At 61.8% G+C, this 57671-nt stretch carries 51 protein-coding genes and 1 pseudogene (2 of these 52 running past the window's edge); 23 read left to right on the forward strand and 29 right to left on the reverse strand.

The window, feature by feature from the left end; all coding sequences use genetic code 11:
* From MesoLj_RS30990 to MesoLj_RS31010, 5 genes are all read right to left on the reverse strand, one after another.
* Positions 1-295 carry the start of a SapC family protein gene (locus tag MesoLj_RS30990; protein WP_140775128.1) on the reverse strand. Its footprint begins 488 nt before the window's first position, so 295 of the gene's 783 nt are visible here — the first part of the coding sequence; it begins with the start codon at positions 293-295; its stop codon lies off the left edge, out of view.
* Positions 296-383: 88 nt separating this feature from the next.
* On the reverse strand, positions 384-1322 hold the full coding sequence (locus MesoLj_RS30995; protein WP_202323699.1) for a radical SAM protein: 939 nt from the start codon (positions 1320-1322) through the stop codon (positions 384-386).
* 19 nt (positions 1323-1341) lie between these two features.
* A complete protein-coding gene (locus MesoLj_RS31000) occupies positions 1342-2205 on the reverse strand; it encodes a hypothetical protein (protein ID WP_244735218.1) in 864 nt (287 codons plus the stop codon).
* Positions 2198-3634 carry a hypothetical protein gene (locus MesoLj_RS31005; protein WP_202323701.1) on the reverse strand — a complete coding sequence of 479 codons (1437 nt, stop codon included), beginning with the start codon at positions 3632-3634 and terminating at the stop codon, positions 2198-2200. The genes MesoLj_RS31000 and MesoLj_RS31005 overlap by 8 nt, the downstream gene beginning before the upstream one ends.
* On the reverse strand, positions 3631-4428 hold the full coding sequence (locus MesoLj_RS31010) for a methyltransferase (protein ID WP_244735219.1): 798 nt from the start codon (positions 4426-4428) through the stop codon (positions 3631-3633). Before MesoLj_RS31010 ends, MesoLj_RS31005 begins: the two co-directional genes overlap by 4 nt.
* Here MesoLj_RS31010 and MesoLj_RS36455 point away from each other — a divergent pair.
* The 7 genes from MesoLj_RS36455 (at position 4396) to MesoLj_RS31040 (ending at position 13620) form a co-directional block, all read left to right on the forward strand.
* Positions 4396-4719 carry a hypothetical protein gene (locus tag MesoLj_RS36455; protein WP_244735220.1) on the forward strand — a complete coding sequence of 108 codons (324 nt, stop codon included), beginning with the start codon at positions 4396-4398 and terminating at the stop codon, positions 4717-4719. The two genes, MesoLj_RS31010 and MesoLj_RS36455, sit on opposite strands and share 33 nt — an antisense overlap.
* 154 nt (positions 4720-4873) lie before the next feature.
* On the forward strand, positions 4874-6169 hold the full coding sequence (locus MesoLj_RS31015) for an outer membrane protein (protein WP_202323702.1): 1296 nt from the start codon (positions 4874-4876) through the stop codon (positions 6167-6169).
* 262 nt (positions 6170-6431) lie between these two features.
* The gene (locus MesoLj_RS31020; protein ID WP_056565077.1) at positions 6432-6758 is read left to right on the forward strand and encodes a DUF3467 domain-containing protein; all 327 of its coding nucleotides are present in this window, start codon (positions 6432-6434) and stop codon (positions 6756-6758) included.
* Between the two features lie 13 nt (positions 6759-6771).
* Positions 6772-8655, forward strand: coding sequence for an HlyD family efflux transporter periplasmic adaptor subunit (locus MesoLj_RS31025; protein WP_202323703.1), 1884 nt, complete (start codon positions 6772-6774; stop codon positions 8653-8655).
* A 1-nt stretch (position 8656) separates the two neighbouring features.
* Complete coding sequence (locus tag MesoLj_RS31030) at positions 8657-10810, forward strand: PqqD family peptide modification chaperone (protein ID WP_202323704.1); 2154 nt, start codon at positions 8657-8659, stop codon at positions 10808-10810.
* A complete protein-coding gene (locus tag MesoLj_RS31035; RefSeq protein ID WP_202323705.1) occupies positions 10803-12791 on the forward strand; it encodes a preprotein translocase subunit SecA in 1989 nt (662 codons plus the stop codon). Before MesoLj_RS31030 ends, MesoLj_RS31035 begins: the two co-directional genes overlap by 8 nt.
* Positions 12792-12795: 4 nt before the next feature.
* On the forward strand, positions 12796-13620 hold the full coding sequence (locus MesoLj_RS31040; RefSeq protein WP_202323706.1) for an efflux RND transporter periplasmic adaptor subunit: 825 nt from the start codon (positions 12796-12798) through the stop codon (positions 13618-13620).
* Positions 13621-13673: 53 nt separating this feature from the next.
* On the opposite strand, the gene MesoLj_RS31045 is transcribed toward MesoLj_RS31040, so the two are convergent.
* The gene (locus tag MesoLj_RS31045; protein WP_202323707.1) at positions 13674-14570 is read right to left on the reverse strand and encodes a LysR family transcriptional regulator; all 897 of its coding nucleotides are present in this window, start codon (positions 14568-14570) and stop codon (positions 13674-13676) included.
* A gap of 290 nt (positions 14571-14860) precedes the next feature.
* Between MesoLj_RS31045 and MesoLj_RS31050 the strand changes: the two genes are divergently transcribed.
* Positions 14861-15595, forward strand: a complete 735-nt coding sequence (locus MesoLj_RS31050; RefSeq protein WP_202323708.1) for an SDR family NAD(P)-dependent oxidoreductase — start codon at positions 14861-14863, stop codon at positions 15593-15595.
* Positions 15596-15661: 66 nt separating this feature from the next.
* Positions 15662-16261: an NADPH-dependent F420 reductase gene (locus MesoLj_RS31055; protein ID WP_202323709.1), complete on the forward strand. Its 600-nt coding sequence runs from the start codon at positions 15662-15664 to the stop codon at positions 16259-16261.
* A gap of 223 nt (positions 16262-16484) precedes the next feature.
* Here MesoLj_RS31055 and MesoLj_RS31060 read toward each other — a convergent pair whose 3' ends face one another.
* From MesoLj_RS31060 to MesoLj_RS31080, 5 genes are all read right to left on the reverse strand, one after another.
* Positions 16485-17078 carry a DJ-1/PfpI family protein gene (locus MesoLj_RS31060; RefSeq protein ID WP_056565099.1) on the reverse strand — a complete coding sequence of 198 codons (594 nt, stop codon included), beginning with the start codon at positions 17076-17078 and terminating at the stop codon, positions 16485-16487.
* Positions 17079-17147: 69 nt separating this feature from the next.
* A complete protein-coding gene (locus MesoLj_RS31065; RefSeq protein ID WP_140775115.1) occupies positions 17148-18098 on the reverse strand; it encodes a substrate-binding domain-containing protein in 951 nt (316 codons plus the stop codon).
* A 56-nt stretch (positions 18099-18154) separates the two neighbouring features.
* A complete protein-coding gene (locus tag MesoLj_RS31070; protein WP_056565103.1) occupies positions 18155-19153 on the reverse strand; it encodes an ABC transporter permease in 999 nt (332 codons plus the stop codon).
* Entirely contained in the window at positions 19141-20736 is a 1596-nt protein-coding gene (locus MesoLj_RS31075) for a sugar ABC transporter ATP-binding protein (RefSeq protein WP_202323710.1), read from the reverse strand. Before MesoLj_RS31075 ends, MesoLj_RS31070 begins: the two co-directional genes overlap by 13 nt.
* Positions 20737-20747: 11 nt before the next feature.
* The gene (locus tag MesoLj_RS31080; RefSeq protein WP_140775113.1) at positions 20748-21449 is read right to left on the reverse strand and encodes a GntR family transcriptional regulator; all 702 of its coding nucleotides are present in this window, start codon (positions 21447-21449) and stop codon (positions 20748-20750) included.
* A 211-nt stretch (positions 21450-21660) separates the two neighbouring features.
* Between MesoLj_RS31080 and MesoLj_RS31085 the strand changes: the two genes are divergently transcribed.
* Genes MesoLj_RS31085 through MesoLj_RS31095 form a run of 3 tightly spaced genes read left to right on the forward strand, consistent with a single transcriptional unit; the run spans position 21661 to position 25218 of the window.
* Complete coding sequence (locus tag MesoLj_RS31085; protein ID WP_202323711.1) at positions 21661-22887, forward strand: iron-containing alcohol dehydrogenase; 1227 nt, start codon at positions 21661-21663, stop codon at positions 22885-22887.
* A gap of 17 nt (positions 22888-22904) precedes the next feature.
* Complete coding sequence (locus MesoLj_RS31090; RefSeq protein WP_202323712.1) at positions 22905-24383, forward strand: NAD-dependent succinate-semialdehyde dehydrogenase; 1479 nt, start codon at positions 22905-22907, stop codon at positions 24381-24383.
* Positions 24384-24393: 10 nt separating this feature from the next.
* Positions 24394-25218 (forward strand): alpha/beta hydrolase, encoded by an 825-nt coding sequence (locus MesoLj_RS31095; RefSeq protein ID WP_202323713.1) that lies wholly within the window; start codon positions 24394-24396, stop codon positions 25216-25218.
* Between the two features lie 381 nt (positions 25219-25599).
* On the opposite strand, the gene MesoLj_RS31100 is transcribed toward MesoLj_RS31095, so the two are convergent.
* The 8 genes from MesoLj_RS31100 to MesoLj_RS31135 all read right to left on the reverse strand — a co-directional run bounded on the left by MesoLj_RS31100 (position 25600) and on the right by MesoLj_RS31135 (position 36688).
* Positions 25600-26982 carry an aminotransferase gene (locus tag MesoLj_RS31100; protein ID WP_202323714.1) on the reverse strand — a complete coding sequence of 461 codons (1383 nt, stop codon included), beginning with the start codon at positions 26980-26982 and terminating at the stop codon, positions 25600-25602.
* Between the two features lie 124 nt (positions 26983-27106).
* A complete protein-coding gene (locus MesoLj_RS31105) occupies positions 27107-28174 on the reverse strand; it encodes an ABC transporter ATP-binding protein (RefSeq protein ID WP_140775108.1) in 1068 nt (355 codons plus the stop codon).
* A 48-nt stretch (positions 28175-28222) separates the two neighbouring features.
* Positions 28223-29521, reverse strand: a complete 1299-nt coding sequence (locus tag MesoLj_RS31110) for an aspartate aminotransferase family protein (RefSeq protein ID WP_202323715.1) — start codon at positions 29519-29521, stop codon at positions 28223-28225.
* Positions 29522-29566: 45 nt separating this feature from the next.
* A complete protein-coding gene (locus MesoLj_RS31115) occupies positions 29567-31489 on the reverse strand; it encodes a hydantoinase B/oxoprolinase family protein (protein ID WP_202323716.1) in 1923 nt (640 codons plus the stop codon).
* Positions 31490-31540: 51 nt separating this feature from the next.
* Positions 31541-33559: a hydantoinase/oxoprolinase family protein gene (locus MesoLj_RS31120; RefSeq protein ID WP_202323717.1), complete on the reverse strand. Its 2019-nt coding sequence runs from the start codon at positions 33557-33559 to the stop codon at positions 31541-31543.
* 63 nt (positions 33560-33622) lie between these two features.
* A complete protein-coding gene (locus tag MesoLj_RS31125) occupies positions 33623-34450 on the reverse strand; it encodes a carbohydrate ABC transporter permease (protein ID WP_202323718.1) in 828 nt (275 codons plus the stop codon).
* Positions 34447-35403: a carbohydrate ABC transporter permease gene (locus MesoLj_RS31130; RefSeq protein WP_202323719.1), complete on the reverse strand. Its 957-nt coding sequence runs from the start codon at positions 35401-35403 to the stop codon at positions 34447-34449. The genes MesoLj_RS31125 and MesoLj_RS31130 overlap by 4 nt, the downstream gene beginning before the upstream one ends.
* Complete coding sequence (locus tag MesoLj_RS31135) at positions 35390-36688, reverse strand: ABC transporter substrate-binding protein (RefSeq protein ID WP_140775103.1); 1299 nt, start codon at positions 36686-36688, stop codon at positions 35390-35392. Before MesoLj_RS31135 ends, MesoLj_RS31130 begins: the two co-directional genes overlap by 14 nt.
* Positions 36689-37054: 366 nt before the next feature.
* Here MesoLj_RS31135 and MesoLj_RS36890 point away from each other — a divergent pair.
* From MesoLj_RS36890 to uxuA, 4 genes and pseudogenes are all read left to right on the forward strand, one after another.
* Positions 37055-37153 (forward strand): annotated as a pseudogene (locus MesoLj_RS36890) (GntR family transcriptional regulator); the annotation flags it as partial.
* On the forward strand, positions 37154-37693 hold the full coding sequence (locus tag MesoLj_RS31140; RefSeq protein WP_244735221.1) for an FCD domain-containing protein: 540 nt from the start codon (positions 37154-37156) through the stop codon (positions 37691-37693).
* Positions 37694-37859: 166 nt separating this feature from the next.
* On the forward strand, positions 37860-39338 hold the full coding sequence (locus tag MesoLj_RS31145) for a mannitol dehydrogenase family protein (RefSeq protein ID WP_202323720.1): 1479 nt from the start codon (positions 37860-37862) through the stop codon (positions 39336-39338).
* A gap of 11 nt (positions 39339-39349) precedes the next feature.
* Positions 39350-40522, forward strand: a complete 1173-nt coding sequence (gene uxuA, locus MesoLj_RS31150) for a mannonate dehydratase (RefSeq protein ID WP_202323721.1) — start codon at positions 39350-39352, stop codon at positions 40520-40522.
* A gap of 189 nt (positions 40523-40711) precedes the next feature.
* Here uxuA and MesoLj_RS31155 read toward each other — a convergent pair whose 3' ends face one another.
* Positions 40712-41371 carry a ThuA domain-containing protein gene (locus tag MesoLj_RS31155; RefSeq protein WP_202323722.1) on the reverse strand — a complete coding sequence of 220 codons (660 nt, stop codon included), beginning with the start codon at positions 41369-41371 and terminating at the stop codon, positions 40712-40714.
* Between the two features lie 241 nt (positions 41372-41612).
* On the opposite strand from MesoLj_RS31155, the gene MesoLj_RS31160 reads away from it, so the two are divergent.
* Entirely contained in the window at positions 41613-42113 is a 501-nt protein-coding gene (locus MesoLj_RS31160) for a VOC family protein (RefSeq protein WP_181180079.1), read from the forward strand.
* A gap of 24 nt (positions 42114-42137) precedes the next feature.
* Here the strand turns inward: MesoLj_RS31160 and MesoLj_RS31165 are convergent, their stop codons facing one another.
* The 5 genes from MesoLj_RS31165 to MesoLj_RS31185 form a co-directional block, all read right to left on the reverse strand.
* Positions 42138-42935: an IclR family transcriptional regulator gene (locus MesoLj_RS31165; RefSeq protein ID WP_202323723.1), complete on the reverse strand. Its 798-nt coding sequence runs from the start codon at positions 42933-42935 to the stop codon at positions 42138-42140.
* 233 nt (positions 42936-43168) lie between these two features.
* A complete protein-coding gene (locus MesoLj_RS31170; protein WP_181180078.1) occupies positions 43169-43972 on the reverse strand; it encodes an ABC transporter permease in 804 nt (267 codons plus the stop codon).
* Between the two features lies 1 nt (position 43973).
* Positions 43974-44885, reverse strand: a complete 912-nt coding sequence (locus MesoLj_RS31175) for an ABC transporter permease (protein WP_202323724.1) — start codon at positions 44883-44885, stop codon at positions 43974-43976.
* 2 nt (positions 44886-44887) lie between these two features.
* Positions 44888-45940 carry an ABC transporter ATP-binding protein gene (locus MesoLj_RS31180; protein WP_140775094.1) on the reverse strand — a complete coding sequence of 351 codons (1053 nt, stop codon included), beginning with the start codon at positions 45938-45940 and terminating at the stop codon, positions 44888-44890.
* Positions 45941-45994: 54 nt separating this feature from the next.
* Complete coding sequence (locus MesoLj_RS31185) at positions 45995-47041, reverse strand: ABC transporter substrate-binding protein (protein ID WP_202323725.1); 1047 nt, start codon at positions 47039-47041, stop codon at positions 45995-45997.
* Positions 47042-47260: 219 nt separating this feature from the next.
* Here MesoLj_RS31185 and MesoLj_RS31190 point away from each other — a divergent pair, with 219 nt between their 5' ends.
* The 4 genes from MesoLj_RS31190 to MesoLj_RS31205 all read left to right on the forward strand — a co-directional run bounded on the left by MesoLj_RS31190 (position 47261) and on the right by MesoLj_RS31205 (position 51170).
* Complete coding sequence (locus tag MesoLj_RS31190; protein ID WP_140775092.1) at positions 47261-47656, forward strand: hypothetical protein; 396 nt, start codon at positions 47261-47263, stop codon at positions 47654-47656.
* Entirely contained in the window at positions 47649-48293 is a 645-nt protein-coding gene (locus MesoLj_RS31195; protein ID WP_140775091.1) for a 4-carboxy-4-hydroxy-2-oxoadipate aldolase/oxaloacetate decarboxylase, read from the forward strand. Before MesoLj_RS31190 ends, MesoLj_RS31195 begins: the two co-directional genes overlap by 8 nt.
* A 65-nt stretch (positions 48294-48358) precedes the next feature.
* Positions 48359-49996, forward strand: a complete 1638-nt coding sequence (locus MesoLj_RS31200; RefSeq protein WP_202323726.1) for a GMC family oxidoreductase — start codon at positions 48359-48361, stop codon at positions 49994-49996.
* Positions 49983-51170, forward strand: coding sequence for a serine hydrolase domain-containing protein (locus MesoLj_RS31205; RefSeq protein ID WP_202323727.1), 1188 nt, complete (start codon positions 49983-49985; stop codon positions 51168-51170). The genes MesoLj_RS31200 and MesoLj_RS31205 overlap by 14 nt, the downstream gene beginning before the upstream one ends.
* Positions 51171-51388: 218 nt before the next feature.
* Here MesoLj_RS31205 and MesoLj_RS31210 read toward each other — a convergent pair whose 3' ends face one another.
* Genes MesoLj_RS31210 through dsbD form a run of 3 tightly spaced genes read right to left on the reverse strand, consistent with a single transcriptional unit; the run spans position 51389 to position 54512 of the window.
* Positions 51389-52072 (reverse strand): L,D-transpeptidase, encoded by a 684-nt coding sequence (locus MesoLj_RS31210; RefSeq protein ID WP_446720268.1) that lies wholly within the window; start codon positions 52070-52072, stop codon positions 51389-51391.
* Positions 52069-52713 (reverse strand): DsbA family protein, encoded by a 645-nt coding sequence (locus MesoLj_RS31215; protein ID WP_202323728.1) that lies wholly within the window; start codon positions 52711-52713, stop codon positions 52069-52071. Before MesoLj_RS31215 ends, MesoLj_RS31210 begins: the two co-directional genes overlap by 4 nt.
* A gap of 26 nt (positions 52714-52739) precedes the next feature.
* Positions 52740-54512: a protein-disulfide reductase DsbD gene (gene dsbD / locus MesoLj_RS31220; RefSeq protein ID WP_202323729.1), complete on the reverse strand. Its 1773-nt coding sequence runs from the start codon at positions 54510-54512 to the stop codon at positions 52740-52742.
* Between the two features lie 112 nt (positions 54513-54624).
* Here dsbD and MesoLj_RS31225 point away from each other — a divergent pair, with 112 nt between their 5' ends.
* Both MesoLj_RS31225 and MesoLj_RS31230 read left to right on the forward strand, forming a co-directional pair.
* Positions 54625-55287, forward strand: a complete 663-nt coding sequence (locus tag MesoLj_RS31225) for a response regulator (RefSeq protein ID WP_202323730.1) — start codon at positions 54625-54627, stop codon at positions 55285-55287.
* The gene (locus tag MesoLj_RS31230; protein WP_202323731.1) at positions 55284-56609 is read left to right on the forward strand and encodes an ATP-binding protein; all 1326 of its coding nucleotides are present in this window, start codon (positions 55284-55286) and stop codon (positions 56607-56609) included. The genes MesoLj_RS31225 and MesoLj_RS31230 overlap by 4 nt, the downstream gene beginning before the upstream one ends.
* A gap of 21 nt (positions 56610-56630) precedes the next feature.
* Here MesoLj_RS31230 and MesoLj_RS31235 read toward each other — a convergent pair whose 3' ends face one another.
* A protein-coding gene (locus MesoLj_RS31235) for an NAD(P)/FAD-dependent oxidoreductase (protein WP_202323732.1) crosses the window boundary here: on the reverse strand, positions 56631-57671 show its 3' portion. It continues 225 nt past the right edge of the window; 1041 of the gene's 1266 nt are visible here — the last part of the coding sequence; its start codon lies off the right edge, out of view — the gene reads right to left on this strand; its stop codon occupies positions 56631-56633.

Consider the following 57671-nt stretch of genomic DNA (forward strand, 5'->3'; position numbering starts at 1 on the left):
GATAGCGGCGCAGGAACGCCGGGACATAGCGCCCGCCCCAGGATCCGTCCTCATTGACAAAGAGATTCTCGCCGTCGCGCACACCGAGCAGAACCACCGGAATTATACTTTCGCCCTGTCCCGCAAAAACCACGGCATATTCGGCCGCGGCACCGGAAAACTCGGCGGCCATCAACGGCACCGAGTTAACCTGCCTGGCGAAAGCAAAATTGTTGCCGGTCTTGACGGACAAGTCGCCATGGCTTTGGCGTGATACCGGTACCGCCCGCTCATATATTAAAAGTTGCTTTACCATTCCCCACCCGTATCAGCACAAAAAAGCAACCGAACGATCCCGTTCGGCCCCCGTCCAAAAAACATTAAGGAAACCCTTAATTAGGAAACTAGACGATGGTTTCCGCAAGGGCAACAGCTTCTTTTGAAGAATTGATCAGCGGGACCAGTCGATCTGCGTGATCGCCATATCTTTTGACATAAGCGCTGTTGAGGCCAAGGCATTGTGTTGACGCGCAACTGTCCCTGTAGGGGCACTGATAGAAGCCGTTTTTCGCGAACTCGTCCCAGAAGGCAGGGTCGATGTAAAGTTGCGGCTGATCGTTAACCAGAAGTAAAGAATCGTCGCCGAGCAGGCACTCGGGAAAATTCTTGATCTCCACCGAACGGCCGTGCGCGCGCGCTTTGCGCGCCGCTTCCTTCAGGTAGGGCAATACGTCCAGATGGTTGGCGGCCAGGCCTTTTTCGTCGATCTCGGCCATCGGCCAATACAGCCAGAATTCCATCTGCGTAAGCCGCTTCAGATGCGCAAGCCTGTCAACAACGGCCGGCAACAATCGATAGCTGGCTTCAGTTACGACAGTATTGGTGATTGTCGCGACGCCCGGATATTCGTCGAGGATCTCCAATCCGCGTACCGTCTTCTCAAACGAACCTTTGACCGTGGTTATCGTGTCGTGGGTCATGGCGTCGCTTCCGGCGACGCTCACGAAAAATTCATCGACGCCCGCTTCCACGAGGCTCTCACTGTACGCCCGGCGGCCCAGATGCATGCCGTGCGTCTGTATGCGGACATGGTCGAAGCCGGCGGCACGTGCCTGGCGAGCCAGGTCCGGCAGGTCGCGGCGAAGTGTAATTTCCGAGCCGGTGAGGATGAGGCCGGTCCATTGCCGGGTGCGGCTGTTGTGGGCGAGCAACTCACGGAAGGTGTCATCGCTCTCGGGCGCAAGGCGATCCATCGTGCCCTCGATCATGCAATGCACGCATTTGAGGTTGCAGCGGAATTCCATCGTCAGCGAGACGTATTTGCTATGATCGTAGATTGCCATCACGCGCCCATGAGAAAATCTACAGAACGCCGTAATAGGCGCTCTTGAGAATTTCCAGCCTGCCGCCGATCATACGGTAATCGATACCGACATCATAGAGCATGTGGTCGAGCCGGGTTTTATTGGCGGTCAGGAAGGCTTGTATAGCGTCGGGATAGCCTAGCCTGTCGACGAACCAGATCAGTTGGTCGATGCGTATCCGGGAGAAATAAACACCGTCATTATACTTCTTGTTGGCAACGACGATAATGCCGCAGTCGCAGAGCTCCGGCCACAGGATGGAGGAGATATCGAGGCCGTCGAGGTCGAGATGCGCCGACGCCGCGACCTTGCCGACAATATCTTCCCAGTCATCCTTGGCGTCGAAGAAATAATAAAGGTTGTCGAAGCGCAAGCCGGACGGGCTGAGCTGGTAGCAGAGCCCGGAGGAAACCACGCTGCTCGGATTGCCGAGATAGACACTGATCTCTTCGATCCCGCGCTTCCGCTCGCCAAGGGCGGCATCGAGATCGAGCGAGAACATGAAATAGGGGCGCTTCGGTGACAAGGCGAGCGTCGACGGCGTATAGGGCGCCAACGCTGCCAGCACCCGTTCTATCGAGACTTCTCGCTCAAGGCGCTCGTAGTCGTAGAAATAGAGCTCCCAGCTGAAATCGCTCCCTTTTTGCTTGACGCCCCACACGGTCCGGAACGGACCGATTTCGCCCTGTACCGCGCGCACCATCTCGTTCAGCAGGGGCGGAGCGCCAAGCGCCTCGAAGGATTGCCAGAGCAGCGTCGAGGAGCGAAGCTTGCCCGCCGTGGCGGCCACCGGTTTGTAGGGCCAAAGGCAATAGTCGAACTGCTTGTCACCCGGCTGCGTCCACTCAAGAAAGTCAGCCACGGCCAACGCCCTTTCTTGCGGATGCGCCAAAGTAAAGCGTCGCGAAATCCCGGCCATTGCGTCCAATTCCGCCAGACAGATGACCGAGCGGTTCGCCGGCGATCCGCGAAAGCCATCCATCAATATCAGCCGGCTCGATACCGTAGGCACGCCCCAGCCGCCTGACCGTGTCCTCCACCGAGGCAACCTGGAGACCGGCCGAGTAGAAGTTGATGTCGAAGGAATGCCGCGGCGATCCGTCTTCCTGCACCTCCATGAAGAAAATCCGGTCGTCCGGGCAATGGTGGCGCGCCGCCTCGATCATCTCAAAGGCGGCATCGACCGAGGGAAAGGCAGCGGCATTGGCGCGCAATCCGGCTAGACGCTGCTGGATTGCGGCGACGCCACGTGCTTCGGCCGGCCAGAGATAGCGCGAAACCCTGGCGGATTGCGGGTCGTCAGGCCGCCATTTAACGGCGACATGGACCAGCTCGGTCACCGGTTTCGCGCCCTTGGCCAGACCGCGCCGGACTCGTCCGGAAAACTCGACATAAATCTTGTACAGTCCGGCCTTGCCGCCCTCGTAACCGAAATGCACGATCTCGGCCTCACCAAGATGCTCGCACAACATGGCAAGCATGGCTTCCGGCAGCGACAGCTTGCGGGCAATCGAACGAAGTCCGGCCTTGGCATCGGTTCCCAGCGAATCCTTGTGCACGATGGCGAGGAACCGATCCTCGTTGATCTCGCCATCGCCAAGCTTGGCCGATCGCTCGAGCCCGAATGGGCAGTTCAGATCCTCGATCAGCGAAAGCATGCGCTTGCCTTGCGCTTCGATCGGCGTCCGCTTCGGGTCGCCGGCCTCGGCAAACCGGTCCAGCCGCTGCAGGATCGCAAGCACTGCCTCTTCGGCAAGCCTGTCCACCGAAGCCCGGCCATCCATGACGATGTCGGCGGCAGGCCGCACCCGTTCGCGTTGCATGGCATAAGTGCCGGCGATGAACCCCGTGTAGTGCGCCAGGTAAGACTCCAGCCATCCCATGAAGGCCGGCGCTTCGCCGGGGGTCGCGCGTGCCCTGCCCGCTGCTTCGCCGATCTTGCGGGCCAGCGCTATGTCGGGCGGTGTGTCGACCCAGATCAGCGTGTCGATCAGTTCGCCGGTAGCGCCGTGCGCGCGCCCGAGCAGCGTATCGAGCAGGACGCATTTCGGAGGTGGCGTGGTCTCGGCAAGCCGGATCATCTCCCGGACCAGCGGCTCCAGCATGATCTCGTCGTAGTTCGACCCGCGTTCGATCCAATCCCTGATCTTTGATGGCGGCGATGCGGTGATGGTCTCGAAGTCGTCATAGTGCAAGGCCGGCACGCCGAGTCGATCCTGCAATGCCTTGGTCAGAGAGGTTTTGCCGCTGCCGGGGTGGCCTGATATCGCGACAATGGGCGCTCGCTTCATTGCCATTTCTTTCTCGCGGTGATCAGCGCAAAAGGCATCTCGATCCCGACGGACTGGACACTGATATCGATAAAGCCGAGTTTGTCGAGTTCGACCGCATAAAAATCCGGCTTGCGAAAAAACGGCAGGAAAACAAGGTTGGCGACCATCGAATAGGGAAGCCTGGTGCCGGCGGGTTCGATCGGCATGCGCTCGAAGATCACCATGCGCCCACCGGGTTCGAGCGCGGCGGCGGCTTCCCGCATGAACGTGGCGGCGTCGTCCTGCGGCCAGTCGTGCAGCACCGACTTGAAGCTGATGATGTCGTGGCCGGCCGGCAACCGGTCGCGGCGAAAATCGCCCTCCTTGAAGGTGATCCGCGCCGCCTGCGGCGAGCCTGAAACATGGCGCCGTCCAAGCGCGCAGACGACGGGCAGATCGAAAACCGTCGCTTCCATCGACGGATTGCGCTCGCATACCTGCCGGGCGAATTCACCGCTGTTGCCGCCGACATCCAGGATCGTCCTGTGTCCGGCGAGGTTCAGCCGGTCGAGACAGGCCGGCGCTTCGTATCGGGTGAGCGTCGAGGTGTAGCCCACCCATCGCGCCGTGGCGGCGAGGTTTTCCGGCGTCACCTCCATGCAGCGGTCGTAACGGAAAAGCTCGAACACCTGGGCTCGCGCCATGAACTGCGGAATATCCGAAAGCAGCTCAGCAAAAAGGCCATGAACGTCCGGCGCCACCAGATTGGCGAACCAGAGCTTTGCCTCCAGCAGGTCACGGTGGGCCAGCGCGTCGCGGAAATCGGGCGTCAAGCGGAGCGGATCCTCGCCACGAACCACGCCATTGCTTGCCAGCAGCTGAAGAAAGAAGTCGAAAGCAGTCTCGGGCATCTGAGCCAAACGATGGATATCGCTTCGAGCCGCCGATTGTCGGCCAGCCAGCAGGTCGACCAGCCCACGCGACAAGGCGAGAGCCAGGGCCCGCGACTCAATCTCGGTTTCGAGGAAGCGGTCTACCTGCCGTATCGGGTCGGTATTGATCACGCCCAGTCCTCGCCCACGTTCCAGTTGCCAGCCTCATCGATCAGAGCTTTCGACAGTTGAGGCCGTCGATTTTCACCGGCATCGTCATCTATTGTGGCAGATTCAACACAGTACATCGCAAGTGTATAGGATCGAGACCAATCCACGGACAATTTTTTGACACATTTCAGAACCGCGTGTTAGTCGCAATAGCATTGGGTGAGGGAGTGACTTTATGGTCCGCAGTCTGTTTGCAGCGTCGGTCACGATCGCCGCGCTCGTTTCCGTCACCTCGCTTTCACGAGCCGCAGACCAAGTCGTCGCGCCCCAGGAAGCCACCGGCCCGTCGTGGACCGGATTTTTTGTCGGCGTGCACGGCGGTGGTGCCTTCGGCAATATGGGCTACGACTTCCCGTCGGACCCCAATTCGCTCGATTATAAGTTCGGAGCCGCGGACTTCGCCTACGGCGTCCATGGCGGCTTCGATTACCAGTTCAGCAATCGCTGGGTGGCGGGTTTTGAACTGGACTATACGCAAATCGACGCCGACTATTCGCCTTTCGCCGCCGGCGGCTTCGGAACGCTGGTCAAGGCAAAATCGATCTATTCGGTATCCGGTCGCGCGGGCTACCTGCTGACGCCGCAGACGCTGGTCTATGGCCGGCTGGGATATGCCGGCATCAAGCTTGACGATATCGAGCAAGGCTTTTTCGACACTGTCAGCAAGACTGTTGGCGCGGCTGAAATCGGCATCGGCGCTGAAACCTTCCTGTTTGGCAATCTGACGGGGCGGATCGAGGCGAATTATTACCACCCCTTCGACAAGTTCACGAACACTGATGCCGAATCCTTCGATCCCCACTATCTCCTGGTGACGGCGGGCCTAGCCTATCGCTTCAACGCGCAGAACGGCTCCGCCTACCCGGTCCAATCAGCACCCGATATGAATTGGGGCGGTTTCTATGCCGGCGTCGATGGTTCGTACAATTTCGGCAACATGCATCTCGATGTCGATGTGCCAGGCGCAACCGTCGGTCCCTATGGGGCGCAGAGCATCGGCGGCGGAATCTTTGCCGGCTACAATTTCCTTCTGGGCTCTTCCTATCTGCTTGGTGTCGAAGCCGGTGCCGACTACCTTGATGCACGCTTCAAGGATCCGTCGCAGAATTCGCTCGATCCGAGCGCTCCGACGCTGTTTGGCACCGTCAAGGCTGAGCTCTCCCTCACTGCTCGCGCCGGCTACTTCGCCACGCCTTCAACCCTTGTCTATGCCAAGGGTGGCTTTGCTGGTCTGTGGACCGACGCCAATGATGAGTTCTTCGGGCTCGACGGTGGCGGCAGCAAGATGCTGTCGGCCTACCAGATCGGCGGCGGTATCGAATCGGCCCTGACAGACAAGCTCAGCCTGCGTGTGGAAGGCCTGTACACCAAGGCGGTGGATGGCCTGACCGTCGCCAACACCCAGCTTGATCAGAATGAGTTGAAGCCGTCGCTGCTGACCGGCAGGATCGGCCTCGCCTACCACTTCTAGCCCAGGCCGACTCTCGGTTCGCAAGCGATTCTTCGCGGCCCGAGCCGTGCGCGAGCCTTGGTAACGTTACCTCCCGCTTCTCCCTTTACGCTGCGAAGACGCCTTTCGGTCCCGACCCATTTGAATTATTGTCCGCCTCGGGCGTGTCGACCAAGATGGTCGGTGCCTTTCTCGGGGCGAGAATCGTAAAAACCGGCAGCGCATTCGACGATCGCGGTTCTCGACCGCGATCGAGGCAGCGACGACAGGCATGGGAGACCAAATGGCCAAGACACCAGCATCCGCTAAGCCCGCAAGACCCGCAGCACCCAAAAAGGAAGACGGCACGGCGCGCAAGGGCGTCCAGTGGCTTGAAGACCAGATGACCACCCACTTCGCCAATGTGGTCAACGTTCAAGGCACCAGGGAGCAGGTCGACCTGTTCTTCGGCACCAACCGGACCTGGAACGTCGAGGATGGCGGCTCCGTTTCGGTCGAGCTGTCCAATCGCATCATCCTGACGCCCCTGGCGGCGAAACGGTTGTGGACCGTGCTCGGTGGCGTGCTGCGCGAGCATGAGGCCCGCTACGGGTCACTCAACGTCGAGTAAGCGACCGGGAAAAATGGCCAAGGTCACGCAAAGCGACGATGCGGATGAGGCCGAAGAGGCCGCATCCGCCAGTTCCTTGACGCTTCTTGCGCCAGCGCTCTGGAAGCGCCTCTCCGAAGCAAGCACGTCCGAGGATCTGGCCACCGCATGGCTTGCCTTGCAATGCAGCATGATCCCCGGCGCGTCGAAGGGCATCGTGCTCGTTGAAGCGCGTGGAGGAATGCGCCTGCTGTCGGCATGGCCCGAAGCGAACGACGAACCAGCAGACCTCAAGAGCACGACGGAGCTGGCCCTGTCCGAACGCCGTGCCGTGGCACGCGGCGCGACCGCTGATTCCGTCGCCAGTCCTTCCGTGGCCTTCCCGATCCTGCTCGACGACGCCGTCATCGCGGTGGTGGCGGTCGGGATCGCCGTCGCCAAGCCGTCGCAGGCCAAGGAGGCGATGCGGGCCGCCATCCGCCAGATCCAGTGGGGCTCGGCCTGGCTGCGCGACCATCTGCGCGGCCAGCGGGCCAGCACCAATGTGCGCCAGCTCGACCGTTCACGGGCCACGCTCGACCTGATCGCTTCGGTTCTCGAACACCAGCGATTTGCTCCCGCGACCATGGCGGCCGCGACGGAACTCGCGATCCGTTTCGACTGCGCCCGGGTCAGTATCGGCTTCACGCGCCGCGGATCGGCCCGTATCGCCGCCATTTCGCACACCGCGCAGTTCGGCCGCCAGATGGGCCTCGTGCGCGCCATCGGGGCGGCCATGGACGAGGCCATCGACCAGCGCTGTTCCATCCTCTATCCGATCGGCGTCGATGAGCCGATCGCCACCCACGCCCACGGCGAAGTCGCCCGGCTGCAGCATGACGGCCAGGTGCTGACGGTGCCGATGTTCGTCGTCGACGCCTTTGTCGGCGCCATCACGTTCGAACGCCGGCGCGGTCATGCCTTCGAGCCTGAGATCGTGCAGATCCTCGACATGATCGCCACCGCCATCGGTCCCATTCTCAACGAGAAACGACTGAACGACCGCTGGCTGATCTTCAAGATCGGCGAGTCGCTCTGGCAGCAGATCAAGCGGCTGCTCGGGCCTGGCTACACCGGCCGCAAGCTCGCCGCGATCGGCCTCGCCGCGGCGGCGGCCTTTGGTTACTTCGCCACCGACACCTACCGCGTCAACGCCGACGCGCAAATCGAAGGGTCGGTTCGCCGCGCGATCATTTCCTCCTATGACGGCTTCATCCAGGAGGCCAAGGCGCGGGCCGGCGATGTGGTGAAATCCGGCGATGAACTGGCGACGCTCGAAGACCGTGAACTGGCGCTCGAGCGGCTGCGCTGGGCGACCCAGCGGCAGCAATACAGTTTCGAATACGACAAGGCCCTGGCCACCCGCCAGCCGGCCACGATCAATGTCGTTAAAAGCCAGATCGACCAGGCCGACGCGCAGCTCAAGCTGATCGACGAACAGATCGGGCGCACCAGGATCGTGGCGCCGTTCGATGGCCTTGTCGTCTCCGGCGATCTCAGCCAGCGGATCGGCGGCTCGGTCAGCCGCGGTGAATTGCTTTACGAGATCGCGCCGCTGACCGATTACCGCGTCGTCATGCAGGTCGACGAACGCCAGATCGCCGACGTCAGCGAGGGCCAGAAGGGCGAAGTTATCTTTGCTTCCCTGCCGGAAGAGCATTTCGAGCTGACTGTGGGCAAGATCACGCCGGTGGCGCAGGCCAAGGACGGCAAGAACCTTTTCCAGGTAGAGGGCAGCCTGACACGGACATCGCCGCGGCTGCGGCCCGGCATGATCGGCGTCGCCAAGATCGCGATCGACCAGCGTCGGCTCGTCTCGATATGGGCGCGGCCGGTGCTGGAATGGTGGCGCCTGGCAAGCTGGCGCTGGATGCCGTGACGTGGCCAAATCGCTGTTCAGCCCGTCCTGGTATCGCGTCGCCGAGCTGAAGGTCAGGCTACGCAGGCATGCCCAGATTCACCGGCAGAAATTCCGCGGCGAGATCTGGTACGTCTTGCAGGATCACCAGACCGGACGCTTCCACCGGCTGTCGGCGTCGGCCAATCTGATGATCTCGCTCATGGACGGCAGGCGCACCTTGCACGAGATATGGGATCTCGTCGGGCGACGCGCCGGCGACGACCCGCCGACGCAGGATGAGGCCATCCACCTGCTTGCCGAACTGCACGCCTCAGACCTTTTGCAGGGCGAACTGCCGCCCGATTTCCAGGAACTGACCGATCGCTCCGCCAAGCAGGCGCGCAACGAGGTGATCAACAAGCTGCGCAACCCGATGGCGCTGCGCATGCCGCTGTTCGATCCGGACCGGTGGCTCGATCTCACCATGCCGCTGGTTCGGCCACTGTTCACAATTTATGGCCTGATCGCATGGCTGGCGCTGGTCGGAACCGGCATTGCGCTGGCGGTGCTTCATTGGTCCGAACTGAGCTCCGATGCATCGGATCGCCTGCTCAGCGCCGGCAATGTCGCCTTGATCATCGCCATCTACCCGCTGGTCAAGACGTTCCACGAAGCGGGCCACGCCTACGCCACCAAGGCGTGGGGCGGCGCGGTGCACGAAGTCGGGCTGATGCTGCTCATCTTCGTTCCGGCGCCCTATGTCGATGCAACCGCATCGACCGCCTTCCGCGAGAAATGGCGCCGCGTGGTTGTCAGCAGCGCAGGCATCATGGTCGAATTCGCACTGGCCGCCGCCGCCATGATCTTCTGGGTCAACGCGGAGCCTGGCCTTGCCCGAGCCGCCGCCTTCAACGTCATGGTCATCGGCGGCATCTCGACGCTGTTCTTCAACGGCAACCCGCTGCTGCGCTTCGATGGCTACTACATTTTCGCCGATCTGATCGAGGTTCCCAATCTCGGCACCCGCGCCAATCGTTACTTCTGGTACCTCGTCCAGCATTACCTTCTGGGGATCACGAATATCGACAATCCGGCCTCGGCGCCGGGTGAACGCAAGTGGCTGTTCGGCTACGCCGTGCTGTCCTTTTGCTACCGCATAATGCTCAGCCTCACCATCGCATTGCTGGTCGCCACCAAGCTGTTCTTCATCGGCGTCCTGCTCGCCCTGTTCACGGTTTTCGGCACCGTGGTGATGCCGATCTTCAAGGGCCTGAAATTCCTGATGACGACGCCACGCCTGCAAGGCCAGCGCGGTCGCGCCATCGCATTGAGCGGAACCGCTGTTGCCGGGCTTGTCACGCTCGTACTGTTCGTGCCCATGCCATACGGCACGGTGGCGCAAGGTGTGGTCTGGATACCGGACCGCGCCGAAGTGCGGGCCGACACCGCCGGTATCGTCACCGAAATTCTCACCGCGCCGGACACGATGGTTTCGGCCGGAACCCCGCTGCTGCGGCTGGAAGATCCAGGCATCAGCGGCCGCGTCGCGCTGATCGAGGCGCAGCGGCACGAGTTGCAACTGCGTTACGAGGCGGTGCGGTTTTCCGACCGCGTCGAGGCGGACGTCCTGCTCGAGCAGATAAAAAACATGGAGGGCGTGCTCGCCTCGGTAAAACAGCGGCGTGACGGACTGGTGGTGAGCGCCCATGACGCGGGACGATTCATCCTGCCAAAGGCGGCCAATCTGCCCGGCCGGTTCCTCAACCAGGGCGACCTGGTCGGTTATGTCGTCTCGACCGCCACGCCGCAGTTGCGCGTGATCGTGCCGCAAAGCGAGGTCGATCTGGTGCGCGCGCGCACTGACGGCGTCGAGGTCCGGTACGCGGGCGAGTCCGGAAGGCCGGTGCCGGCCCGTATCAGCCGGGAAGTTCCGGCAGCCCAGTTCGATCTGCCAAGCCTGGCGCTTTCCGTGGAAGGCGGTGGAACGGTCGCCATGCGGTCCGGAAACGACGCCAGCGGCAAGCCGCGTGCGCTGGAAGGATTGTTCGTTTTCGACATAGCCCCCCAGCGGGCAGGCGAGCATCTGCTTCTGGGCAGCCGCGTCTTCGTTCGCTTCGACCACGGCAGGGAGCCGCTGATCTGGCGCTGGGTGCGCACCGTGCGCCAAACCTTCCTGAGCCGCTTCAATGTCTGACGCCGCTCTGATCAGGCCGCCGCTGCCGATCCTCTATGCCGAACGGGAAGATGCCAAGCGGGCGCCACTCGATGAATTCGCCTCGCGTGTCCTTGCCTATGGCGTCGTCGCGGGCTCCGGGCGCCGTGCCCGCCGGCTCGCCGATATCGTGCCCAAGGCAGATGCGTTCGACGGCGAGATGCGGGCGTTGTCGGACGAAGCGCTTCGCCTGCGAGCGCGGCATGTGTCGGTGTCGCTCAGGCGCAGGCGCGGCTTTCCGGAAGAAACCGTCGCCGAATGTTTTGCAATCATCCGCGAACTGTCGGCGCGTTTGAGCGGCAGGCGCCACTACCCCGTCCAGATGATCGGCGCATATGCGATGATCCGCGGCTACCTCGCCGAGATGGCCACCGGCGAAGGCAAGACGCTGACGGCGGCGTTGGCTGCCGGCACGGCGGCGCTCGCCGGCATGCCGGTTCATGTCGTGACTGTGAACGATTACCTCGCCAAGCGTGACGCCGAGCTCACCCAGCCGATCTACGATGCGCTCGGCCTGTCCGTCGGCGTCGTCGTCAGCGGCCAATCGATGCAGGAACGGCAGGCGGCTTATCGTGCCGACATCACCTATTGCACCAACAAGGAACTGGCATTCGATTACCTGCGCGACCGCATCGTGCTCGGCCAACGCGACGGGAACCTGCGGTTGAAGCTCGAGGGCCTGCAGGACGAGACACCGCGCTCGAAGAAGTTGCGCCTGCGCGGCCTGCATTTTGCAATTGTCGACGAGGCCGACAGCGTGCTGGTCGATGAAGCTCGAACGCCGCTGGTCATTTCGGGCGAAGCGAAGGGCGAAATTTCGGCGGAGGCGGCGCTGGAGGCGTTGGAACTCGCCGCCACGCTGGAAGCGGGCACCGACTATCTGCTTTTGACCGAACAGAAGCGAGTGGTGTTGACCGATGCCGGGCGCGAACGTGTCGCCGAGTTCGCCGAGGCCCATGGCAAGGAATGGCGCGGTGTCATCGTCCGTGAGGAATTCGCACGCCAGGCACTGTCGGCGCTGCATCTTTTTCATCGCGCCGAGGAGTATCTCGTCCGTGACGGCAAGGTGCAGATCATCGACCAGCACACGGGTCGCCTGATGCCTGACCGCGCCTGGACCGACGGGCTGCACCAAATGATCGAGGTCAAGGAGGGCTGCAAGCCCTCGGCGCGGCGCACCACCATAGCCCGCATGACGTATCAGCGCTTCTTCCGCCGCTATGCACATCTTTCCGGCATGACAGGAACGGCACGTCAGGTCGCCCGTGAATTCTGGAATGTCTATCGGCTACCGGTGGTGGCGATCCCGACGCACCGGCCGAGGCGGCGCAAGAACCTGATCGATCGGGTACTGCCCGACGAAGAGGCCAAATGGGGGCTCGCGGTCGACCGCATCGCCGAGCTGCACGCACGTGGCGTGCCGGTTCTGATCGGCACAGGCTCCGTGGCTTGCTCGATGATCGCCAGCGAGCATCTTGCCAATGCCGGGCTTCCTCACCTTGTTCTCAACGCCGCGCAGGACAGCGCGGAAGCCGCCATCGTCGCGCAGGCCGGTGAACTCGGCCGCATCACCGTCGCCACCAGCATGGCGGGGCGCGGCACCGATATCCATCTGGCCGAAGGCGTTGAGGAACTCGGCGGATTGCACGTCATCATGATGGAGCGCCACGAGGCGCGCCGCATCGATGACCAGCTCGCCGGTCGCAGCGGCAGGCAAGGCCAGCCGGGTTGCTTCCAGGCGATCCTGTCGCTTGACGATCCCCTTGTCGAGTTTGCAGCCAGCCGAGCGTTCAAGAACCTCGCCCGGGCAGCTGCTCCGATCCTCGGCGAAAGGCCGTCGCGCTGGTTGCTGCGCCACGCCCAGCGCCGTGCCGAACGTGTGCACGCGGGCATGCGCAAGGACCTGTTGGCTTCCGATGAAAAACAAAGCCGCACCCTCGCCTTCTCCGGCCGTCCAGAGTGAACCAATGAAGCCAATCGTCGCCGTTGCAGCCGCCCTTCTTTCCGTTGCCGCCACCGCCGTCAGAGCCATGACGTTCGACTGCGTCGCCGAGCCGGCGCAGCGCGTCCAGATCGGTACTCCGGTCACCGGTCTATTGGCGTCCGTCGCTGTCGGTCGCGGCGCCCTCGTGTTGCCTGGCGACGTGGTGGCGAAGCTGGAATCGACGGTGGAGGAGGCCAATGTCGCGCTTGCCAAGGCGCAGGCGGAGGCCGACGAGGCCGTGCAGGCGCAGCAGACACGGCTGACGCTGGCCGAAGCAGATCTGTCGCGCTCGAAGAAGCTGGTGAACTCAGGATCCGTCGCCACCTCGAAGGTCGAGGAGCTGGAAGCCAATGTCGAGATCGCCAAGCGCGACCTCGACACCGAGAAGCGCAAGATGCTGCTCGCGCAGATCGAGCTTCAGCGCCAGCAGGCACTGCTTGATCGGCAAAGCATCCGCAGCCCGATCAAGGGATTTGTCGCCGAACAGAGCCTGCGCGCCGGTGAATTCGTCCGCCAGGACAGCCCTATCATGACGATCGTGCAGATCGATCCCCTGTTTATCGAGGCCTATGTTCCCGTCGATCTGTGGGGCAAGATCATCGTCGGCACTCACGGCTCGATCATCCTCAACCAGCCTGACCAGCAAAGGCGTGGAGCAGCGGTCACCGTGGTGGACAAGGTTTTCGACGCCGCCAGCGGTACGTTCGGGGTTCGATTGGAACTACCCAATCCCGATGACCAAATTCCGGCAGGCCAGAGATGCCAGGTCGATTTTGACGTGCAGTCGCAGGCAACCGTCTCGCCCTGATCGCTGTTTGATGGAGAAAAGCAGAACGGACCCGCCGATCTGCGCGCGGCGCATCAGTCGCGCGATATGGACAGCCCCGCCAGAAGCGGCGCGTACGCGGCGAGCCTGCCGGATACAAACTCGGTGAAGAGCCGCACGCGCTTCGTCTTGCGTGTCTCCCCCTGTGTAAGAAGCCAGAGCGTTCCGTACATGTGCAGGTTGGTGCCCGGCACCCTCACCAGCAGCGGGTCGGCATCTCCGACGAAGCACGGCAGCGTCGTCATCCCGAGCCCCTGCCGCACCGCGACGACCTGCGCCTCGGCATCCGTGACCCTGAACGGAACCTCGGCGGTGCGAACCTCACCCTCGCGGGCCCAGTCCGGAATTCCATGAATGCTTATGACGATCCACCGGATGGGATCAGGCGCGCCCGCACGCCACGCGGCTAGTCGATCGCGGGATATGTAGATACCGCCGAACAGCTCCGGTCCCTTCAGGCCGTGAAGATTGAGCGGCAGGGTCTTGCGGTCGTAGACGACACGGATCGCCACGTCGGCGTCTCGGTTGGTCAGGTTCGCCAGCTCGCCGGACGACAGGATTTCCATCTCGATGTCCGGATGCAGACGCGCGAAATCGGCGAAGTCCGGCATGAGCAGGTGTGTCGCGAGGGGCGGTGCCAGCGTCACCCGCAGAAGCCCGCGCACGCTCTGGTCGCGGCCAAAGACGCGCGTCTCCAGTTGGTGCGACGACGCTTCCATCTGGGCAGCGAGTTCGAGGACCTCCTCCCCCGCAGCCGTCAGGCGGTAGCCCGAAGGCAGCTTCTCGAACATGTGCGCCCCGAGGCGTTCCTCGAGTTGGGCGATGCGTCGCAGCACGGTCGAGTGGTTCACACCGAGGCGCTCGGCGGCGGACCGCACCGAGCCGCCGCGCGCGACGGCAAGAAAGTAGCGAACGTCATCCCAGTCGATCATGGTGCAATCTCGCACCGCGCGGTGCGCCTTCCAAAGCCCAAATCTAACATATCGAACCGTATCTCGTCTGTGGGCAGAACGATGGTCATCGTAGCCCAATGCGGACAAAGAGGCCCCAATTCCGAACAGCCGACGCCCATCGTCGCGGCTGGCTTGGGGTCGTTCAGCCGGATCGATTTCGCACCACCGATATGCGCGTTTCCGCACTCAACGCATGAAGCCGGCAGACCTATTTCGAGGCTCTCGGGGACCTCCCCGAATGTCAAAGGCGGAGCCTGAAGGAGAAAGTCATGGGAAAGCTCGAGGGTAAGGTTGCAGTCGTCACGGGTGGATCGAGCGGCATGGCGCTGGCGAGCGCCAAGCGGTTCGTTGAAGAAGGTGCCTATGTTTTCATCACGGGCCGGAGACAGGAGGCGCTGGACGAGGCCGTCAAGCTGATCGGCCGGAACGTGACCGGCGTGCGCGGCGACGCGGCCAATCTCGACGACCTTGACCGCCTGTTCGATACGGTCAAGCGGGAAAAGGGCAAGATCGACGTCCTGTATGCGAGCGCCGGCACGGGCGAAGCCGTCCCACTGGGCGAGATTACCGAGCAGCACTTCGATGCGGCCTTCAACCTGAATGCGCGCGGGACGCTGTTTACGGTTCAGAAGGCGTTGCCGCTGCTCAACGATGGCGGATCTATCTTCATGACCGGGTCAGTTGCTTCGGTGAAAGGTTTTCCTGGTTACGGCGTTTATTCGGCGAGCAAGGCGGCGCTGCGCTCATTCGCACGCACTTGGCTCAACGAACTGAAGGGCAGGAATATCCGCGTGAACGTGCTGAGCCCGGGGCCGATCGCCACACCGATGCAGGACCAAGTTCTCACCGAGGAGGCGAGGCGGATGTTCGAATCCCTGATCCCGCGGGGAAAGATGGGGCGCCCCGAGGAAATTGCGGCGGTCGCGCTGTTTCTTGCTTCAGACGATTCGAGCTTCGTGAATGGGGTGGAGTTGTCTGTCGACGGCGGCTTCTCGGCCATCTGAAATCGCGCCGGACCCAGCGCCGTTGAAGGCCAGGGAATCAATACCAACACAGATCGGAGAAATATTATGAGCTATGCGATTGTAGGATTCGGTAAGATAGGCCAAGCCCTCGCCCACGCCTTCGCCCGTAGGAACATCGACGTGACCGTCGCGAGCCGCCGGCCGCCCGAGGCGTTGGCGCCGCAAGCCCGGGCGATTGGACCCACGGTCGTCGCCAAGTCGCTGCGGGATGCGCTCGAGGCCGACACAATCATCCTGGCGGTCCCGTTCGGGGAACATCGCGAGGTTGCGAAAGCCCTGCCGAGTTGGAAAGGCAAGACGGTCATCGATGCGATGAACGCGTTGGTTCCCCTTGAGGAACTGGACGGCCTCCCGTCCTCCGCCTTCGTTGCGAAGTCGTTCGCTGGCGCCAAGTTCGTGAAAGGCTTCAATCACTTGATTGCAGCCACCCTGGCCACCGATCCTGTCGTCGAGGGCGGCCACCGGGTCGTCTTTCTGTCGAGCGACGATGAGGACGCGACCGCTCCCGTGGCGGATTTGGCCAGACAGCTCGGGTTCGCACCCGTCAAGCTGGGAAAGCTCAACGAGGGTGGCGCGCTGGTGCACGCACGCGGCCGCACTTGGGGTCAGCTCATCTTCCAGGATTTGTTCAAGAAGGAACAGTAATCGATCCACGACCGTGTGACCGACGCCGAGGACTGGTCGCGCGCTAACTTCTTCGAGCAGCGCGCGACCGAATATTTGCAGGCCACAAAGTCGCGAAGGTACCGTGCGGAGCCATCAGGATCGAGTGTATGTAGCGTCTCGACCAGAGCTTTGTGCACTTGGAGCGGTGCAAGCTCAAACCAGGATGGTGAACCGCTCCAAGTACTTCCTGCTCAGACTATCTTTAGTTGTGCCGGATTTCCGTGCCGAGCACTTTCAGGCATTCCCGAATGAAGGCTGCCAAGGCCGTCCAGCCTTTGGCTGAAACCATCGTCCCGTCGACATAGGCCTCCGTCGGAGACAGGTCGATGTAGGTGCCGCCGGCGAGTGTGACTTCCGGCTCGCAGGCCCCCAATGCGCCAACCTTCTTGCCGCGCACGACGCCATCGACTGCAATGAGAATCTGAACGCCATGGCAGATCGTGAAGATCGGCTTTTGGGCTTCGTGGAAATGACGCACGATCGCCTGAACGCGCTTGTCGGTGCGGATGTACTCGGGGCCACGACCGCCCGCGCAATAGACCGCGTGGTACTGGTCGAGCTGCTTCTCAGCGTCGGAAAACGTCTTGTTTATCAACGCGTAGTGGCCGAGCTTTTCGGTATAGGTCTGGTCGCCCTCGAAATCGTGCAGCGAGGTCTTGATCACGTCTCCAGCGTTCTTGTCCGGGCACACGACGTGGACCGTATGACCCACGGCTTCCATCGCCTGCTGATAGACGAAGATTTCGTATTCTTCGGTGAACTCACCGGTCAGCATCAGTATCTTTTTGCCTGGCATGGCTCTTCCTCTCGGTTTTGGCTCGGCAAGGCGCAGATCGCGCCTTGCCTTTCTGGGAATCGGATCGGATCAGAATGGCGAGTCAGGGAAATAGTATTCCTTGGCATTGGCCTGGGTGATCAGCGGCGCATCGAGCTTGACGGTGCCGCGGACAGGTGCCTGGCCGATCAGATTGGCAACGGTCATGTAGATCGCCGTCTTGATCATCGACGGCGGGTATGGGGTCTCGACCGGCGTCATCGCGTCGCCGTCGATCACCTTCTTGACGATGTCCTTCATGCCGTTGCCACCGAGGGCCAGCTTGATATCGGTCCGGCCCGATTGCTTCACGGCCTCGAGCACGCCAAGCAGCATGTCGTCGTCATTGGCCCAGACCGCATCGATATGCGGATACTTGGCCAGGTAGTCCTGCATCAGCTTGAAGGCCTCGTCGCTGTTCCAATGCGCGTACTGGATGTCCAGCACCTTCAGTCCGGTGCCCTTGATCGTGTCTTGGAAGCCCTTGATGCGCTCGTCATCGATGACCGTCGGAATGCCGCGCAGCACCACAAGATCGCCCTTGCCACCCAGCTTGTCGATCATGAACTTCGCGGTATTGGAGCCCACCGCGATGTTGTCGCCGGCGAGATAGAGGTCCTGAATCGAGGAATCGGTCAGCCCCCGGTCGACGACCGTGATGAAGGTCCCCGCGCCCTTGATGGCCTTGACCGGCTGGGTCAGTTCTTCCGAACTGTATGGCAGGATGACCAAGGCATCCAGTTTGCGGCTGGCGGACAGATCCTCGAGCGCGCTGACCTGCTCGGCGGCCGATGGCGACGTCTTGACGACCACTTCCACGCCCGGGAATGCCGCGTTGATTTCCTTGGCGGCCTGCTGGGCATGATAGACGACGCCCGCGGTCCAGCCATGGTCGGCCGCCGGTATCGACACCGCGACGACCTTCTTGTCCTGTGCCATGGCCTGGCCGGCCAGCAGCAGCGAGCCAAGAGCGGCCGCCGCGATCCATTTTCTACTCAACATTCTCTTCTCCCATTGGACCTACAAAACCCTGGCTCCCGCGTGGTCCGGACACGAGGCTATTTCGAATTGGAAAACCGCTGGATGAGCATGGCGATGATGATGATGACGCCCTGAACGGCGGCCACGAGGTACTCGGAAACAAAGTCCGACAGCACCATCAGGTTGGCGATCAGTTCCAGGATGACCGCGCCTGCGACTGTTCCCCACACGTGGCCCTTGCCGCCGCGCAATGCGGTGCCGCCGATCACCACGGCGGTGATCACCTGCAACTCCCAGAGCTGCCCGGTGGTCGGCGTGGCAGCGCCAAGGCGCGGCACGTAGCAGATCGCGGCGATCGCCACGCACGCACCCTGGACGATGTAGGCGATGGTGCGGGTCTTGATGACCGAGATGCCGGAATAGCGCGCGACATCCTCATTGGCGCCTACAGCCGCGCATTTGCGTCCGTATTTCATCTTGTAGAGGATGAAGGATGCGACGGCCGCAACCGCGATGGATATCAGGATCGGGATCGGAATACCGGCGACCGTACCGAAATAGACAGGTCGGTAGGCGTCGCGCAGCGACCGGTCGATCGGGATCGTGCCGCCGTCAGTCAGATAGGTGATCAGCGCCCGGAAAATTCCCATCGTGCCAAGCGTCGCGATGAACGGCTCGATCCGGCCGACCGTGACGATCAGCCCGTTGGCGAGCCCACACAGCAACCCGACCAGGATCGCAACGACCATTCCGGCGGGAATGGCCCAGAGGCCGGCATGCGGTGCCATCGCGTTCATGAACATGATGGTGATGCCGGTGACGAAAGCAGCCATCGAGCCGACGGAAAGATCAAGCCCTCCCGACGAGATGACGAACGTCGCACCGACCGCGATGATCGCGATGAAGGCGCTGCGGGTGATCACGTTGGCAAGGTTGGTGGCCGAGAGAAAGTCCGGATTGATAAGAAAGCCTGCCACGAGCAGGGCAGCCAATGCCAGGAAGGGTCCGACGTCGGTCCAGGTGAGATTCAAATCGCTGATCCGGCGCGTCGTCGGGGATCCGGTCATGACAGCCATTCTGTTTCTCCCTTGGCCTTTGGCCCCGGCTTCGGGCCGCTGGTTGCCAGCAGCGCCACATTGCTTTCAGTCATTTCGGCGCCGCTGACTTCTCCGGTGACATGCCCCTCACGCATCACCAGGATGCGATCGCAGATGCCGATCAGCTCCTGCATCTCCGAGGAGATGACGATGCAGGCCTTCCCCTTGGCGACCAGGCCGTGGATGAAGGCGTAGATCTGCGCCTTGTTGGCGATATCGATGCCGCGCGTCGGCTCATCGATGATGACCACCGACGGGTTGGTCAAAAGGATCTTGGCCAGAAGCAGTTTCTGCTGGTTGCCGCCCGAGAGTTGGGCCGCCTTTGCGGCCGGGCTTTTCACCCTGATGTCATAGGTCTCGACGGCCTTTTCCAAGGCCTCCGTCTCGCGTCGGCGGCCTATCGAAAGGCCGGGATGGAAGACGCCGAGCGCGGAGAGTGTCAGATTGGGTGCCAGGCGCTCCTGCAGCAGCAATCCCTTGCCCTTGCGGTCCTCGGTCAGGTAGCCGATGCCGGCGTCGATCGCGGCGCGCTGCGACTGGAAGTGGACCGGCTTGCCCTCGAGCTCGACCGTCGCGGTTGCCGGGCGCAGGCCGACGATACCCTCGAACAGCTCGGTGCGGCCGGCGCCGACCATCCCGGCAAAGCCGAGTATCTCGCCCTTGCGGACCGTGAACGATACATCCTCGGCATAGCCGGGAACGGTGGCGTTCCTGACACTCAGCATCGGGACATCGGATGATGCCCCGATCTTTTCGGGGTAGAGCGCGGCCAGTTCACGCCCGACCATGAGGCGCGCCATGTCCATCTGGTTCAGCGTCTTGCCGGGATAGGTGCCCACCATCTTGCCGTCGCGCAGCACGGTCACCTTGTCGGCGACCCTTTGCACCTCGTCCAACCGGTGGCTGATATAGAGCACGGCGGTGCCGTGGGCCTTCAACTGCAGAACGATCTCCAGCAGCCGTTCGACCTCACCGCCGGTCAGCACGGCGGTCGGTTCGTCGAAGATCACCACCTTGTAGTCGTCGAGCAGCGCGCGGGCGATCTGCACCATCTGCCGGTCGGCCAGCGAGATGTCGCGCACCAACGCGGTCGGCGATACGAAACAGCCGATCTGCGCCAGCTTCTCGGCCGCCAGCCGCCGCATGGTACGGTCATCCACGACCGGGCCGCGCGAAAGCTCACGCCCGAGAAACAGATTGTCCGCCACCGTCAACGCCTCGGCGAGCAGGATCTCCTGATGCACCAGCGCAATGCCGGCATCCTGGGCCTGGCTGGGTTTGGTGAATTTCACCGGGTGGCCGTTCATCGACAAGGTGCCGCTGCTTGGCTCGACATAGCCGGACAGCAGCCTCATCAATGTCGACTTGCCGGCCCCGTTTTCGCCGATGATGGCGTGGATCTCACCGGGCAGGACGTCGAGCGTGACGTCCGCGAGCACTGTCACCGGGCCGTATTGTTTCGACAGGTGCCCGGCGCGCAGCACCGGCTCGACGGCGCCCGGCATTTCACCAGAGTGCAGCGTGCTTCCTCCCTCCCCTGCGATATTGGCGGCAATGGACATCGGTTCCAGCCTCAATCGAATGCCGGAAGCAAGCGATCGCGGGAATGCTCGATATGGACGCGCATAGCCTCTTGGGCGGCGTCCGGGTCGGCGCGACCGAATGCGGCGAGAATCGCCTCGTGTTCGTCGAGCGCTTCCTCGGTCACGCGGGAATGGTACATCAGGCGGAAGATGTGGAAGTGGGTGTGCTGGTGGCTCAACGTCTCCCGAATGAGTTCGTTTTCGGAAAACTCCATGATCTTGTCGTGGAAGATCGCGTCCTGCCGGGCGAAATTCGAATAGCGCAGGCGATCGTCCTTGCCTTCGCGCCGTGACATCACGCCGGCCGCTTCCAGCAAAGTGTTGAGCTTCGCTTCGTCCATGGCAGCGGCGGCTTTCGCCGCGGCATGCGGTTCAAGCAGAAGGCGCATCTCGTACAATTCATCGAAACGGCGACGGGTAATCTGGGGTGCCGCTCGGTAACCAATGAGATGCGTCTTGAGCACCAGGCCTTCACCCTCGAGGCGGCCGAGCGCCTCCCGGATCGGCGTGTGCGAGACGTTGAATTCCTTGACCAGGCTATCGACGGTGATGCGTGAACCCGGCGCGATCTTCAGCGCCATAAGCTGCGCGAAAATCGCTTCGTAGACATCCTCGACCAAGCTGTTGGAACGCTGGATGCGACCGCCGCCAGCGGTCGTTTCAGTCGTGTCGGTTAAGTTCGCGGTCTGCATCTTTTTGCCTCTTGACAGTGAGGACTGCTAACACGATGCTCCGACCGATGCAATCCTATATCCTATACGATTTTAAAGCGGATATGTTTTTTAACCGTCACCTGAGTGTCGCCGCAGCGCGTCCAACAGCCTTCGCCGACAGGTGGCGGACATGTCGCGATAGCCTTCCCCAGTTCCCAGTTGAGCCGCCGTCAAAGGACAAAAGATCATCATGAGCCTCTTCGCCGCCCTCCGGCTTCCGCGTGAAATCCTTTTCGGGAAAGGCCAGCGCCACGCGCTGCCGACAGTCGCCGCCAGGTTCGGGCGGCGCGCGCTGATCTGCACCGATGAGCGTTTCGCCGGCACCGAGGTGTTCGCGGAGGTGGTCAAATCGCTCCAGGCCGCCTCGATCGAAGTGCTGGTGCACGACCGCGTCCTACCCGATGTGCCGCGTGACACCGTCAGCATCTGCGTCGACGAGGCGAAAGCGTTCCGGCCTGAGATGGTGATCGGCATCGGCGGTGGCAGCTGCCTCGACTTTGCCAAATGCACCACCTTGCTGCTCAGCCATGGCGGCAAACTCCAGGACTATTATGGGGAGTTCAAGGTGCCCGGTCCCACGCTGCCAATGATCGCCGTGCCCACCACAGCGGGCACCGGCTCCGAAGTGACGCCGGTCGCGGTGATCTCCGATCCCGACCGGACGCTCAAGGTCGGCATATCGAGCCCGTATCTGATCGCCGCGGTTGCCTTGTGCGATCCCGACCTGACAATGACCTGTCCGCCCGGGCTGACAGCGATCGCCGGCGCCGACGCATTGACACACGCAATCGAGGCCTTCACCGCCATGCGGCGCGGCGAGGACCCGGACCTGCCGCAAAAGCACGTGTTCATCGGCAAGACGGCGTTGACCGATCATTTCGCGCTGCTGGCCATAAAGCTGCTGGGGCGCAGTCTGCAGAAAGCCTGCACGGACGGGACCGATGCCGATGCGCGTGCCGATGTGATGATGGGCGCGTTGGCGGCAGGGTGTGCATTCGGCACCGCCGGAACGGCGGCGGCGCATGCCGTGCAATATCCCGCCGGGGCGCTCACGCACACCGCGCACGGCCTGGGTGTGGCAACCATGATGCCCTACGTCATGACCTATAACAGGCGTGTGGCCGCCGCTGAAATGGCCGAGATCGGCCGCGCGCTCGGGCTCTCCGCGGACGGGCGCAGTGAAGATGAGCAGGCCGGCGCTGCCATAGAGGAGATCAGGCGGCTGTTCGCGGCGATCGGCATCACCTCGACGCTGGCGGATCTTGGCCTACCCGCTGATAAACTGGACTGGACCGCCGAGCAGGCGCTCGGCATCGACCGCCTCATCAAGAACAATCCGCGCCCATTCGATCTCGCCACCATGCGACGCCTGGTTCAGGCAGCTCACGACGGCGACCTCGCGGCCTGCGCCAATTGAACGAACGGAACAAGACGATGAACCTTGCCCAGCAAATCGACCAGGATGGCTATGACGTGCGCCGGTTTTCGCACGGGCTTTACATCGACGGCACGTGGCGCCCCTCTTCCGATGGCCGGCTCATCGATGTGGTCGATCCGTCCTCCGGGGCCGTGATCGCGGCGGTTCCCGATGCAACGCTCGAGGATGCCACAACGGCCGTCGAGGCCGCGGCCAGGGCCGCCAAGGGATGGCGAGAGACAGCGCCGCGCAAACGCTCGGAAATCCTTCGGCGCTGTTTCGAACTCATGGTCGAACGGTCTGAAACGCTCGCCATGCTGATCTCGCTGGAGAACGGCAAGGCGTTGCGGGACGCGCGTGGCGAGGTGGCGTATGCGGCCGAGTTCTTTCGGTGGAACGCCGAAGAAGCGGTCCGGATCACCGGCGAATTCGGCACCGCACCCTCCGGCACCAACCGGATCGTGGTCGACTATGAGCCGATCGGGATCTGCGTGCTGATCACGCCCTGGAACTTTCCCGCCGCGATGGCCACCCGCAAGATTGCGCCGGCACTGGCGGCAGGTTGTACGGTCATCCTGAAACCCGCCAGCGAAACGCCACTGACGGCCTACGCTTTGGCCGCGCTCTACAGTGAGGCCGGGGTGCCGGCCGGCGTCGTCAACGTCCTCACCACGACCAGTCCTGGTCCGCTGACATCGGCCATGCTGGCCGATCCGCGTGTCAGGAAGCTCTCCTTCACCGGCTCCACCGGGGTCGGCCGAACCTTGCTCGGCGAGGCCGCCAAGCATGTCATCTCCTGTTCGATGGAACTCGGCGGCAATGCGCCCTTCGTCGTGTTCGACGATGCTGATCTTGATGCGGCGCTCGACGGTGCAATGATCGCCAAGATGCGCAATGCCGGCGAAGCATGCACCGCCGCCAACCGCATCTATGTCCAGTCAGGCATCCACCAACGGTTCGCTGACGGGCTTTCCAAACGCATGGCGGCGCTCAAAGTGGGGGCGGGCACCAATGCCGATACCGAGTGCGGCCCGATGATCACAAAAAAGGCCGTGGACAAGATCGACCGTCTCGTCAAGGACGCGGTGGAGCGGGGAGCCAAGGTGCTTTGCGGCGGCTCGATTTTGGACAGCGAAGGCTTTTTCTATCCGCCGACCGTACTGTCGGCGGTATCGCCCGAAGCCGAAATGGCGCATGAGGAGATCTTCGGGCCGGTGGCGCCCATCACCATGTTCGAAACCGAGGCGCAGGCCATCGCATATGCCAATGACACGGAATATGGCCTTGCCGCCTATATCTATACGCGCGATGTGGGACGTGGAATGCGTGTGGCGTCGGGTATCGAGGCCGGCATGATAGGGCTCAACCGCGGGCTGATGTCCGATCCAGCGGCGCCTTTCGGCGGCGTCAAGCAAAGCGGCCTTGGCCGTGAAGGCGGTCAGCATCACGGCATCGCTGAATTCATGGAGGCGAAATACATCGCCGTCACCTTCTGATCGGGCTCCCATGCAGAAAGACCCCTTCCGCACCCGCGACCACGTTGCCGATTTTGATGACATCGTGGCCGATATCGTCGCGCGCAGCGCCGCGACCCGGGCGACGCTGGCCATGGCGGGCGATCTCGCCTATGGCGAGCACCCTGCCGAGAAGCTCGACCTGTTTTTTCCGCCCGGCCGGGGCAGCAATCTTCCGGTTCATATCTTCATCCATGGCGGCTATTGGCGCATGTTCTCCAAAGCCGACTATTCCTATGTCGCGGATACCGTGACCAAGGCTGGCGCGATCGCGGTGATCGTCGATTATGCGCTGATGCCCGAGGTCAGGATGGCGGCTATCGTCGATCAGGTCCGGCGCGCCAAGCAATGGGTGCTGGACAACATCGCCAGCCATGGCGGCGACCCAGGCCGGATAAGCCTCAGCGGCCATTCCGCCGGGGCGCATCTGGCGACATTCCTGTTCGAAAAGACGCCGGCGCCGTCACACATCCGCGCAGTGCTGCTGCTGAGTGGCCTCTACGACCTGAAGCCGCTGCAGACGTCTTTCCTCAAGCCACTAATCGGCATCACCGACGAGGAGGCTTTAGCCTTCACGCCAATGACGCGGCAACACGATCCTGATACCGCCGTGACGATCTTGGTAGGTGCCCAAGAAACGCCGCCATTCCAAAAGCAGGCGGCGGATTTCGCAACGCGATTGCGCGCGCACGGGCCCGGTGTCCGCAACCTGTCCCTGAAAGATCGGAACCATATGAACAGCGTGCGGGATCTGGGCATCAGCAGCACGCAAGCTGGCGATTGCTTACTAGAAATTATCGAAGCGACGCGCGACTAGAGCATTTCACCGTTTCACGGAAACGGCGAACCGCTCTAACTCTTTGTTTTGACGCAATTCCCAAGGGCAAGCGCTACGCGCTTGTCCCGGGAATACCGTTCACACTTTTCCTGGAATTGCTCTAGTCCGGCTGGGTTTCCGAGCAATGCCATAGACGGCGGCGGGCGGTATGTTCCGCAGCGTCCTTCCGATCCATCTTGCTTCCAACCCAAAGGTCTTCGAGCATCGCCAGGATCAGATCCGCCGCGTCAACTCCCTGGCGCAGCAGCGTGCGCGTGAGGACGCCGGTTGGCCCGAGTGACCGGTCCGCTCCATATGGCACGACCGATGGTGCCTCCTCCTCGACTTGGAGGTTTTTCAGGCCCCCCTCACCCGCCGGATCTAGCGTACAACGCCGACGTAGTCTTCGACCTCCAACAAGGTCCGCTCAAAGAGGCAGGCTATCTCGTTGATATCGTCGTCGCCGATGATGAAAGGAGGACAAAACGCGATGATATCGTCTATCGGGCGAATGACGAGACCGTTGGCAAGCGCCTTGCGATCGAATTCCGCCCCGACCTTGAGTTCTGGATCGAATCGTTGACGCGTCTCTTTGTTCTTGACCATCTCAACCGCGAGCATGAGGCCTTCGCCGCGCACCTGGCCGACAATCGGGGAATTCGCGCCGATGGTTTGCAGCCGACCCTTGAGGAGTTTCCCGCGCTCCCTCACATGCTCGACAACGCCCATTTCCCTGTAGATCGCCAATGTTTCGAGCGCGACCGCCGCCCCCACCGGGTGGCCGCAATTGGTGAAGCCGTGGCCAAAGACGCTGCCGTCGCGGTTGAATTCGCGCACGCTCTCATAGATCCGCCGGGACACAATCACCGCCGACAGGGGGAAGTGCGATGACGTGATGCCTTTCGCCAAAGCCATCATGTCGGGTTTCATCCCAACGGTCTCCAGCCCGAACATGTTGCCTGTGCGGCCGAAACCACAAACGATCTCGTCGTCGAGGCAGAGAATTCCGTATCGGTCGAGCACTGCCTGGATAGCGGGGAAATACCCCGCCGGCGGCACCACGACGCCACCGCCGGCGTTTATCGGCTCGGCGATGAATGCCGCAATCGTCTCCGGCCCTTCCGTTTCGATCATCTCCCGCAGGTCTTCGACAAGCCTGGCGACAAATTGCCCTTCGGTTTCGCCCTGTCGCCCCTCGCGATAAAAGTCCGGGCAGCCGGTGTGGAGAAAGCCTGGCAAGGGCAGCCCAAACTCCCGATGCAGGCGCGGCAATCCCGTCAGGGATGCGCCAACGACGGTTGAGCCGTGGAACGCACGCTGGCGCGAGATGATCTTTCTCCGCGACGGGTTCCCATTCTGGGCGTGGTAAAGCCAGGCAAGCTTTACCATCGTTTCGATGGCTTCCGATCCCGACGTCGCGAAATAGGCCCGCCCATCTTCGAAGGGCGACATCTTGACGAGCTGCTCAGCAAGATCGACGCTTATCGCGGGCGTCTTCTGATTGAAAGTGTGATAGAAGCCCATCTTCTTGTACTGGTTCGCGGCCGCGTCTCCGAGCCTTTGGTTGGCGAAACCCAGCGAGGCACACCACAAGCCCGCCATGGCGTCTATCAACCTTCTGCCACCCTCCTCGAAGACATGGGCGCCCTCCCCATGCGTAAAGATCATCGGCCCTTGCCGTTCGAGGACGATGGGGCTGGTTTGGGAATGGATATGATAAAGCGTGTCGCGCTCGGCTACACTGTGATTGCTGCGGTCATTCATCATAAACTCTTGCCTCTGGCGGATCTGGCTTCGCGGCTCGCCCGGTTCGGAAAGCCGGAGGCCGGTCGGCAAAGCTCCGCGCTACCTGGAGCTTCGGCGCTCCAGGCGTTGAAAGTGGAGCGGCTCAGTTCAGCCTTTCGCCTGTCGCCTCGTCAAAGAGATGGACGTTCTGGAGAGAAATGCTGATCGGCAGTATCGACCCAGGACCCACGGTCAAACGTTCGCGTGTCGCGCAAATCACATTCTGGCCCGCCAGTTTTCCAATGATCTGCGTTTCCGAACCCGTCGGCTCCACCACGACAACTTCGAGCGACAGTTTTCCGCTTGGATCGAAAGCGAGATGTTCCGGGCGGACGCTATAGATGGCCGGCGCCCGGCTCATACTTCCGGCCGAAGGCGAAAGAGGCAATCGAGTGCCGTCCTGCGCAATGAAACTGGCCGGCTCGTCATGGCTGACCTTGCCCTTGAGGAAATTCATTCCCGGGGAACCGATAAAGGAAGCAACAAAGAGATTCTGGGGCCGATCGTAGAGTTCAAGCGGCGCTCCGATCTGCTCGATAACGCCTTGCCGCATGACCACGATCCTGTCAGCCATTGTCATGGCCTCAATCTGGTCGTGCGTCACGTAAACGGTTGTGGTTCGAAGCCGCTGATGGAGTTCCTTGATTTCCGTGCGCATCGCGACGCGCAATTGCGCGTCCAGATTCGACAGCGGTTCATCGAATAAAAAGACCGCCGGGTCCCGCACAATGGCCCGCCCCATCGCGACGCGTTGGCGCTGACCGCCCGACAGTTGTTTAGGGGTCCGTTCCAGCAGTTCCTGCAAGCCAAGGATCTCGGCGGCCCGCGCAACGCGTGACGCGATTTCGCCGGCGGGCATCTTCTTGATCTTGAGGGAGAACTCCATGTTCTCCCTCACTGTCTTGTGCGGGTAGAGCGCATAGTTCTGGAACACCATGGCGATGTTCCGGCTCTTCGGAGGAAGATCGTTGATCACCCGGTCGCCGATCCGGATCTGCCCTTCGCTCAGATCTTCCAATCCGGCGATCATGCGCAACAGCGTCGATTTTCCACAGCCCGACGGTCCGACAAGGACGACGAATTCGCCGTCCGATATATCGAGCGAGACCTTATGCAGGACGGTCACATTGCCGAAGCTCTTCTTGACGCCATCGATTCGTAGAGAACTCATTTCTTGCTCCTGCAAATTGGAGCCCTCACGCGAGGGGACCAAGGACCGTTAGTGCCGCTGAAGAACGCCTTCGATGATGTCGAGACCCTCATCGGCCAGCTCGTCCGTGATCGTCAAAGGGGGCGCGATCCGAACGACGTTGCCGAAGCGGCCGATTGGCGCCATCGCGGACAAACCGGCCTGGAGCAGTTCGCGAACGAACTGCTGGGTGAACTCCGGATCGGGCTCCTTTGTCTGCTTGTCCTTGACGAATTCCAACGCGAGGGCGAGGCCCATGCCACGGACGTCGCCGACGAAGCGGTGGCGTTCCTTCATCTCGTTCAGGCGCTTGACCATCTTCTTGCCGACGACCTCGGCGCGGTGGGCGAGATTCTCCTGCTGAATGACCTCGATCGAGGCGATACCGGCCGCGCAGGACAGCGGATTGGCGCCGTAGGTGCTGCTGAGCGAGCCGCGCTTCAATCCGTCCATGACGGAGCGGCGCGCGACGACCGCGGCGGTTGGCAGACCGCTGGCGATACCCTTGCCGAGGACGACGACATCCGGAACGATCTCGTAGTTCTCGAATGCGAACATCCTGCCAGTACGCCCGAAGCTTGCCTGGACCTCGTCGAAGATCAAAAGAATATCGTGCCGTTTGCAGAAGTCGCGCAGGCCGTGCACGAAGCGCTTCGAGGGGATGATCGAGCCGGCGCCGCCCTGGTAGGCCTCTGTGATGAGCGCCGCGACGCTGCCGGTCGACTGGGTCTTGAGCACAGTTTCGAGGTTGGCCAGGCAACGCGCATCGATTTCTTCTTCTGTGCCTTCCATACGGTAGTAATCGGGGAACGACGCGCGCAGGATGCCTGGAACAAGCGGCCCGAAACCAGCCTTCGAGCCCACCATGCCGCCAACCGACATGCCGCCAAACGTGCGTCCATGGAAGGCGTTGTCGAACGCAATGACTTCCTGCCTTCCGGTCGACACGCGTGCGATCTTGAGGGCTGCGTCGATGGCCTCGGAGCCACTGCTGAGGACCAGGACGCGCTTGAGGTCTTCAGGCATCAGGGAGGCCAGCTTCTCGACGAATTTTGATCGCAGGGGGTGGGCGGAGTCGTAGCAGTTCAAGAGGATCGCTGCCTGGTCCTGAACAGCCTTGACGACCCGCGGATGGCAATGGCCGGTATTGGTGACCAGCACGCCAGAGGTGAAATCGATATACCGATTGCCGTCGACATCGGTGACGATACAGTCCTTCGCGCTTTCCCAGATGAGCGGCATCGGGGTGCTGATCGAAGGCGAAAGGAACTGCTCCTGGAGGTCGAGGACGGCCGTGCCTTTTGGCCCGGGAATCTGGTAGCTTTGCATGGTGGTCTCAATTCTCAATAATGGTTGGTGATCAGGGCGCGCGCCTTATGCGTCGGCCTCTTCGGAGAACCCGTAGACTTCACGGGCGATTTTTTCAGAGATGAACCCTTCCAGCAGGTCTTCTTTGACCTGCTCCCTGCTGCGGGCTGAAGGATCGCCATAGCCACCACCGCCCGGAACGGTGATCTTGATGCGATCCCCGTCTAGAACGCGGATGTTGGCGAACTTGCTGGTCGAGACCTTGTTGTAGGCTTGCGACACGGTCTGCCATTCCTGGCTCCCGTTTTTTTGAATGAACGTCGAACCGAGGCCACCCTTTTGGCCGCCGAACAGCGACCATGGCGCAACTTCGTGGTGGTCGGTGCATTGACTGACGGTGATTTCCTTGGCGGTCGCCACCAGGGTGCGGGTAAAACCAAGGCCGCCACGATGGGTGCCGGCGCCACCGGAATCCTGGCTGATCGCAAAGTTCTCAACGCGCCAGGGGTAGCGGGTCTCGAAGACCTCGGTGGGGTTGAGGCGGCAATTGCCGCTGATCACGACGACAGCGTCGTTTCCGTCGGAGTCGGCTCGCCCTCCCCAACCGCCGAACATGACATCGTAGCAGACGTAATAGTCATCTGTGTCGGGATGCCGCCCGCCGAACACAAAGTTGCCGCCGGTGCCGGCCTCGGACGCCATCACACGATCCGGAACACATTTCGACATCGCACCGAAGACGATGCCCGCGAAACGGGGATGCAATTCCGTATTGCCGGCCACTTCGGGCGCCGGATAGTTCACGTTGGCCAGCGTCCCCGGCTTGGCGACAATACGAAGTGGGCGGAATGCGCCGGAATTCTTGGGGATCGACGGGTCCGTCAGGTGAAGAAAGGCGTTGTATGTCGCGCCCATGGCAACGCCAAGCGTTGCATTGATCGGTCCGCGAGCCTGCGGATCCGTCCCAGTGAAGTCGGCAACGATTTCGTCACCCTGGACATAGACATCGACATGCAGCTTATGTCTTTTGCCCGCCTCGATACCGTCGTTCTCGACGAAATCCTCGAAGGTGTAATGTCCGTCGGGGAATGCCGCGAGTTCGGCACGCATGCAAGTCTCGGAATAGTCCATCAGGTCCTGGCAAGTCTTGACGAAGACGTCCTTGCCGTATTTCCGGACCAGTTCGGTGATGCGGCTGACACCGAGATCGACCGCGCCGATCATCGCGCGAAAGTCGCCGTAATTGTGCTTTGGTGTCCGGACGTTGGCGAGCAGCATCTTCCAAACGTCGACATTGTCCTCACCTTTGACCCTGATCCTTACCGGGGGAACACAAAGCCCCTCGTGGAAAATCTCGGTCGCCTCGCCGTTGAAGGCTCCAGGCACCGTGCCTCCGATTTCGGCGACATGGCCGATGCAGGCGGCAAAGCCCAGCAGTTCCCCATCGACATAGAATGGCTTGATGAGTGTGTGTTCCGGCAGATGCAGGCCACCGCGATGGGGATCGTTGTGCATCACGACGTCACCCTCGCTGAAGGAGTCGAGGGGTATTTCCTTGGTGATGGTTTTCACGATCAAAGGCATGCCGCCGATCATCGAAGGGCAGAATTCGCCGACCGCGATCAGATCGCCATTGCGGTCGGCAAGCGCGCAGGTGAAATCCAGGCCTTCGTTGAAGATCGTCGAATAGGACGTCTTCATCATGAGAATGCCCATCTCCCTGCAAATGGAGACCATTGCGGAATCGAGGATGTTCATGGTGACGACGTTGCGGGTGCCAAAAACGCCGTTGGCCTCCCTTGGGAGTGGAAGGGGGGCCGGCGAAGTGCCGCTCTCACGCCGATCGAACCACTCGACGCACCACTCGGAACAGAACAGGCCGCTTGTGCCGCCGGCTTTCCTTGTCAGCCCGTCCTTGTAGATAAGAAGTCCGCAATTGCAGCACTTCACGTATCGCTCGACATAGTAGCCGTTGTCGGACAGTTTCATTTCAGGGACTCCGCAAAATTCTTGCCGTGCACGATGCTCGCCGGTGAGACGTCACTTCTTCTCTATGATGATGTGGCCATAGGCATCGATTTCCGCCCGGTGCCCCGGACCGATCACGGTGACCGAAACGGCCTCTTCGATCAGCGCCGGCCCGGCTATCTTCACGCCGGCAAGAAGGGTCTCGCGCTTGAAGATAGGGACCTCGATGGCGCCTTCTTCGAAATGCACCAAGCGTCGGGCGACCGGTGTCGCCGAACCATCGCCAACGACAAGCTTGTGGAGCTGGGGGGTTGGCGTGTGTCCGATGGCCGTGACGATGAAATTGACGATCTCGACGGTTTCGCCCGGAAACTTGAAGCCGAAGCGGGCTTCGTGGGCATCGTGGAAACTGTTCCAGAGCCTATCTTCCTGACTGGTCTCGAAGAGCTTCCGATCGATCGGAAGCTCCAATTCGTAATTCTGGCCGTGGTAACGCATCTCCAACGAACAGAGCACCGCGATGCTATCGGACTTCTGCTGTCGCGAGAGATCCGCGAGCGTTTCCTCGATCAACTGGCTTAGAACCGTGGACGCGCGTTTGGCATCATAGTCGAACGATGTCATATGCGTCGTGCGTTGGCGGTCCACGCGGGCATCGGTCAAGGTGAAGCCGAAGGCCGACTGCTGGCCAGGATGGTTTGGCACGAGGCCGCGCGGGATGCCCGCCATATCCATGAGTTCGCTGATATGCAGCGGACCGGCGCCGCCAAAGCCCATGAGGGTGAAATCGCGCGGGTCCAGCCCACGCTCGATCAGCACGCTACGCAGGGCTCCTTGCATGTTGTTGTTGGCGATATGGACGATCGAGAGGGCGGCCCGCTCGCGCGTCAGGCCGAGCGGCGCTGCGACCTTGTCCATGGCATCCATGGCCGCGGCGAGATCGAGTTTCATCTTGCCGCCCAGGAAATTCGCGGGATTGATGCGTCCAAGCAGAACGTTGGCATCGGTGACTGTTGGTTCCGTGCCACCCTGGCCATAGCAGGCAGGTCCAGGGAAGGATCGCGAACTTTCCGGTCCGACACGCAGCATGCCGCCCTTGTCGATCCAGGCGATGGAACCACCGCCGGCGCCTATCGTGCGCACATCGATCATCGGAATCTGGATCGGCACTCCCCACTCGATCTCAAACTCCGTCGTGAAGGTCTCCTGTCCATCGCGGATAGTGGCGCAATCCGTCGACGTGCCGCCCATGTCGAAAGTCACGAGCGACGGCAATCCAAGCAGATTTGCCAGGTGCTTGGCGGCGACGACTCCACCGGTGGGACCGGAAAGTGCCAGTTGAATGGGGGTCTCGGATGCCGCGTCCAATGTCATCTCGCCACCGTTGGAACGGATGACCGACACCGACTTGCCGATGCCGTTCTCCTTCAGCCGGTCGCGAACGCTGTCCATCTGGCGACTGACGATCGGCTTCAGCGCCGCGTCGGCGATGGTGGTTGATGCCCGCTCATATTCCTTCCAGCGCGGAAGCACATCATAGGAGATGGAAACCGGCAGCGCCGGTGCCTCTTGCGCGAAAATCGCCTTGACGCGCTGTTCATGGGACGGATTGACGTATGAAAAGAGCAACACGACCGCCACGGCTGCGATGGTTTCGTCGTTCGCCAGCTTCCTGGCGAGTTCGCGAACCTGCCCGTCGTCGAGTGGCGTGACCACGTTGCCCTTGTTGTCGATACGCTCGTCGAGCTCGTAGCAGTTCCGGCGCTTGACCAGCGGCCGGGGCTTCTTCCAGCTCAGGTCATAGTGGAAGCGGCGATGACCGCGCTGAATAAAAAGGACGTCCTTGAAGCCGGCGGTGGTGACATAGGCGATTGGCGCAACAGTACGCTCAAGCAGCGCATTGGTCGCAACGGTCGTGCCGAGGCGCACGACATCGATCCTGCCACGATCCTCGAACTGTTCCAGGCCCCGCAGGATACCGGCGACCGGGTCGCCGGATTCCGACAGTGATTTCCAGACGGTCGTCTTGCCTGTCGCGGCGTCCTGCGCAACGAAGTCGGTAAAGGTCCCGCCGACGTCAATTCCCAACATAATCGTCACCGGATATGCTCCTGAAAAAGGTAACTGCTTGTTTATCGAGGCGGATGATCGAGGCTACTTCACGCCACCCATGGTCAGACCGCGGATCAAGTGCTTGCGGGCAAGCAGCGCGAAAAAGGCCACCGGCACATAGGTGATGACGGCGGTCGCACACAAATTGCCCCACAAGACAAGCCGGTCGGTGACGAAGCCGGCAGCTGCCACCGGCAAGGTCTTCGCGTTGAAGTTCGTCAGGATCAATGCAAACAGGAATTCGTTCCAGCAGAAGATGAAGCAAATGATGCCGGCCGCCGCGATGCCAGGTGCTGCCAGAGGCAACACGACCTTCAAGAATGCGCCACCGCGAGAGCAGCCATCGACCATGGCCGCCTCGTCGATTTCGGCAGGAACTTCGCTGAAGAACCCACGCAGCAGCCAGACGACGAAACCGATGTTGAAGGTGGTGTAGGCGACGATCAGGACGAGCTTGCTGTCGAGAAACCCGAAGGAACGAGCGATCAGGAAGAACGGCAGCACGACGGCAACAGGAGGCGTCATTCGCGTTGAAAGGAAAAAGAACGCGATCTGTTCGCGGCCGCGGAAATTGAAGCGCGCCAGGGCGTAAGCCACGGGTGCTCCAAGCGCCACGGAGAGTACGGTGCTCACCGTTGCGACGATCGCGCTGTTCATGAGGCTGCGCCAGAGCACCGGCTGCGAGAAAATCTGGCGGTAGTAGTCGAAGGTGGGAGTGAAGAAGAACGCGGGCGGGTTCTGCGGGATGAGGTCAACGGGTTTGATCGATGTCAGTACCGTCCAATAGATCGGAAAGCCGAAGAACAGGACGATAACGGCGACCGCCGTATAGATCAGGATGTTCGAGAGAAGGCCTCTGGTGCGCATCATGCCACCGCCTTGGAATTGAACGAGCGGATCATGATCCTCACAAGGACGGTGATGGCAGCGACGTATATCAGCGAATAGGCCGCCGTCTGACCGATCTGGAAGTATTTGAAACCGTAGATGTAGATGCGGAACCCAAGGAGTGCCGTGTCGTTGGCGGGTCCGCCATAAGTCATGATGAAGACCTTGTCGACGAAGCGGAAGCAGTCGATCAGACGCAGCAGGACCACCGAGACGATGATGGGTTTGATTGCCGGCAAGGCGACATGCCACTGGACCTGCAGCCAGTTCGCCCCATCCAGCCGGGCCGCCTCGATGCTGTCCTGTGGAACCGATTTCAAGCCCGCCAGGCAAACCAGGAAGACAAGCGGCGTCCACTGCCATACGTCAGTGATGACAAGCGAGGCCATGGCGAGGCCGGGCGTCGTCAGCCAGGACAAACGCTCAAAGCCGAGCACTTCCAGGAAGTAGTTCAGAATTCCGTATTCGGCATTGTAGATCCATCGCCATATGAGGCCGACAACAACCTCGGACATCACCATCGGCAGAATAAGAATTGCGCGGATCCAGCCCTCGCCCTTGAAATTCGTGTCGAAAAGAAACGCAATAGCGAGGCCTAAACCCACCTCAAGCACCATGCAGGACGTGACATATATCACTGTCCTGCCGATGGAATGCCAGATGTCGCTGTTGAGAAAGAACCCCAGGTAGTTTTGCAAGCCGACGAATTGGAACGAGTTCAGCTTGGCCAGATTCCAGGTATGGAAGCTCAAATAGACAGTATAGACCAACGGGCAGATTGCTACGATCAGCATCAGCACGAGTGCGGGACCGACAAGATAGAAAATGCTGCTTTTATCTGCTTGGTTCATCAAGGCACTCGTTGCGATCGGGTCAAAGAGTGATACGGCTCCAGGCCTCGGCCTGGAGCCGTATCCGTCTTCAGTAGCCGGCATCCTTCATGAACGATGCGACGCGGGTTGCCGCTTCGTCCAATGCTTCCTTCGGGCTCTTGGTGCCCGCGAAAGCCGCGGAAAGTTGCTCGCCGATGATCTGGTCGACAGCTGCCCATTCGGGAATGAGCGGCACCGGCCGCGCCGTGTCGATCGTCTTGGTCTCGATGTCGCCCTTAACCGAAGGATACATCTGCTCGATGTCCGCGTCGTTGTAGATTGACTTGCGCCAGCTCATCGCACCTTTAAGCGTGGCGGCCTTGGCGCGTTCGACACCCTGTGCCCAGACCGTGAAGAGGTAGGCAGCTTCCGGGTTTGCGGCGCTGGTGGGAACAGACGCCGTGATGCCGGCCAGCAAGCTCACACGCTTCCCGTCATGCGAGACCGGCGGAGCGCATTCGAACTTGTCGATGATCTTGGAGTCCTTTCGAGCAACCGAAGCCAGGTCCTGGAACGTCCAGGCCATCGCGGCATGACCCTGCATGAAGGAAGTCCATTCCTCGGTGATGTGGTAGGCGCCGACACCCGGAGGCGAAAGCTTGCCAAGCGCAATATAAGTCTCGAGCGCCTTGACTCCTTCCGGGCTGTTGAAGATCGGCTTGAAATCCTTGTCGAAGAAATCACCGCCATACGTCCAGAGATAACCGGACCAATCGTAGACGATACGAGGTTGTTTTGCCGACATCACGTATCCGTAGGTGCCATTCTTCGGATCGTTCATCGCTTCCGCGTATTTCAGCAGGTCGTCCATGGTTTCAGGCGGCTTGTCAAAACCAGCCTTCTTCAGAAGATCCGTGCGGTAATAAAGCGGATTGAAGCCTGCGATCCACGGAATGCCGTATGTCCCCTGCGGTAGCTTCCAGACGTTGTCCTTTGCATAGGCACCGGAAATTTCCGTGGCGAAGAAGTCGTCGGGATAACCGAAGTTGGCGGGGGTGAGTTTGCTGTCCGAAAGATACGGCGTCAGGTCGCGGATCCATCCGGCTTTCGAGAATTCCGGGGTCCACATCGTGTCGTACCAGACGACATCATAGGTCGGGGCGCCACCGACGAAAGTCGTTTTGAGCTTTTCGTACATGACGTCGAAGGAGATGTCCTCGAACTCGACCTTGATGCCTGTCTGCTTGGTGAATTCGGGCGCCATTGCCTTGAAGACATCCGCCCACTGACTTGACTGTGTGCCAACGTGGATCGTAACGCCATCATAGGGCTTGTCCTGCGCGAAGGCGGAACTACCCGCATAAACTGAAGCTGCGATCGCAGCTGCAACGACGAGAGTTTTTTTCATATTTGGTTCCCTTTTTTACAATTTTCACCCACATCCACCCGCGCTCCCGCACAGGATTCCGAACGCGTGATCGTCGAGTAGAGCTCCAATCTCGCGCAACTAAGCACTTGATTTAAAGAATTTTTATATCGTTCCCTTGGCGAGCGATGGCTCGCTCGTCCTTGTCGTTGAGCGTCATCAAATATTCAAAAGTCGAGGGTGTCAAGAACAAATTGGCCTTACCACCTTACCACCAGATAGCTTAAACAGCTTGACCAAATTTGAGACGCCCGCTAGGTACGAAACGGGAAGGAATCTCCGTCGATGCTCCTGCAGACAGTCGAAACACAGCGCCTCTACCAACTCGTCGCCCAGCAGATTGAAGACATGATACGCACGGGCAAGATCGAGGCCGGGGCCCGCCTGCCGTCGGAGCGAGAGCTTGCCGCCCAGCTTGGCGTCAGCCGTCCCTCCGTCAGGGAGGCAATGATCGCTCTCGACATAGCCGGGCTCGTGGAAATCCGAACCGGATCGGGCATCTATGTGCGACATGATCTGCCGCCGAAAGGCGATGACAGTGTTGCCGCCCCGTCAATGTCCCAAAGAGATGCGGGGCCGTTTGAAATCCTGACGGCCCGGATGACCATTGAACCGCACGTGGCGGCCGAGGCGGCACGGAATGCCACGGCCGAGGATATCGCCGCGCTCTGGCGGATCATTGAAAAAATGAAGGAGCCGACAGATCCGCGAACCGGGCTCGAACGCGATCGCGAGTTTCATTTCCTGGTGGCCTGCGCCACCAAGAACATGACCCTTGCGCGGATCGTCGATGAATTGTGGTCGCATCATTTTACGCCGATGCATTCCGGGATCTCGACCTTGACGGGGCTTTTCCATACGGACGCCATGGATATCAGCGACCACACGGAGATCGTCCGGCACATCGAGGCTCGATCCGTTGTCGCCGCTCGCAAATCGATGAAGGCTCATCTCAATCACGTTCGAGCAATCTTGTTGAAGGCCTAGTGCCGATCGACATTCATGGATTAGGCGCGACGCAAGCCAGGCGAAGCCAATCCTGGTCATAGGCGCCGTTGCCACCTCCACACTCCAAGAGAAAGCGCGCGACAATGGTGTTTTGGCGGCATTCGGAAGTCCGGCGACATGGCGCCTTTTTGCGAGCGATACTGCCATGAGCGCCCGCCTCGGTGACGCAACACTGTCATTGCTTGCTCCTGGCGTAGTCACGCCGGCTTATCGGCGATCGGCTGTCACCCCGGGTATCGTTCACCTGGGGGTGGGTGCGTTTCATCGCGCCCATCAGGCTGTTTTCGTCGATGATTGCTTAAACCGCGGCGAGCACGAATGGGGCATTGTCGCGGTCTCGCTCCGCAGCCCGGAAACGCGAGACGCCCTGAAACCGCAGGATTGCCTCTACACACTGATCCAGCGCGACGGATCTGGGGATCGTCTCAGAGCGATCGGTTCGCTGCTCGATGTCGTCGTCGCGCCGGAATCGCCCGAACAGGTGCTTCGGCACCTGGCCGATCCGCGCATACGAATCGTGACGCTGACGATAACCGAGAAGGGGTACACGGCGAATCTGGCCACAAGGACGGTGCTTTGGGATCACCCCGATATCCAGCACGACCTCGAGAACCCGGGCAGGCCACGAACCGCGCTCGGTTACCTGACCGAAGGACTCAAACGCAGGCGCGATCGTGGCATCGCCCCCTTTACCGTGCTTTCCTGCGATAACCTTCCATCCAACGGCAGAACGCTGAAGGCCTTGCTGGTCCAGTTCGCTGGTAACGGCGATCGCCTGCTTGCGAACCATATCGAACAGCAGGTGGCCTTTCCATCGAGCATGGTGGATCGGATCGTACCGGCCACGACCGACGACGATCGGGCCCAGGCGGCGTCACGTCTCGGAGCCGAGGATGCATGGCCCGTTGTCGCCGAACCGTTCTCCCAGTGGGTCATCGAAGACCATTTTCCGGAGGGCCGGCCCGGACTCGAAGCAAGCGGCATGGAGTTCGTGACCGACGTCGAGCCCTATGAACACATGAAGCTCCGGCTTCTGAATGGCGCGCATACCACCATTGCGGCGATCGGGCAGAGCGCGGGACTGGCGACGGTGGCGGACGTGTTTGGCGAGCCTGTCGCGCAGCGCTTCATCTCGGCCTACTGGAAGGAGGTTTCGGCCACGCTCGACGCGACGGTCGACGCGGTTGGTTACTGCGAGCGTCTGGCCCAGCGATTCCTGAATCCGGCATTGAGGCATCGGACGGCCCAGATTGCCATGGATTCATCACAGAAACTTCCGCAGCGCATCCTTGCTCCACTCGCCGAACTTACCGACGCGCGAAAGCCCGCTGGCGCCGTCGCCTTCGCGGTCGCCATCTGGATGCGGTCCTGCCTTGGCGTGAACGAAAACGGTGTCGCAAATTCCGTCAGTGACCCAGCGCTGGCCGCATGGCGCCGGGATCAGGACCTGTCGGCCCTGTCGGCTGCCGAGATCGTCGATGCGTTCCTTGGCCTTTCTTCTGTCTTCGACGCGCGATGGCGAGAGAGAACCGAGGCTCTGGACGAGATCACAAGCGCACTCGAGCAGATCAACCGCGTTGGAACGCTGTCGGCGATTGCCGGGGCATTTCCAGAGAAGACTTGAAAGGAAAGGCAGTGGAGCAGACCTGGCGATGGTTTGGCGAGCAGGATCCCATTCCGCTCGACCATGTCAAACAGACCGGAGCAACCGGTGTCGTCACCGCCTTGCATCACCTGCCGGCTGGACAGGTGTGGCAACCCGAGGAGATTGCGAAGCGCAAGCACGTCATTGAAGAGGCCGGCCTCAGCTGGAGCGTATGCGAGTCGATCCCGACCGAAGACAGCATCAAACGCGGCGACGCCAATGCAAGACGAGCGATCGACACATGGAAGGACAGTCTCGCCAATCTGGGACGGGCCGGTGTTCCGGTCGTGTGTTACAACTTCATGCCGATCCTCGATTGGACCCGGACCGACCTTATGTTTCGGCTCCCGACGACCGGTTACGCGCTTCGCTTCGATATGATCGATTTCGTGGCCTATGATGTGTTCATGCTCAAGCGCAATCGCGCTTCGCAGAGCTATGACCCATTGCTTGTCGAGAAAGCCGAACAACGAATTGCCGGGAAAAGCGAGGAGCAGAAGAAGCTGCTCGAGACGAATATCATCGCCGGTCTTCCCGGCGGCGCTTCGGCGCAGACACGGTCTTCCATCTCGTCGCTGATCGAATCCTTTCAGGGTATCGATGACGAAACCATGCGCGGCAATCTCTTCGCCTTCTTGAAAGAGATCGTTCCGGTGGCGGAAGAGTTCAACGTCAGGCTCGCGATTCACCCGGACGATCCCCCCTTCCCGCTGTTTGGGTTGCCTCGCGTCTTATCGACGGCATCCGACATCAGGAGGCTGCTGGCAGCATACGAAAGTCCAGCCAACGGCATCACGCTATGCACCGGTTCGTACGGCTCTCGCCCGGACAATGATCTTGTGGCGATCACCAGGGAATTTGCTCATCGGGTGAACTTCGCGCATCTGCGAAACACGACGGTGGAACCCGATGGCTCATTCTATGAGGCCGAGCATCTCGAAGGAGATACCGACATGGTGACGGTCATCGAGCTTCTCCTGAGAGAAGAGGAAGAGGCTGGGCGACAGGGTCGGCGTCCGCGCATCCCGATGCGGCCGGATCACGGCCATCTCCTTGCCGGAGATATAGATCGCCAGACCAATCCTGGCTATTCCTATAATGGACGCCTCAAAGGTCTGGCGGAACTCAGGGGCGTCATACGCGCCTTGACGCGCGGCATTTAAAGCTCGTCGACTGAAACCTTGCGACGCAGATCCCTATTCCAATGCGCCGCACTTTCCCCGCTTGCCGGACGCGTGGATGCTGCCGGCTTGCGCACGCCAGCGCGCCGGGCCTTGGCGGCTGGCGATGGTGATCGTTGTCCACCGCCCGTGCATCGGCTCACGGCAATGAGCGCCGCGCGACGGTTCTACCTACTGAGGCCGAGACCTCGTGCGGCTGGCCCAATTCAGCCCTCGCCGCAGGATAGTACCCATGGACGGGTTGTCGAATTCCTCCGGGACATGTCCGAGTGCGCTGAAGAAGACGCGGCCGTGGCCGAATGGCTTTTTCCAAACTGTCGGCATAACCACGCCGTCGATCCAGGGATAGTCCTCGCCGGTGAAACGGACGGTCGCCAGCACCTCGTTCGCCGGATCAACATGCATGTAGTACTGCTCAGAATGATATTCGAAGTCGGAAATACCAGCCATGATCGGGTCGTCCCGGCGTGCGATCTCAACCGTATAGCGTTTTATGCCGCCGGGTTCGCGCACATAGGCGCCGCCGACCATATAGCGGAACCGGTCGTTGTCACGGAATCCGTCGGCCATGCCGCCATGGAAGCCCCCAAGCCCGACGCCCGCCCAGACTGCCGCCCAAAGCTTCTTTGAGGTGTCGACACTCATCTGGCCCACTGTCCAGTTGGGAACGATCAGGTCATAGCCGGCGAGATCTTCCATGTCATAGGCACTGAGCGTTTCGCTATGCGTCACGGCGAATCCGTCTTCCTCGAGCATCGACCTGACGCGCTCGCCGGCCTCGACGGCGCGATGCGGCGCGTAGCCTCCGGAAATGATCAGACACCGCCTCATGAAATCCCTCTTCACCTTTTGGCCATCCACATTGCGGATGCGCATATCGTACAGAACAACAACTGTATCAAATTTTCAAGGCGAACATAGGGTTCCATAGCTAAACCCTCGCTTATCGACCCTTTGGCGACTTCTCTGATGTATCTAATATAACAATAATTGTTGATATTCATTCTGAGTTGCGCGATGTTGCCGGGGATTTCGGCCGACGAACGGCCGCACCCGCCCGGAGGAGCGAATGATGAGCCAACGACCGCAGTCAGCCACGCTGAACCATGTCAGCATTCCCGCCCACGACCTTGCAGAGTCGGAGGCGTTCTATCGCGAAGTGCTGGGATGCGAGCGCGTACAGGCGCCGAATTTCGGCTTCCCGGTGTGCTGGATGCGGCTCGGCAATTTGCAGCTCCACCTCCAGCAGGTCGGCCCGACCGCTGGCGTGCGCACCTACCAGCATTTCGCGGTCGAGGTGGCCGACTTCATGGGCGCCTACCGGGCATTGCAGGCGCGGGGCGCTTTCGAGGAAGGCACACGCTATGCCGACCTGTGGCTTTTGCCGTCGGGCGAATTACAGATGTTCGTGCGTGATCCCTCGGACAATCTGTTCGAGATCGACCATCCCGATGCCACGCAGCTTGACCTGTCGGCCTTCGAGACCCCCTTGCGCCGGCTGGAGAACGAGCAGGAACAGTCGCAGCAGAACCGGCTTGCCACCCTATTCCTCTACCGCAAGGCGGCAGCCTGATCGTGGGCGTGCGAGGCGCGCGAGCTACACGGCAAGATTCGTGGTGATCTCGTTACCCATCGCCTGGATGGAATGGATCAGATGCTCGAACCTGCCGGGCTCCGCGCCGACCAGCGCCGTCACGCAGGTAATGCCGATCGAGGCGACGGGAATGTTGTCCTTGCCGAAAATCGGGCGGGCGACGCAGGTCAGCCCCTCGTGGGTCTCGTTCGCGTCGATTGCATAGCCGCGCTCGCGCGTGACCGCCAGATCGATGCGCAGTGCATCCGCGTTCATGATGGTGTTGCCGGTAAGGCGGACGAAATCGATGTTGTTGATCAGCGTCTCGCGCTGTTCCTGCGGCAGGAAGGCGAGCACGGCCTTGCCCACGGCGGAACTGTAGAGCGGCTCGAGAACGCCGATGCAATGGCGGATCGAGATGATCGAATCCGACAGCGCGAAATCGGCCAGCAGCACCCGGTCGTTGACAAACAACCCCAGATGCGTGGTCTGCTGGGTGATGCTGGCCAACCGCTGCAACTGGTCGTGGAAGGAATCGATCAGCCGCGTCTTCTCGCGCAGCCGCGACGCCCAATAGTAGATGCGCCCGCCGACGTCATACTCCTTGGTCGTGGTGTCCTTGCGCAGGAAGCCGCGATGCTCGAGCGTCTGCAAGAAACGGAAGGCGGACGCACGATCCATGTTGAAGCGCCGTACAATATCCGACAGCTTGAGCGGCGCCGGGGCCTCGATGATCTCATCGAGGATTCGCAGGCCTTTTTCAAGGCTCTGGATGTGGCCGGCCGGACTCTCGCCCTCGTGCGCGGGGTTCGGATTGTCCAACATTGTCTCCCGAAAGTTTGATTATGAAACAATGGAATAGGCTGTCGGCCCTCACCTGTCAAACGAACAAACCGGGCGCGTCTGGTCGAGCCCTGCGCAAATGCTGGCAGTACGAACACACCGTGACGCCAGATTGTCGATCCGATCGCCCAAGGTCCGCCAGACACTGACAAGCTCCCCAAGACAACAATTGTTTCTCAATGACTTTGCAAACACGCCGAACTCGGGCGACCTCAGGCCTTCAGCGCCGCCACACCCTTTCGCAGGATGACGATCACCGCCAACGTGGCGACCACCAGCAACACCGTCGACACGACGGCGATGGTCGGGTCGATCTTGTCGCGCAGCGCGGTGAACATCACCTTGGGCAGCGTCGCATTGTTACCGCCGGACACGAACATGGCCACCACCACCTCGTCGAGCGAAGTGACGAAGGCAAGCAGGCCGGAGGCGACGATGGGTCCACTCACTTGCGGCAGCACGACCCTGAGCCAGGCCTGGTGCCAGCGCGCGCCCAGGCTGCGCGCGGCGCGTTCCTGGCTGAAATCGAACTGGCTGAAGGCGGCGCTCATCACCACGAACACCACCGGGATCGCCAGCGCCACATGGCCTAGCACCAGCCCGGTCATGGTGCCGACCATACCGATGCGAGCCAGCACGAAGAACAGGCCGATGGCGATGAGGATCGAGGGTATCACTGCCGGCAGGACGATGAGCCCGCTGACCAGCAGCCGCCAGCGCTGGCTCAGTTGCGTGGCGCCGTAGGCGGCGAAGATGCCGATCGGCACCGACACCAGCGTGGTCAGCGTACCGGCGGTGAGCGACGCGCGCGCCGCCTGGGTCCAGGTGATGGAGTCCAGAAAATATTGATACCAGCGCAGCGACAGCGACGGCGGCGGAAACGCCAGGAAATCCGACGATGAAAACGACATCGGTATGACGATGAAGGACGGCGCCGCCAGGAACACGACCAGCAGAATGGCAAGCAGCCATTTCAGTCGCTCGATAAGCGGCGTGTCCTCGAACCCATCAAGCATGTCAGCTCCTCTGCCGCGAAAGCAGGACGCGCTGCACCCCATAGCTCAGCGCGAACAGCAAGGCCGTGAACACCAGCAGCAGCACGCCGAGCGCGCTGGCGGCGCCCCAGTTGGAATAGTTGGACAGGCTGCGCGCGATGCGCATCGAGATGACGTTGACGTTGCCGCCGCCGAGGATGGCGGGCGTGACGTAGAAGCCAAGGCTCATCACAAAGACGAGGATCGCGCCGGCCGCAATGCCCGGCACGGCGAGCGGCAGGAAAATCCGGCGATAGGTATAGGACCTGGACGCCCCCATGCTGGCCGCGGCGCGGATCAGCGCGCGGTCGATGTTGCGCATGGCCCCCAGCACCGGAAGGATGAAGATCGGCAGCATGATGTGGGTCATGCCGAGCACCGTGGCGAAATGGTTGAAGGCAAGCTCCAGCGGCGCCTTGGTGATGCCAAGCCACATCAGCATCGAATTGACGATGCCGGTGCGCTGCAGCAGCACCAGCCAAGCATAGGCCCGCACCAGCAGCGAGGTCCAGAACGGCAGCAACACCGCCGCCAGGAAAATCACGGAGCGCCTGGGCGGCAGCCCGTTGATGAAGGTGGCGAAGGGCACGCCTATCACCACGCACGCGGCCACCGTTGCCAGCGCGACCTGAAAGGTCGTGACGAAGATGCGCGCGTAGCTCGCCCCATCCAGGATGCGCTGGTAGTTCTCGAAACTTGGCTTGCCGTCCGCGCCGAAGGCCGACAGGAAGAACAGCCAGGCGCAGGGTACGAGTACGCAAAGCGCCACGACCGCCAGGCAAGGCAGCGTGAAGGCCAGGGAGACGAAGCGCTCAAGCCTGGCGTCCCATGCCAGCCGCCTGCCATTGTCGGCTTGCGCCGCAGAGTTCGGAATGGTCGCATTCAGGGCGGACATGTCTACACCTGAAGGAAATGCACGCGGTCGCGCCGAACGTGCAGGTCGATGGGCTGTCCCACCTGGAGGTCGGCGACCTCGGAACTGAAATGCTTTTGCGCGCGCGCCGTGATGGCTTGCCCGCCGGCAAGGTCGACCTGCAGCAGCCAGCTGTCGCCTTGGAAGACGACGCCTCGCAGCAGGCCGGCGACCGCAAACCAGTCGCTCTCGTGGCCGCTCCTGGCCAGGCAGAAATCCTCGCTGCGCACCATCAGCGCATGCGCCGAAGGCGCCACCGCACCGAGATCCCCAGACACAACGCCGCGCGCCTCGGCCAACGGCAATATGGTCGCCTCGCCGATGAAGCGGGCGACGAACTCGTTGGTCGGCCGCCGGTAGATGGTTTCGGGACTGTCGAGCTGGACGATCCTGCCCTTGTCCATGACGGCGACGCGATCGGCGATTGTCAGCGCCTCGCGCTGGTCATGGGTCACGTAGAGCGTGGTGATCTGCAGCTTGTTGTGCAGTTCGCGGATTTCGATCTGCATCTCCTCGCGCAGGATCTTGTCGAGGGCCGATAGCGGCTCGTCCATCAGGAGCACCTTGGGCTCGAACACGATGGCGCGGGCGAGCGCCACGCGCTGACGCTGGCCGCCCGAGAGTTCGCCGATGCGCCGCGATCCGTAGCCGCCAAGCTTGACGACGTCTAGCGCCGCCAGTGCCCGCTTGCGCGCCGCGTCCTGCGGCACGCCGCGAACCTCCAGCGGAAACGTCACATTGGCCATGACGTCCATATGCGGAAACAGGGCATAGCTCTGGAAGACGACGCCGAAGCCGCGCTGATTGGCGGGAAGCCTGACGATGTCGCTGTCGCCGAAGAAGATCCGCCCGCGATCGGGGCGGATGAAACCGGCGACGGCCATCAAGAGCGTGCTCTTGCCTGAGCCCGAGGGACCGAGAATGGCGACGAATTCACCGGCCTCCACCGTCAGGCTGACATCGTCGAGGGCGCGGAAATCGCCATACATCTTGGACACGGCCTCGATGCGGACCGATTCTGCGGAACGACTGCTCATATGACCTGTCTGGCTGCGGGTGGAGGCCGGGGAAAGAAGCATAGGGGACAGCGCCTATTCGGTCATCATGTCTTCGAACAACTGCTGGACGTGGTCGTTGTTCTTCGCCCACCAGTCGATGTCCTGTACGATCATCGCGCCCGAATTGGCAGGGCTCGTCGGCAGCACGGCCTCGGCTTCCTTGCTGATGATGCCGGTCTTGTAGGCGCCCTGGTTCAGCGGACCGTAGGAGACGTATTTGGTGAGGCCGGCCTGCGACTGCGCCGACGACATCTCGTTGATCATCTTCATCGCCTCGGCCTTGTGGGTCGAGCCCTTGGTCACAGCGAAACAGTCGTAAGTCAGGATGCCCTGGTTGTAGGTGTAGTTCACGGGGCCGCCAGCTTCCTTGGCGGTCTGGAAACGGCCGTTCCATCCAGTCGTCATGTCCACCTCGCCGTCCTTCATCAACTGCCCATGCTGCGCACCCGAAGACCACCAGACGGAGATACTGGGCTTCAGCGTCGCGATCTTGGCGATGGCGCGTTTGATTCCGTCCTCGGTGCCCAGCACCTTATAGACATCCTTGGGCGCCACGCCGTCAGCCAGCAACGCCATCTCGACCTGCGCCTCGGCGTCGGAACGCATCGAGCGCTTGCCCGGGAATTTCTCGACATTCCAGAAATCGGCCCAGCTCGAAGGCGCGTCCTTGGCATAGGTCTTGGTGTTCCATGCCATCACCGCCGCGTAGCCGTAGATGCCGACGCAATAGGGTGCCGCCGTTCCCGGCAGGAACTCGGAAGCGTCAACGGCCTTGTAGTCGATTGGCTCCAGCATGCCTTCGGCCCCGGCGATCGCCGCCTGGTAGCCACTCATGATGATGATATCGGTCTTGACCGAATTGGAGCCAACCTCGAGCCGAAGCACGTCGAGGGCGTTGTCGGCCGTCTCTTCCTTCACTTGGACACCGAGCTTCTTGGCAGCCGGCCCCCAAAGCACGGCGCGCCCACCTTCCTGTACGGCGCCGCCGGGCGTGTTGAGCGTAAGCGTCACCTCCTCGGCGGACGCCGTTCCGGCAAACGCGGCCGCAAGAATGCCTGCAGCCAGTATCGAACCACGCATAAATCGTCTCCCATTCTTGTTCAGGTCGCTAGCAATTGTTGTTTTTAACACAACGTTTATGCCTAACAATTCGATGTAAGGCCACAGGGCTACCGATTGTCAAGCAATTTCGTTGGCTTTTTGCGATGATCGCAATTTCTTTTCCTTATAAAACAATTTCTATTGATCAAGATTCCGGCGGTCGATATGGGTAACCCTGACCAAGGAGGATGGCGCCAGATGAGTGACGGCGAGGCAAAACTGATCAATCTCGCATTCCGCGTCGGCAGCGTGGCCGAAGCGGAGGCGCTGGTTGAAAGCACAGGCGGCTGGTCGAAGCGGGCCATGCACGACATCGATGGCGAACAGTTCCTGGAAGCCCGCTTTGGCGGCATCAGCATCAATTTCTTCGAGACCGCGCTCTATGACGGAAAGAACGTGCCTTCGGCCGGCGGCTTCCTGCACGCAAGCTTTGCCGTGCCGAGCCTTGCCGCCATTCTCGAAAATCCCGACTGGAACGCCAGGCTCATTTGGGGCCCCTCCACGATTCGTGGCGGCTTCGGCCATCGCCGGATCGCCTTTTTCGAACCACTACCCGGCTGCCGCATAGAATTGATGGAGGAAATCGATGATTGAAGCATCGCAGTTGCGGTTCTTCGCCCGCGCTGGCGCGGCCACCGTCTATGAAGCTTACGGGCGCATCGGCGATCTCGATCCGGGCGTGCGGACGATGGTGCCAGGCCTCGCGATTGCCGGTCCGGCCTTCTGCGTCAGCTGCGAGCGCGGCGACAATCTGGCGCTGCACCGCGCGGTGGCCGAGGCAGCGGCCGGTGACGTGATCGTGCTGTCTGGTCATGGCGAGGCCTGCGGCTATCTGGGCGACATCCTCGCCGAGGCGGCGGCATGCCGGGGCATTGCCGGCGTGGTGGTGGACGGCTTCGTGCGCGACGCGGCAGAGCTAAACAAGATGCGCTTTCCCGTATGGGCCCGGGGCCTGGCCATCCGCGGCGCGACCAAGATCCATGCCGGATCGATCGGTGCCCCGGTACAATGCGGCGGCGTCCGCATCGCGCCCGGCGACCTTGTGGTCGCCGATGACGACGGGGTGTGCGCGGTGGCGAGCGTCGATCTTGGCCGCGTCTTCGAAAGCACCGGAGAGCGCCTTGCACAGGAAATCGCGATGCGCGACCGGCTGCGCCAAGGCGCGCTGACGCTGGATCTTCTCGATCTTCGCAAATATCTGTCCGCTGCCGGCGAGGATCTGCCGCGATGATCCATTGCCGAGACTGTCGCCGGTCCCCCGCGTGCCAGTCCCTTTCGTGTCCGAGGTCCTAGACGATGCCCGATGCCCAGAATGCCCTGCTGCTTGATGGCGGCCCCTATGACTTCATCGTCATTGGCGCGGGTTCGGCCGGTGCGGTGCTCGCCGCGCGCCTTAGCGAAAGCGGCCGCAAAAAGGTCCTGCTGCTCGAAGCCGGCCCCAGGGACCTGAACCCCTGGATCCACCTGCCCATGGGCTATTCCAAACTGTTCACCGACAGCCGCTACAACTGGATGTACGAGAGCGAGCCGGAGAGCGCCCTTCAAGGACGCGTGCTCTACCAGCCGCGCGGTAAGGTGCTGGGCGGATCGAGCTCCATCAACGGCATGATGTATGTGCGCGGCAACGCCGAGGATTTCGACGATTGGGCAAAGGCCGGCTGCGACGGCTGGTCTTATGACGAGGTCCTGCCCTATTTCCGCAAGGCCGAAGACCAGTCGCGCGGCGCCGACCATTGGCACGGTGTCGGCGGCCCGCTGAAAGTGTCGGACCAGTCGTTCGACCACGAACTGCCGAACGCGCTCTGCGCGGCGGCGGTGCAGGCCGGGCTCGAGCGCAACGACGATTTCAACGGCGCCGCGCAGGACGGCTTCGGCTACTACCAGATGAACATCCACAGAGGCCGGCGCTGGAGCACGGCGCGCGGCTATCTGACCCCGGCTCGCAAGCGCGCCAACCTCAGGATCGTCACCGGTGCCCGGGTGGAGCGGATCGTCGTCGAGAACCGCGTCGCCACAGGCGTATTGTTCAGCCAAGGCGGGCAGAGGCGGATCGCGACGGCTGGCGAAATCATCCTGTCGGCAGGCACAATCGCCTCCCCGCAACTACTCATGGTGTCCGGGATCGGGGCCGCCGCGCCGATGCAGGATCTCGGCATCGGCTGCGTCCTTGACCTGCCGGAAGTCGGCCGCAACCTGCAGGACCATACCTGCGTCCAGCTGATGTTCCGCTGCACCAAGCCGATCACCGTCAACGACATCGCCAACAGTCTGGCGAGGCGGATCGGCGTCGGCATGCAATATGCTGTCACCCGCAAGGGCTACCTCGCCGAGACTGGCATCTATGTCGGCGGCTTCGCGCGTAGCGACGACACGCAAGACCGGCCGGACATCCAGATGGCGATGGCGGCCTGGAGCGTCGGCGAGCGCACGGCCAAAGGTGCGAAGCCGCATCCGTTTTCCGGCTTCAGCTTCAGCCCCGAACATGTCAATCCCGATGCGCGCGGTGCGGTCACGTTGCGCTCAGCCGATGCCATGGCCGCGCCGAGGATCAGCTTCAACTTCTTCCAGACCGAATACGACATCCGCGCCATGACCTTCGGCATAAGGTTGGTGCGCAGGATTTCCGAGCAGCCGGCCATGAAGCCCTACGTCGCCTCGGAATTGCAGCCGGGCAAGGACGTGCAAACCGATGACGAGATCCTCGACTTCATCCGCCAGAAGGCGGGCTCCGACATCCATGCCGTCGGCACCTGCCGGATGGGCCCTGATGCCGGCGCCGTTGTCGATCCACGCTTGCGCGTGAACGGCATCGCTGGCCTGCGCGTGGTCGATGCCTCCATCATGCCACGCATCGTGCGAGGCAACACCCATGCCGCCGTGGTCATGATCGCGGAAAAGGCGGCGGACATGATCCTGGCCGATGCGCGATCCTGAATCCGGGCGCGTGCCCCGTCCCGAGGACCTGACACTGGCCAACTGGGATCGCGCGCCTCGCAATCGCTGGGCCTACCAGCATGTGAGCGATTTCCTGCCCACGGCCCCCATCGCCGGCGCGGAACCGATGCCGCTCATAGCGGCGCACACCGGCCTCGACCTTACCGCCCTCACCTTCGCCGACCATAGCGGCGACAGGGTCAATGCGGCGGCCGTGCTCGACGGCTCATGGACCGACGGCTTTCTCATCCTGCATCGCGGCCGGGTCGTCGTCGAGGATTACAGAAACGGCATGCGGCCCGGCAGCGTGCATCTGACGCAGTCGGTTTCGAAATCGGTCGTGGCAGCGCTGGCGGGCATCCTCCATCACCGGGGCAGTCTCCCGCTGGACAGGACCGTGGCGGCCTATGTGCCCGAATTCTCTGACTGCGCCTATCGTGACGTCACCATCAGCCAGTTGCTGGACATGACCAGCGGCGTGCACTTCCCCGAGGATATGGCCGACCCCGTGTCCGGCATCGGCCTGATGGATATCGCGGTCGGCTGGAAGCCCGCGCCGGCGGGGAATACGAGCCCGAGGACAGTGCGCAAGCTGGTGGGATCCCTGCGCGGCCTGTCGCGCCCGCACGGCCAGGAGTTCGAGTACCGGTCGATGGAAACCGAAGTGCTGGGTCTTTGTATCGAGGCGGCCGTGCGGGGCAGGCTCGCCGATCTCGTTTCCGAACTGATCTGGCGACCCATGGGCGCCGAGGACGAGGCGAATTTCGCGGTCGATCCGGAAGGATATGCCGTCGCCGACGGCGGCCTATCGGCCAGCCTGCGCGATCTCGGCCGCTTCGGCCTGATCTACGCGCAGGACGGCTGCGCCAACGGCAGGCAGATCGTGCCGGAGCAATGGGTGGCGCACACGCGCATCGGCGACACCAGCCTGTTTCCCGAGCGCTACCGAGCCGACCGCCCCAATGGCGCCTACCGCAACCAGTTCTGGATCGCCGATGTCGATGCCCCGGTCATCCTGGCGCTGGGGGTCTACGGGCAGATGATCTATATAGATCATCAACGGGATTTCGTCGGGGTGAAACTGTCGACCTGGCCGGAGGCTATCAACCCGGACATGCGCATCGACATGCAGAACCTGATGGGGACGATCGCCGCGAATCTCAGTTCGATCTGATAGCGGCCTAATTCGTTCCGCTCGGCATAACGGATGACCGCCGTTGCGCCGACGACAAGCAACTGGCGTAGATAGCGATTACCGGCCTTGGAGTCGGCAAGATTACCGAGCGATCGAAATGGCGGCCCTTGAATATCCTGCGATCTCCGGAAAACGGAGATGTTCTCATGGCCGCCGCCGACTGCTGAAGATCTTGCAGGGGAACCCGAAGGGCGCCGTCATGCCCCTGCGCCCTGATTGGCCGGGAGCACAACAACCTTGGCCCCGTCCGGGACACGGCCGTAGAGATCGATCACATCCTGGTTCATCATCCTGATACAGCCGGACGACATGGCTTTTCCGATCGACCAAGGCTCGTTCGTCCCATGGATCCGGTAGAGCGTGTCCTTGCCGCCCTCGAATAAATAGAGGGCTCGGGCACCAAGAGGATTGCGGTCGCCGCCGTCCATGCCGTTTGCCCACTTTTGGTATTTCTCCGGCTCGCGCGCGATCATGTCCTGCGTCGGCGTCCAGCGCGGCCATTGTCTCTTGTAAGCTATAGTGGCGCTGCCCGACCACGCCATGCCCTCGCGGCCTACCCCAACGCCGTATCGCAGCGCCTTTCCATCCTGCTGCACCAGGTACAGATAGCGGCTCTGCGGATCGACGACGACGGTTCCGGGCGGTTGTCCGGTCGGGTCGTCGACGAGTTGACGCATATATTGCGGCTTCAACCGCGACGATGGCACTGCCGCAACTGGAAACAGCTCATCGGTCACGGCGCCATATCGGTGGTTTTCAGGCTGCATTTCGGGGGTGACGGCCGCGACGGGCGTGGTCTCGGCCGTCGATGCGCAAGCGGCAAGCAAGGCGGGAAGTGCGATGGCGACCAGCCCCGCTCTCATCGATGATGCAATCGTCATTCCGAGATCCCCTGGCCGGCGGCCTGACGGCGTCGCGCTTCCGCCAAGGCCTGCTTGAAGCCGCCATAGTCGAGTGTGGACGTCCGGAACGGGCCGATCAGATAGGTCGGCGTGCCTTGCATCCCAAGCGCATCGGCCTGATCAATGTTTCGTTTCAGGAGAGCTGCGATTTCGTCATTGTGTTTCTTCAGGTCGGCATTGAGCCGAGCCATGTCGACGCCCGATGCCTTCACCGCTTCCAACATCTTGGCGTCGGGGATCTGCCTGCCCGGAATTCCCATCAGGGCGTCATGAACGGTTTCGTACTTTCCCTGGTATTTGGCCGCGAGTGCCAGTCGAGCACCATACACGGAGGCCTTGGTCAGGATCGGCCAATCCTTGTAGACAAGCCGAACCTTACCGTCCTCGGCGACGATGCGCTTCAGGTCCGGGGCGGACTTCTTGCAGTAGGGGCAGTTGTAGTCGGTAAAGGCGACGATCGTGACGTCGCCCTTCGGATTTCCGCCCTCCGGTGCATCAGGATCATGCAGCACGGCCTTGACGTCGACATTTTGCGCGGCCGCCGGCGTCGACAGGAAGGGAGCGAACGACAGCATCGGCGATGCGGCAAGGATCAGTCCAAGCAGGTTTCTTCGGTTCATGGGAAATGTCTCCGTTTCTTTGGGTCTCAGGCGCCGGCATCCGTCAAGCGCTTCGAAATGTCTTCCACGGTGATGGGGCCGACGAGCCGCGAGCCCGGTTGCTCCGCGCCTCGGGCGTCCAGGACGAACATGGTCGGCGGGCCGACGATCCCGAAGCGCTTCATCAACGCCTGCTCCGTTCCGCTCTGTGCCGTGACATCGGCGACGATCACCGGAATGCCGGCCAGGCGCTTGCCGACGGCCGGTCCGGCCAGGATGGCTTCGTTGGACTTGCAGACCGTGCACCAATCGGCGGTGAACGATACGAAGATCGGCTTACCGCCCTCGCCTAGACGCGCGAGGGCGCGATCGAATTCTGCCGACGAGGTGATACGGTCCTGGGCGGTTGAAGTGGACCGCACTGAAGACGAGGATGACGTCAGGAAGGCAAGCGGCCTTGAAGGATCCGTCCCGCCTCTGGCATAGCCCACGATGAGGATCGCGCCATAGAGCGCGGCAACGAGGCCGATCGACTTGGACAGCCTGCCGGACCATGCGCTGGCACGTTCCATCCTGTCGAAGGCGCCGATGAAAACGCCGAGGCCTATCGCGAGCGCGCCCCACATGGCCATCGCCGCGGCATCTGGAACGAGACGCGCCACCAGCATCACTGCCACGGCGAGGAAGACGAAACCGAAAGCGCCTCTGACCTGTCCCAGCCACACGCCGGACTTCGGTAGGAAGCGAGGCCCAAGCGATCCAAATGCAATCAGAGGCAATCCCATGCCGAGGCCAAGGAAAAATAGCGCGATCGCGCCTCTCCATGGGTCGCCGCTCTGCACGCTGTAGAGGATCGCGGCGGCAAGCGGGGGTGTCACACAGGGACTGACAATCAGCGCCGAGCCGAACCCGAGCGCTGCCGCGCCGGCGACGGATCCTCCGCGACGCTGTCCGGAGATCCTCGCGGCCAGACCGGACGGCAAGGTCAGGTCGAAGACCCCGAACATCGATAGCGCCAATGCGACGAATACAGCGGCCGAGATCCCCAGCGCCCAGGGCGTCTGCAACATCACCTGAAGGTTCGCCCCCGACAGGCCCGCGGCGAGGCCGACCAAGCCATAGGCGGCTGCCATTGCGGTCACGTAAGCGGCAGAGAGTGCAAACCCTCGCATGGCAGTCAGCCGCGTGCCGGTCCCGGCAAGCATCGCGGAGAGAATCGGAATCATCGGAAAGACGCACGGCGTGAAGGCGAGAACAAGCCCGAACCCGAGGAAGGCGGCGGCCATTGTCAGCATGCCACCGTTCAGAGCTGTCGTCGCATCGTCGTTGGTGGAAGCATCTGATGGCGCGGCTGGCTCGGCCGCCGACGCCCCGCCGAACGAGGGGCCGTCCGACGTGATGGCGAGGCTCGCCAGATCGATGTCCTTGGAGATCGGAGGATAGCAAATCCCGGCCTCCGCACATCCTCGGTAGGTGACGCTGAGGTGTCCTGCGGCGGGTGCTTCGACGGCCACATCGAGCGTGTTGTGATAGACCTCCACCTCGCCGAAATTGGGATCGTCCTTGCGCTCGCCGGCCGGTGTCTGAAGGGAAAGCGTCTCATCCCCCAACTTTGCCTCGATGCTGTCCCGATAGAGATAGTTGCCTCCATCGATCGCCCAGTGAAGCTTCAGCCCGCCGTTTGCGCCTCGCAGGACGCTCAGCTTGAACACGTCATCCGCTCTCGGCGGCGCCTTGCCGAAGCCAACCTGACCGAAGGCAGAGATTGGCAAAAGGACCAGCACAACCAGAGACCACAGGAGGCGCAGGAAGAACGGCATTTTGTAAAAGGCTCCGTTTCAATTCACGGGCGGAATCTCGACGCCCACCTTAAGGCAGGCTTAAGGTGCGGATCGCACGGAGCCGCATGGCGAAACTGGCGAGCACCATTGAATGCGCATCTTGATCGTGGAAGATGATCCGATCCTCTCGAACGGACTGATCGCCGGCCTCAGGCTTTGCGGCTGGGCAGCCGACGACGTGTCCACTTGCGGTGACGCGGACGCCGCGCTCGCAGCCGCCACCTTCGATGCCGTAGTCCTCGACGTGATGCTGCCGGACGGTTCAGGGATCGATCTGCTCGAAAGGCTGCGCGCAAGGGGTGACCAGACGCCTGTGATCCTGCTGACGGCGCTCGACGACACGCATGACCGGATTCGCGGTCTGGATTCCGGCGCCGACGATTATCTGGGCAAGCCATTCGATCTTGATGAACTTACCGCACGCCTGCGGGCACTCACGCGCCGAAGCAACGGGACTGCCAGCGCATCGTATCAGGCGGCCGGCATCAGGGTGGATCCCAAGACGGCGGTGGTCATCGCCAACGGCTTGACGCTGTCTCTCTCGCGACGCGAGTTGAGTATCCTGATCGCCCTCATGGAGCGCCCCGGCACGATCCGCTCGCGCGGCGAGCTGGAAGATCGGCTTTACGGCTGGCAGGAGGAGATCGAAAGCAACGCGGTCGAGGTGCATGTTCATAATCTGAGAAACAAGCTTGGACGCGATGTCATCGAGACGGTGCGTGGCCTCGGCTATCGATTGCGAGACAGGCCATGAGATCGCTGCGCGGCAGACTGTTCGCTTTGCTCCTCGGAGCGACCGGCATCATATGGCTCTGCGCCGTTGTCTGGATCGGGCTGGGCAGCAGGTCGGAGCTGGAGCATGTTCTCGACACCCGACTTCAGGAAGCCGCTCGCATGGTTCATTCCATGGTGGCGAGCGGCAATGTCAACGCATCCTCGACGCTGCCGGCCCTTGAGGACGGCGCATACGAACGTCAGCTCTCCTGCCAGATCTGGTCACTTGACGGCCGCCTCGTCGCCCGATCGAGCGGCGCCCCGGATCAAAGTCTGGCAGAGGACCAGGAGGGTTATGCGGACAGGACCGTCAGCGGTGAGCTTTGGCGGGTCTACACCATCGTCGATCATACCAAGGGCGTAAGGGTCGCCGTCGGGGACCGGATCGGGCTACGCGACCGGCTGGTGCGCGACATCCTCGTCGGCCTGATCGGGCCTGCCCTGCTGATCGCCCCGATCCTCGGGATTTTGATCTGGCTTGCGCTGGCGCGGGGGCTCGCGCCTCTGAGGGCGGTCACCGATGAGATCGCCAAGCGGGATGGCGAGGATATGCGACCGCTTTCTCCACGCGATCCGCCGGAAGAGATCAAACCGCTGACATCCGCTTTGAATGAGCTATTCTCCAAGGTCGAGGCAGCCCGGCGTCATGAACGGGAAATCACGGCGTTTGCGGCGCATGAGCTTCGCACTCCCCTGGCGGGCTTGAAGACCCAGGCACAGGTGGCGCTTGCAACCCCTGATGGGCCCGGCCGCGAACAGGCGCTTCGTCATATCGTCACGTCTGTCGACCGCACCAGCCGAATCGTTCGTCAATTGCTGGCGCTCGCAGCGCTCGAAGCGGCGCCGCCGCCCTCCGCAGGCGCGATATGCAATATAGGCAGCGTCCTGCGCGACATCGTCGGATCGATGCCCAAATCCGATCTCGTGTCGGTCGTGATCGATGATGCTCTCGACGCGGTAACCCTGAACGGTGATCCCGACGACCTCAAACTCGTGCTTCGCAACCTGAATGAAAACGCGCTCGAGCATATGGCGAATGCGGGGCGCATTACGTGGTACGCGCTGCCTGATCGAAATGGCGTGGCGATCTCCGATGAGGGACCAGGCGTGGATGACGATGAGTTGCCACGCATCACCGAGCGGTTCTATCGAGGGCGCAACAAAAGCGCTTCCGGCACCGGGCTTGGTCTTACGATCGCAACAATGGCGGCGGCGCGACTGGGAGCGATCCTCAGTTTCCGGAAGCGATCCGACCGGCAGGGACTGATCGCCGAGTTACAATGGCGCACGACTTCCCGCTGAAGCCACGTCACGTGTCCTGAATCAGAACCTATCCGCCCGGAAAGGTGTCAGATCGATCGCCGGCGGCAAACCGGCGGCAAGCTGTGACACGATCTTGCCGGTGACAGCGCCTCCGATCAGGCCCTGATGGCCATGGCCGAAGGCGTAGATGACGTTCTTCGCCCGCGACGCCCGGTCGATGACCGGAATGCTGTCGGGGGTTCCCGGCCGATGACCCATCCAGCGTGTAACCTCGCCGACCTCCAATTTCCTGAACATGGGTCTCGCCTGCTTCAGGAGAACATCCGCCCGGTTCATGTTCGCGGGCGCCTTCAAGCCGGCGAACTCGACATTGCCGGCGATCCGCAGGCCATCTTCCATCGGCGAGGCGACGAACTTGCGGTCGGCCGAGATGGTCTGGATGCGCAGGCCGGTATCGGCGCCCTTGACCATGATGTGGTAGCCGCGCTCGCTCTCAAGCGGGATCCGGTCGCCAAGCTTGCGGGCAAGTTCGCCCGACCAGGCGCCGGCGCAAATCACCACGGTCTCAACTGGCATGCGATCGCCACCTTCAAGTCGCACCGCCGAAGGACCGCTGACCCCCATGTCGAAGCCGATGACTTTCGCCCTGACAAACCGTGCACCCTGTCGTGCCGCGTGTTCGGCAAGCCTGGCGACAAGCCGGCCAGGATTGGGGCACTGCCCCTGTTCGGGCAGATAGACCGCGCTCTTGAAGATCGGTGCCAGGGCCGGTTCGAGCTGGCGGATTTCGTCGGCATCGAGGATGTCCACCTTGACGCCGTGCTCGCGCCGCAGCCCGAGGCCATAGGCACCCTTCGACGGACCATCGGCCGTTTCGTGGACGAAAAGCTGGCCGCGCTTCTGCAGAAGATCCTCGCAGCCGGCCGCCTTGATCAGCGGCTCGTAGCACTCGAATGTGTAGCGGTGCAAAGAGCGCATCGCCGCTGATATCTCCTCGACGCGCGGTCTGCGGCTGGCGGCGAGGAAGCGCAACAGCCAGGGCAGCGCGTGCGGCAGATAGGCGAGCCGCACGATCAGCGGACCTTCCGGATCCATCAGCCA

Source organism: Mesorhizobium sp. 113-3-9 (assembly GCF_016756515.1).
Classification (GTDB): Bacteria; Pseudomonadota; Alphaproteobacteria; order Rhizobiales; family Rhizobiaceae; genus Mesorhizobium.

Excerpts from the sequence above, each read along its gene's own strand:
- MesoLj_RS30995 (WP_202323699.1), bottom strand. The coding sequence starts at position 1,322 with ATGGCAATCTACGATCATAGCAAATACGTCTCGCTGACGATGGAATTC.
- MesoLj_RS31005 (WP_202323701.1), bottom strand. The coding sequence starts at position 3,634 with ATGAAGCGAGCGCCCATTGTCGCGATATCAGGCCACCCCGGCAGCGGC.
- MesoLj_RS31015 (WP_202323702.1), top strand. The coding sequence starts at position 4,874 with ATGGTCCGCAGTCTGTTTGCAGCGTCGGTCACGATCGCCGCGCTCGTT.
- MesoLj_RS31020 (WP_056565077.1), top strand. The coding sequence starts at position 6,432 with ATGGCCAAGACACCAGCATCCGCTAAGCCCGCAAGACCCGCAGCACCC.
- MesoLj_RS31025 (WP_202323703.1), top strand. The coding sequence starts at position 6,772 with ATGGCCAAGGTCACGCAAAGCGACGATGCGGATGAGGCCGAAGAGGCC.
- MesoLj_RS31035 (WP_202323705.1), top strand. The coding sequence starts at position 10,803 with ATGTCTGACGCCGCTCTGATCAGGCCGCCGCTGCCGATCCTCTATGCC.
- MesoLj_RS31040 (WP_202323706.1), top strand. The coding sequence starts at position 12,796 with ATGAAGCCAATCGTCGCCGTTGCAGCCGCCCTTCTTTCCGTTGCCGCC.
- MesoLj_RS31045 (WP_202323707.1), bottom strand. The coding sequence starts at position 14,570 with ATGATCGACTGGGATGACGTTCGCTACTTTCTTGCCGTCGCGCGCGGC.
- MesoLj_RS31050 (WP_202323708.1), top strand. The coding sequence starts at position 14,861 with ATGGGAAAGCTCGAGGGTAAGGTTGCAGTCGTCACGGGTGGATCGAGC.
- MesoLj_RS31055 (WP_202323709.1), top strand. The coding sequence starts at position 15,662 with ATGAGCTATGCGATTGTAGGATTCGGTAAGATAGGCCAAGCCCTCGCC.
- MesoLj_RS31060 (WP_056565099.1), bottom strand. The coding sequence starts at position 17,078 with ATGCCAGGCAAAAAGATACTGATGCTGACCGGTGAGTTCACCGAAGAA.
- MesoLj_RS31065 (WP_140775115.1), bottom strand. The coding sequence starts at position 18,098 with ATGTTGAGTAGAAAATGGATCGCGGCGGCCGCTCTTGGCTCGCTGCTG.
- MesoLj_RS31070 (WP_056565103.1), bottom strand. The coding sequence starts at position 19,153 with ATGGCTGTCATGACCGGATCCCCGACGACGCGCCGGATCAGCGATTTG.
- MesoLj_RS31075 (WP_202323710.1), bottom strand. The coding sequence starts at position 20,736 with ATGTCCATTGCCGCCAATATCGCAGGGGAGGGAGGAAGCACGCTGCAC.
- MesoLj_RS31080 (WP_140775113.1), bottom strand. The coding sequence starts at position 21,449 with ATGCAGACCGCGAACTTAACCGACACGACTGAAACGACCGCTGGCGGC.
- MesoLj_RS31085 (WP_202323711.1), top strand. The coding sequence starts at position 21,661 with ATGAGCCTCTTCGCCGCCCTCCGGCTTCCGCGTGAAATCCTTTTCGGG.
- MesoLj_RS31090 (WP_202323712.1), top strand. The coding sequence starts at position 22,905 with ATGAACCTTGCCCAGCAAATCGACCAGGATGGCTATGACGTGCGCCGG.
- MesoLj_RS31095 (WP_202323713.1), top strand. The coding sequence starts at position 24,394 with ATGCAGAAAGACCCCTTCCGCACCCGCGACCACGTTGCCGATTTTGAT.
- MesoLj_RS31100 (WP_202323714.1), bottom strand. The coding sequence starts at position 26,982 with ATGAATGACCGCAGCAATCACAGTGTAGCCGAGCGCGACACGCTTTAT.
- MesoLj_RS31105 (WP_140775108.1), bottom strand. The coding sequence starts at position 28,174 with ATGAGTTCTCTACGAATCGATGGCGTCAAGAAGAGCTTCGGCAATGTG.
- MesoLj_RS31110 (WP_202323715.1), bottom strand. The coding sequence starts at position 29,521 with ATGCAAAGCTACCAGATTCCCGGGCCAAAAGGCACGGCCGTCCTCGAC.
- MesoLj_RS31115 (WP_202323716.1), bottom strand. The coding sequence starts at position 31,489 with ATGAAACTGTCCGACAACGGCTACTATGTCGAGCGATACGTGAAGTGC.
- MesoLj_RS31120 (WP_202323717.1), bottom strand. The coding sequence starts at position 33,559 with ATGTTGGGAATTGACGTCGGCGGGACCTTTACCGACTTCGTTGCGCAG.
- MesoLj_RS31125 (WP_202323718.1), bottom strand. The coding sequence starts at position 34,450 with ATGATGCGCACCAGAGGCCTTCTCTCGAACATCCTGATCTATACGGCG.
- MesoLj_RS31130 (WP_202323719.1), bottom strand. The coding sequence starts at position 35,403 with ATGCCGGCTACTGAAGACGGATACGGCTCCAGGCCGAGGCCTGGAGCC.
- MesoLj_RS31135 (WP_140775103.1), bottom strand. The coding sequence starts at position 36,688 with ATGAAAAAAACTCTCGTCGTTGCAGCTGCGATCGCAGCTTCAGTTTAT.
- MesoLj_RS31140 (WP_244735221.1), top strand. The coding sequence starts at position 37,154 with ATGATCGCTCTCGACATAGCCGGGCTCGTGGAAATCCGAACCGGATCG.
- MesoLj_RS31145 (WP_202323720.1), top strand. The coding sequence starts at position 37,860 with ATGAGCGCCCGCCTCGGTGACGCAACACTGTCATTGCTTGCTCCTGGC.
- MesoLj_RS31155 (WP_202323722.1), bottom strand. The coding sequence starts at position 41,371 with ATGAGGCGGTGTCTGATCATTTCCGGAGGCTACGCGCCGCATCGCGCC.
- MesoLj_RS31160 (WP_181180079.1), top strand. The coding sequence starts at position 41,613 with ATGAGCCAACGACCGCAGTCAGCCACGCTGAACCATGTCAGCATTCCC.
- MesoLj_RS31170 (WP_181180078.1), bottom strand. The coding sequence starts at position 43,972 with ATGCTTGATGGGTTCGAGGACACGCCGCTTATCGAGCGACTGAAATGG.
- MesoLj_RS31175 (WP_202323724.1), bottom strand. The coding sequence starts at position 44,885 with ATGTCCGCCCTGAATGCGACCATTCCGAACTCTGCGGCGCAAGCCGAC.
- MesoLj_RS31180 (WP_140775094.1), bottom strand. The coding sequence starts at position 45,940 with ATGAGCAGTCGTTCCGCAGAATCGGTCCGCATCGAGGCCGTGTCCAAG.
- MesoLj_RS31185 (WP_202323725.1), bottom strand. The coding sequence starts at position 47,041 with ATGCGTGGTTCGATACTGGCTGCAGGCATTCTTGCGGCCGCGTTTGCC.
- MesoLj_RS31190 (WP_140775092.1), top strand. The coding sequence starts at position 47,261 with ATGAGTGACGGCGAGGCAAAACTGATCAATCTCGCATTCCGCGTCGGC.
- MesoLj_RS31195 (WP_140775091.1), top strand. The coding sequence starts at position 47,649 with ATGATTGAAGCATCGCAGTTGCGGTTCTTCGCCCGCGCTGGCGCGGCC.
- MesoLj_RS31200 (WP_202323726.1), top strand. The coding sequence starts at position 48,359 with ATGCCCGATGCCCAGAATGCCCTGCTGCTTGATGGCGGCCCCTATGAC.
- MesoLj_RS31205 (WP_202323727.1), top strand. The coding sequence starts at position 49,983 with ATGCGCGATCCTGAATCCGGGCGCGTGCCCCGTCCCGAGGACCTGACA.
- MesoLj_RS31210 (WP_446720268.1), bottom strand. The coding sequence starts at position 52,072 with ATGACGATTGCATCATCGATGAGAGCGGGGCTGGTCGCCATCGCACTT.
- MesoLj_RS31215 (WP_202323728.1), bottom strand. The coding sequence starts at position 52,713 with ATGAACCGAAGAAACCTGCTTGGACTGATCCTTGCCGCATCGCCGATG.
- dsbD (WP_202323729.1), bottom strand. The coding sequence starts at position 54,512 with ATGCCGTTCTTCCTGCGCCTCCTGTGGTCTCTGGTTGTGCTGGTCCTT.
- MesoLj_RS31225 (WP_202323730.1), top strand. The coding sequence starts at position 54,625 with ATGCGCATCTTGATCGTGGAAGATGATCCGATCCTCTCGAACGGACTG.
- MesoLj_RS31230 (WP_202323731.1), top strand. The coding sequence starts at position 55,284 with ATGAGATCGCTGCGCGGCAGACTGTTCGCTTTGCTCCTCGGAGCGACC.